59 protein-coding genes and 1 pseudogene (2 of these 60 cut by a window edge) are annotated in these 57,671 nt (G+C 37.8%); 44 read left to right on the top strand and 16 right to left on the bottom strand.

What is annotated here, in order from left to right:
* Window positions 1-709, bottom strand: partial view of a primosomal protein N' gene (locus tag LBE40_RS08065; RefSeq protein WP_004857821.1) — the 5' end (the start) only. It extends 1,523 nt beyond the left edge of the window; 709 of the gene's 2,232 nt are visible here — the first part of the coding sequence; its start codon is at window positions 707-709; its stop codon lies beyond the left edge, outside the window.
* 343 nt (window positions 710-1,052) lie between these two features.
* Here LBE40_RS08065 and fsa point away from each other — a divergent pair, with 343 nt between their 5' ends.
* Window positions 1,053-1,706 carry a fructose-6-phosphate aldolase gene (fsa, locus tag LBE40_RS08060; protein WP_004857823.1) on the top strand — a complete coding sequence of 218 codons (654 nt, stop codon included), beginning with the start codon at window positions 1,053-1,055 and terminating at the stop codon, window positions 1,704-1,706.
* On the opposite strand, the gene lptE is transcribed toward fsa, so the two are convergent.
* Window positions 1,703-2,296 (bottom strand): LPS assembly lipoprotein LptE, encoded by a 594-nt coding sequence (gene lptE, locus LBE40_RS08055; RefSeq protein ID WP_252615192.1) that lies wholly within the window; start codon window positions 2,294-2,296, stop codon window positions 1,703-1,705. The two genes, fsa and lptE, sit on opposite strands and share 4 nt — an antisense overlap.
* Window positions 2,283-4,925 carry a leucine--tRNA ligase gene (leuS, locus tag LBE40_RS08050; protein ID WP_004857828.1) on the bottom strand — a complete coding sequence of 881 codons (2,643 nt, stop codon included), beginning with the start codon at window positions 4,923-4,925 and terminating at the stop codon, window positions 2,283-2,285. Before leuS ends, lptE begins: the two co-directional genes overlap by 14 nt.
* A 162-nt stretch (window positions 4,926-5,087) precedes the next feature.
* Between leuS and LBE40_RS08045 the strand changes: the two genes are divergently transcribed.
* The 10 genes from LBE40_RS08045 to LBE40_RS08000 all read left to right on the top strand — a co-directional run bounded on the left by LBE40_RS08045 (window position 5,088) and on the right by LBE40_RS08000 (window position 16,426).
* Window positions 5,088-5,789, top strand: coding sequence for a YggS family pyridoxal phosphate-dependent enzyme (locus LBE40_RS08045; RefSeq protein WP_004857829.1), 702 nt, complete (start codon window positions 5,088-5,090; stop codon window positions 5,787-5,789).
* Window positions 5,790-6,669: 880 nt separating this feature from the next.
* Window positions 6,670-6,846 carry a hypothetical protein gene (locus tag LBE40_RS08040; RefSeq protein ID WP_245256392.1) on the top strand — a complete coding sequence of 59 codons (177 nt, stop codon included), beginning with the start codon at window positions 6,670-6,672 and terminating at the stop codon, window positions 6,844-6,846.
* Window positions 6,847-7,891: 1,045 nt separating this feature from the next.
* A complete protein-coding gene (locus LBE40_RS08035; RefSeq protein ID WP_004857835.1) occupies window positions 7,892-8,182 on the top strand; it encodes a hypothetical protein in 291 nt (96 codons plus the stop codon).
* An 803-nt stretch (window positions 8,183-8,985) separates the two neighbouring features.
* Window positions 8,986-9,204 (top strand): hypothetical protein, encoded by a 219-nt coding sequence (locus tag LBE40_RS08030; RefSeq protein ID WP_252615191.1) that lies wholly within the window; start codon window positions 8,986-8,988, stop codon window positions 9,202-9,204.
* A 783-nt stretch (window positions 9,205-9,987) separates the two neighbouring features.
* Entirely contained in the window at window positions 9,988-10,203 is a 216-nt protein-coding gene (locus LBE40_RS08025) for a hypothetical protein (RefSeq protein ID WP_252615190.1), read from the top strand.
* Window positions 10,204-10,757: 554 nt separating this feature from the next.
* Entirely contained in the window at window positions 10,758-10,973 is a 216-nt protein-coding gene (locus tag LBE40_RS08020) for a hypothetical protein (protein ID WP_252615189.1), read from the top strand.
* 789 nt (window positions 10,974-11,762) lie between these two features.
* Window positions 11,763-13,721: an acetate--CoA ligase gene (gene acs / locus LBE40_RS08015; protein ID WP_004857837.1), complete on the top strand. Its 1,959-nt coding sequence runs from the start codon at window positions 11,763-11,765 to the stop codon at window positions 13,719-13,721.
* A gap of 426 nt (window positions 13,722-14,147) precedes the next feature.
* A complete protein-coding gene (gene ftsE, locus LBE40_RS08010; protein ID WP_004857838.1) occupies window positions 14,148-14,807 on the top strand; it encodes a cell division ATP-binding protein FtsE in 660 nt (219 codons plus the stop codon).
* Window positions 14,800-15,753, top strand: coding sequence for a cell division protein FtsX (locus tag LBE40_RS08005; RefSeq protein WP_004857840.1), 954 nt, complete (start codon window positions 14,800-14,802; stop codon window positions 15,751-15,753). The genes ftsE and LBE40_RS08005 overlap by 8 nt, the downstream gene beginning before the upstream one ends.
* A gap of 34 nt (window positions 15,754-15,787) precedes the next feature.
* Complete coding sequence (locus LBE40_RS08000; RefSeq protein WP_004857842.1) at window positions 15,788-16,426, top strand: YdcF family protein; 639 nt, start codon at window positions 15,788-15,790, stop codon at window positions 16,424-16,426.
* Window positions 16,427-16,989: 563 nt separating this feature from the next.
* Here LBE40_RS08000 and LBE40_RS07995 read toward each other — a convergent pair.
* The 6 genes from LBE40_RS07995 to LBE40_RS07970 form a co-directional block, all read right to left on the bottom strand.
* Window positions 16,990-18,990, bottom strand: a complete 2,001-nt coding sequence (locus LBE40_RS07995) for a MacB family efflux pump subunit (RefSeq protein ID WP_004857844.1) — start codon at window positions 18,988-18,990, stop codon at window positions 16,990-16,992.
* Between the two features lie 3 nt (window positions 18,991-18,993).
* A complete protein-coding gene (locus tag LBE40_RS07990; RefSeq protein WP_004857846.1) occupies window positions 18,994-20,220 on the bottom strand; it encodes an efflux RND transporter periplasmic adaptor subunit in 1,227 nt (408 codons plus the stop codon).
* Window positions 20,217-21,695, bottom strand: coding sequence for an efflux transporter outer membrane subunit (locus LBE40_RS07985; protein ID WP_004857847.1), 1,479 nt, complete (start codon window positions 21,693-21,695; stop codon window positions 20,217-20,219). The genes LBE40_RS07990 and LBE40_RS07985 overlap by 4 nt, the downstream gene beginning before the upstream one ends.
* A 55-nt stretch (window positions 21,696-21,750) precedes the next feature.
* The gene (locus LBE40_RS07980) at window positions 21,751-22,566 is read right to left on the bottom strand and encodes an exodeoxyribonuclease III (protein ID WP_004857849.1); all 816 of its coding nucleotides are present in this window, start codon (window positions 22,564-22,566) and stop codon (window positions 21,751-21,753) included.
* Between the two features lie 30 nt (window positions 22,567-22,596).
* Window positions 22,597-23,205 carry a LolA family protein gene (locus LBE40_RS07975; protein WP_004857851.1) on the bottom strand — a complete coding sequence of 203 codons (609 nt, stop codon included), beginning with the start codon at window positions 23,203-23,205 and terminating at the stop codon, window positions 22,597-22,599.
* Between the two features lie 387 nt (window positions 23,206-23,592).
* Window positions 23,593-26,037: an FtsK/SpoIIIE family DNA translocase gene (locus tag LBE40_RS07970; RefSeq protein WP_004857853.1), complete on the bottom strand. Its 2,445-nt coding sequence runs from the start codon at window positions 26,035-26,037 to the stop codon at window positions 23,593-23,595.
* A gap of 186 nt (window positions 26,038-26,223) precedes the next feature.
* Between LBE40_RS07970 and LBE40_RS07965 the strand changes: the two genes are divergently transcribed.
* Window positions 26,224-27,504 (top strand): ubiquinone biosynthesis hydroxylase, encoded by a 1,281-nt coding sequence (locus tag LBE40_RS07965; protein ID WP_004857855.1) that lies wholly within the window; start codon window positions 26,224-26,226, stop codon window positions 27,502-27,504.
* 1,191 nt (window positions 27,505-28,695) lie between these two features.
* Here LBE40_RS07965 and LBE40_RS07960 read toward each other — a convergent pair.
* Window positions 28,696-28,983: an H-NS histone family protein gene (locus LBE40_RS07960; protein WP_004857858.1), complete on the bottom strand. Its 288-nt coding sequence runs from the start codon at window positions 28,981-28,983 to the stop codon at window positions 28,696-28,698.
* Window positions 28,984-29,737: 754 nt separating this feature from the next.
* On the opposite strand from LBE40_RS07960, the gene LBE40_RS07955 reads away from it, so the two are divergent.
* The 32 genes and pseudogenes from LBE40_RS07955 to virB11 all read left to right on the top strand — a co-directional run bounded on the left by LBE40_RS07955 (window position 29,738) and on the right by virB11 (window position 52,384).
* Window positions 29,738-30,394 (top strand): lytic transglycosylase domain-containing protein, encoded by a 657-nt coding sequence (locus LBE40_RS07955; protein ID WP_004857861.1) that lies wholly within the window; start codon window positions 29,738-29,740, stop codon window positions 30,392-30,394.
* A 126-nt stretch (window positions 30,395-30,520) separates the two neighbouring features.
* Entirely contained in the window at window positions 30,521-30,787 is a 267-nt protein-coding gene (gene korA, locus LBE40_RS07950; RefSeq protein ID WP_004857863.1) for a KorA family transcriptional regulator, read from the top strand.
* Window positions 30,784-31,098 (top strand): VirB2 family type IV secretion system major pilin TrwL, encoded by a 315-nt coding sequence (gene trwL / locus LBE40_RS07945; protein ID WP_004857864.1) that lies wholly within the window; start codon window positions 30,784-30,786, stop codon window positions 31,096-31,098. Before korA ends, trwL (LBE40_RS07945) begins: the two co-directional genes overlap by 4 nt.
* A gap of 126 nt (window positions 31,099-31,224) precedes the next feature.
* Window positions 31,225-31,539, top strand: coding sequence for a VirB2 family type IV secretion system major pilin TrwL (gene trwL, locus LBE40_RS07940; RefSeq protein WP_208432948.1), 315 nt, complete (start codon window positions 31,225-31,227; stop codon window positions 31,537-31,539).
* A 98-nt stretch (window positions 31,540-31,637) separates the two neighbouring features.
* The gene (gene trwL / locus LBE40_RS07935) at window positions 31,638-31,952 is read left to right on the top strand and encodes a VirB2 family type IV secretion system major pilin TrwL (RefSeq protein WP_252615188.1); all 315 of its coding nucleotides are present in this window, start codon (window positions 31,638-31,640) and stop codon (window positions 31,950-31,952) included.
* A gap of 126 nt (window positions 31,953-32,078) precedes the next feature.
* Window positions 32,079-32,396, top strand: coding sequence for a VirB2 family type IV secretion system major pilin TrwL (gene trwL / locus LBE40_RS07930; RefSeq protein WP_004857867.1), 318 nt, complete (start codon window positions 32,079-32,081; stop codon window positions 32,394-32,396).
* 127 nt (window positions 32,397-32,523) lie between these two features.
* Window positions 32,524-32,838 (top strand): VirB2 family type IV secretion system major pilin TrwL, encoded by a 315-nt coding sequence (gene trwL / locus LBE40_RS07925; RefSeq protein WP_252615187.1) that lies wholly within the window; start codon window positions 32,524-32,526, stop codon window positions 32,836-32,838.
* Between the two features lie 98 nt (window positions 32,839-32,936).
* The gene (gene trwL / locus LBE40_RS07920) at window positions 32,937-33,245 is read left to right on the top strand and encodes a VirB2 family type IV secretion system major pilin TrwL (protein ID WP_208432947.1); all 309 of its coding nucleotides are present in this window, start codon (window positions 32,937-32,939) and stop codon (window positions 33,243-33,245) included.
* 170 nt (window positions 33,246-33,415) lie between these two features.
* Window positions 33,416-33,693 (top strand): annotated as a pseudogene (trwL, locus tag LBE40_RS07915) (VirB2 family type IV secretion system major pilin TrwL).
* A gap of 85 nt (window positions 33,694-33,778) precedes the next feature.
* Window positions 33,779-34,093, top strand: coding sequence for a VirB2 family type IV secretion system major pilin TrwL (gene trwL, locus LBE40_RS07910; RefSeq protein WP_208432946.1), 315 nt, complete (start codon window positions 33,779-33,781; stop codon window positions 34,091-34,093).
* 147 nt (window positions 34,094-34,240) lie between these two features.
* A complete protein-coding gene (locus LBE40_RS07905; RefSeq protein WP_004857875.1) occupies window positions 34,241-34,561 on the top strand; it encodes a TrbC/VirB2 family protein in 321 nt (106 codons plus the stop codon).
* Window positions 34,562-34,573: 12 nt separating this feature from the next.
* On the top strand, window positions 34,574-34,882 hold the full coding sequence (locus LBE40_RS07900) for a VirB3 family type IV secretion system protein (protein ID WP_004857877.1): 309 nt from the start codon (window positions 34,574-34,576) through the stop codon (window positions 34,880-34,882).
* 2 nt (window positions 34,883-34,884) lie between these two features.
* Window positions 34,885-37,377, top strand: coding sequence for a VirB4 family type IV secretion/conjugal transfer ATPase (locus LBE40_RS07895; RefSeq protein ID WP_004857879.1), 2,493 nt, complete (start codon window positions 34,885-34,887; stop codon window positions 37,375-37,377).
* Window positions 37,353-38,120, top strand: a complete 768-nt coding sequence (locus tag LBE40_RS07890) for a TrbJ/VirB5 family protein (protein ID WP_004857880.1) — start codon at window positions 37,353-37,355, stop codon at window positions 38,118-38,120. The genes LBE40_RS07895 and LBE40_RS07890 overlap by 25 nt, the downstream gene beginning before the upstream one ends.
* A gap of 189 nt (window positions 38,121-38,309) precedes the next feature.
* Window positions 38,310-39,155 carry a TrbL/VirB6 family protein gene (locus tag LBE40_RS07885; protein ID WP_252615184.1) on the top strand — a complete coding sequence of 282 codons (846 nt, stop codon included), beginning with the start codon at window positions 38,310-38,312 and terminating at the stop codon, window positions 39,153-39,155.
* Between the two features lie 242 nt (window positions 39,156-39,397).
* Window positions 39,398-39,550 carry a hypothetical protein gene (locus LBE40_RS07880; RefSeq protein WP_004857887.1) on the top strand — a complete coding sequence of 51 codons (153 nt, stop codon included), beginning with the start codon at window positions 39,398-39,400 and terminating at the stop codon, window positions 39,548-39,550.
* A 66-nt stretch (window positions 39,551-39,616) separates the two neighbouring features.
* Window positions 39,617-40,492, top strand: coding sequence for a TrbJ/VirB5 family protein (locus LBE40_RS07875; RefSeq protein WP_252615186.1), 876 nt, complete (start codon window positions 39,617-39,619; stop codon window positions 40,490-40,492).
* A 183-nt stretch (window positions 40,493-40,675) separates the two neighbouring features.
* Window positions 40,676-41,521: a TrbL/VirB6 family protein gene (locus tag LBE40_RS07870; RefSeq protein ID WP_252615184.1), complete on the top strand. Its 846-nt coding sequence runs from the start codon at window positions 40,676-40,678 to the stop codon at window positions 41,519-41,521.
* Between the two features lie 242 nt (window positions 41,522-41,763).
* On the top strand, window positions 41,764-41,907 hold the full coding sequence (locus LBE40_RS07865; protein ID WP_208432331.1) for a TrwH protein: 144 nt from the start codon (window positions 41,764-41,766) through the stop codon (window positions 41,905-41,907).
* Window positions 41,904-42,773, top strand: coding sequence for a TrbJ/VirB5 family protein (locus LBE40_RS07860; RefSeq protein WP_252615185.1), 870 nt, complete (start codon window positions 41,904-41,906; stop codon window positions 42,771-42,773). The genes LBE40_RS07865 and LBE40_RS07860 overlap by 4 nt, the downstream gene beginning before the upstream one ends.
* Window positions 42,774-42,956: 183 nt before the next feature.
* On the top strand, window positions 42,957-43,802 hold the full coding sequence (locus tag LBE40_RS07855; protein WP_252615184.1) for a TrbL/VirB6 family protein: 846 nt from the start codon (window positions 42,957-42,959) through the stop codon (window positions 43,800-43,802).
* Window positions 43,803-44,044: 242 nt separating this feature from the next.
* Complete coding sequence (locus LBE40_RS07850) at window positions 44,045-44,188, top strand: TrwH protein (RefSeq protein WP_208432331.1); 144 nt, start codon at window positions 44,045-44,047, stop codon at window positions 44,186-44,188.
* On the top strand, window positions 44,185-45,093 hold the full coding sequence (locus LBE40_RS07845; RefSeq protein ID WP_252615183.1) for a TrbJ/VirB5 family protein: 909 nt from the start codon (window positions 44,185-44,187) through the stop codon (window positions 45,091-45,093). The genes LBE40_RS07850 and LBE40_RS07845 overlap by 4 nt, the downstream gene beginning before the upstream one ends.
* Before the next feature lie 183 nt (window positions 45,094-45,276).
* Window positions 45,277-46,122, top strand: coding sequence for a TrbL/VirB6 family protein (locus LBE40_RS07840; RefSeq protein ID WP_252615182.1), 846 nt, complete (start codon window positions 45,277-45,279; stop codon window positions 46,120-46,122).
* A gap of 242 nt (window positions 46,123-46,364) precedes the next feature.
* On the top strand, window positions 46,365-46,508 hold the full coding sequence (locus LBE40_RS07835; RefSeq protein ID WP_208432331.1) for a TrwH protein: 144 nt from the start codon (window positions 46,365-46,367) through the stop codon (window positions 46,506-46,508).
* Window positions 46,505-47,251 (top strand): TrbJ/VirB5 family protein, encoded by a 747-nt coding sequence (locus tag LBE40_RS07830; RefSeq protein WP_004857892.1) that lies wholly within the window; start codon window positions 46,505-46,507, stop codon window positions 47,249-47,251. The genes LBE40_RS07835 and LBE40_RS07830 overlap by 4 nt, the downstream gene beginning before the upstream one ends.
* A 178-nt stretch (window positions 47,252-47,429) precedes the next feature.
* Complete coding sequence (locus tag LBE40_RS07825) at window positions 47,430-48,275, top strand: TrbL/VirB6 family protein (RefSeq protein ID WP_252615182.1); 846 nt, start codon at window positions 47,430-47,432, stop codon at window positions 48,273-48,275.
* Window positions 48,276-48,517: 242 nt separating this feature from the next.
* Window positions 48,518-48,661: a TrwH protein gene (locus LBE40_RS07820; protein ID WP_208432331.1), complete on the top strand. Its 144-nt coding sequence runs from the start codon at window positions 48,518-48,520 to the stop codon at window positions 48,659-48,661.
* Complete coding sequence (locus LBE40_RS07815) at window positions 48,658-49,359, top strand: VirB8 family type IV secretion system protein (RefSeq protein WP_004857897.1); 702 nt, start codon at window positions 48,658-48,660, stop codon at window positions 49,357-49,359. The genes LBE40_RS07820 and LBE40_RS07815 overlap by 4 nt, the downstream gene beginning before the upstream one ends.
* Before the next feature lie 13 nt (window positions 49,360-49,372).
* A complete protein-coding gene (gene virB9 / locus LBE40_RS07810; RefSeq protein WP_004857899.1) occupies window positions 49,373-50,182 on the top strand; it encodes a P-type conjugative transfer protein VirB9 in 810 nt (269 codons plus the stop codon).
* Entirely contained in the window at window positions 50,182-51,348 is a 1,167-nt protein-coding gene (gene virB10 / locus LBE40_RS07805; RefSeq protein WP_004857900.1) for a type IV secretion system protein VirB10, read from the top strand. The genes virB9 and virB10 overlap by 1 nt, the downstream gene beginning before the upstream one ends.
* Window positions 51,320-52,384 (top strand): P-type DNA transfer ATPase VirB11, encoded by a 1,065-nt coding sequence (gene virB11 / locus LBE40_RS07800; RefSeq protein WP_196792883.1) that lies wholly within the window; start codon window positions 51,320-51,322, stop codon window positions 52,382-52,384. Before virB10 ends, virB11 begins: the two co-directional genes overlap by 29 nt.
* Before the next feature lie 677 nt (window positions 52,385-53,061).
* On the opposite strand, the gene LBE40_RS07795 is transcribed toward virB11, so the two are convergent.
* The 6 genes from LBE40_RS07795 to trmD all read right to left on the bottom strand — a co-directional run.
* Window positions 53,062-53,841 (bottom strand): succinate dehydrogenase iron-sulfur subunit, encoded by a 780-nt coding sequence (locus LBE40_RS07795; RefSeq protein ID WP_004857903.1) that lies wholly within the window; start codon window positions 53,839-53,841, stop codon window positions 53,062-53,064.
* Between the two features lie 14 nt (window positions 53,842-53,855).
* On the bottom strand, window positions 53,856-55,700 hold the full coding sequence (gene sdhA, locus LBE40_RS07790) for a succinate dehydrogenase flavoprotein subunit (protein WP_004857905.1): 1,845 nt from the start codon (window positions 55,698-55,700) through the stop codon (window positions 53,856-53,858).
* Window positions 55,701-55,705: 5 nt separating this feature from the next.
* Entirely contained in the window at window positions 55,706-56,092 is a 387-nt protein-coding gene (gene sdhD / locus LBE40_RS07785; protein WP_004857907.1) for a succinate dehydrogenase, hydrophobic membrane anchor protein, read from the bottom strand.
* A gap of 15 nt (window positions 56,093-56,107) precedes the next feature.
* Window positions 56,108-56,509: a succinate dehydrogenase, cytochrome b556 subunit gene (gene sdhC / locus LBE40_RS07780; RefSeq protein ID WP_004857910.1), complete on the bottom strand. Its 402-nt coding sequence runs from the start codon at window positions 56,507-56,509 to the stop codon at window positions 56,108-56,110.
* 473 nt (window positions 56,510-56,982) lie between these two features.
* The gene (gene rplS, locus LBE40_RS07775) at window positions 56,983-57,423 is read right to left on the bottom strand and encodes a 50S ribosomal protein L19 (RefSeq protein WP_004857912.1); all 441 of its coding nucleotides are present in this window, start codon (window positions 57,421-57,423) and stop codon (window positions 56,983-56,985) included.
* 212 nt (window positions 57,424-57,635) lie between these two features.
* Window positions 57,636-57,671: the 3' end of a tRNA (guanosine(37)-N1)-methyltransferase TrmD gene (gene trmD / locus LBE40_RS07770; protein WP_004857914.1), read on the bottom strand. Its footprint extends 663 nt past the window's final position; 36 of the gene's 699 nt are visible here — the last part of the coding sequence; the start codon falls outside the window, past its right edge; its stop codon occupies window positions 57,636-57,638.

Raw genomic sequence — 57,671 nt, 5'->3', positions numbered from 1 at the left:
CCGACCCAGTAACACCATCAAGCAGAAAAACTTGAAATTGAGAAGATAAAACACCTTCCCGCAAAAGGCGCGCTGCTTTGCTCTGTTCTCCCTCCAATTGAGGGCGACAAAAATCAGGATTAGGCATCGCCACAAGAGCAGGAGCAGGTACCATAACCTCTTCAAAAACCCCAAGTGTCTTTAGCCCCTCAACAACGGAAACAGAAGTTCCTGCCGCATGAGCAAGACCAGAACGTGTCCAAATTTCACCATCGCGGACCAATTCTAAAACACGTGATCGCGCTGGTGTTAGGCGTCCGATCTCTCCTCCACAATACCGCAAACCCAGCATCTGTTCTTCCGGTTCTAAAGCAGACGGAACAGACAAAACCAATCGTGCAACAAGACCCAAAGGAGTCATCGTATACCGACCAACAAAATGCAAGAATGTAATCATCTCCGCTTTTAACGGCGGGCAATTAAAAACATGGAGGAGAGAGCGTAGTTTTTTACGCGCCACAGGTGGAGCACTTTGCCCATCCTTTGCGGATTGTTCTCCAACATCCACCACAAAACCACAAACTTCCCGCCCCATTACCGGAACACGAACAAAAGAACCAACCTCTACCTCCATCGAAGATGGAACCTCATAACTATAAGCATGTGCAATAGGCAGAGGTACCAAAATAGAAACAATCTTTCTCTCGCACACACCCTCATTTGACTTCATCTTTTGTCCCAACTTTTATACAATCTTTTTTATACCACTACCGTCCTTGCACCTTATTTTTGATATATTATCCGTCATGAAGAATAATCACTTTGTATAATCTCCCCCTCATAAACAATATCTTATCAACGATAAAAACTCCAATACGCATCTGATATTGATACCAGCAGCGCTAACGCTATAAACAAACTATAAGTACGCATTTTTATCCTTCATATCTTAACTTACCATAGGCAACACGTATCCTCCCTCTTGCTTTTGCGATAAACAATAACGCATAACAAAAATAGGGTGAAGCATCAGAAGCTTTAAATAAAGAGCTAAAAACCAAGGAGATTTAGCAATGAAATTTTTTGTGGATAGCGCCAATATTGAAGAGATCCGAGAATTACAAAATTTAAACCTCGTTGATGGTGTTACCACCAATCCTTCTCTTATTCTTAAATCAGGACGTAATATTCTTGAGGTTACAAAAGAAATTTGTACCCTCGTCAAAGGACCCGTGTCTGCCGAAGTTGTAGCAACCGAATTTGAAAACATGATGAAAGAAGCGGCTGTTTTAGCAAAAATTGCCGACAATATTTGCATCAAACTTCCCTTAACGCTTGATGGCTTAAAAGCCTGTAAAGCTCTTACAATACAGGGATTAAAAACAAATCTCACACTTTGTTTTTCTGCTAACCAAGCTTTACTAGCCGCCAAAGCAGGCGCAACATTTATTTCACCTTTTATAGGCAGGCTCGATGATTGCGGCAGTGATGGTGTGGAACTGCTTCATGAAATTCGCACAATTTATGATAACTACAACTTTGAAACGCAAATTTTGGCCGCTTCAATTCGTACCGTTAATCATGTTAAAGAAGCAGCACTAAGCGGTGCAGATGTTGCAACCGTTCCACCAACAGTTTTAAAAGCACTGGTCAAACATCCTTTAACTGATAAAGGCTTGCAAATCTTCTCAAGTGATTGGAAAAAAACTGGACAAAATATCGCCTAGTGACTTGAAAGATCTTTTGAAAGCAGCAGTAAAATTTGTTCAGCCAATTCTTCAGCCACACGCTTTTGCGCATCTTGCTCTGCTTGCAAAGTTGCATATTCCTGACGAAGCCGTTCAAAAGACGCGCTCATGCTTACCGTGGTTTCAGCAATAAGAACATTTTTCATATCTTGCAAGATATAGGAAACTTTACCCATCACAGTTCCAACGGAAGGTCGCCCCTCTCTTTTCCTATCGCGATCCACCTCTATCTGTACAGAATTTCGTGTAAACGTAGATGTTTGCAATACCAATTGATAAGCTGGAGTAGAAGGTTTCCGCCCATTTCCATAAAAAAGCAGAAACAGCAAATGATTGCGTACCATTTGACCAAAACGATCTGACGGTTCTGCAACGACAATGGAAGCTAGTTTTTCGGAAAGATTCAAAGATTTTTGTTTTGAAGACGAATCATCAAAAACAGAATCTACAGAACCTATTGTTGTCGAAATCCCAGATGCGTGATGATAAAGCGGTTCAACTATACACCCACACAAAAGCGTGGACAAACCAAATAAGCCCACAAGAACAAAATTTTTAAACAACGACATTCACAATCCTTTTTGGAACAATAATTATTTTTTTAACGGCTTTTTCGGACAGATGTGCCTTTACAAAATCAAGAGCCAAAACAGCTTCTTCAATCATCGCTTCATTTGCCGTTGCCAAAACAGTCACTTCACCACGCTTTTTACCATTAATCTGTACCGGTAAAATATAGGAATCTTCAACAATTAATGCAGGATCATAAACAGGCCAAGGAAGCTCACAAATCAAATTTTTTCCTCCCAAAGCAGCATGACACTCTTCTGCCAAATGAGGCATTATAGGTGCAATCAATACAAGGAAAAAATCCATTGCTTGACGCAAAGCTTCCTTCATCTCACTCTCAACATTCTCTACCTTATTTAGTAAAGGCGCCATAATATTCAAGAATTCGTAAAGGCGCGCAATTGCTCGATTAAAGGCGAACTTTTCCAAATCATCTTCCACAGCATGGAGCGTGCGATGCGCCACTTTTGAGAGTGCCAAAGCCGCACCCTGACGACCAGCACAAGGCACCACTTCTCTTAAAACCGGAGCACTCAAAGCCACACAACGCCAAACGCGTTGCACAAAACGATGCGCTCCTTCAACACCAGATTCTGTCCAAATAACATCTCGCTCAGGAGGAGAATCCGACAAAACAAACCAGCGCACAGTATCGGCTCCATAGGAGGCAATAATATCATCAGGATCCACGACATTCTTTTTTGATTTTGACATTTTTTCAATCAAACCAATCATCACCTCACTTTGATCGGTCAATTTATAAGCCTGACGTTTTCCATCCTTTTCAACAATAGAAATTTCTTCTGGTGAAACCCACCCTTGGTCATCACGATAGGTTTCATGAACAACCATCCCTTGGGTAAAAAGCCCTTTAAAAGGCTCATCCACACTCATATGCCCAATCAATTTCATAGCACGCATAAAAAAGCGTGCATAAAGAAGATGGAGAATCGCATGTTCAATTCCACCAATATATTGTTGCACAGGCAACCATTCGGCTATCGCTTGCTTGTCGACAGGTTCTTGTGCAAAAGGCGCAGTAAAGCGGGCATAATACCAAGAAGAGTCAACAAATGTATCCATGGTATCAGTTTCGCGTTTGGCAGACTGACCACAGACAGGACAAGTTACTGTTTGCCACATTTCATGACGCGCAAGAGGATTTCCAGGCTGCTCAAAAGTGACATCATCGGGCAACACAACCGGTAAATCAGCACGCGGAACCGGAACCACTCCACAAGCCGCACAATGGATCATAGGGATAGGGCATCCCCAATAACGTTGACGCGAAATACCCCAATCACGCAAGCGAAATTGCACGGTCTTTTGCCCCTGGGGCTGCCCCCCAAGTATTTGCCCTTCAAGCCGTTTAGCTGCTGCTTCAAAAGCTTGTTGCGGTGTCAAGCCATCCAAAAAGTCTGAATTGATCATCACGCCATCACCAACATAAGCTGTTTCAGCAATCACAAAATCTTCCCTCTCAACCCCCTTTGGCAAAACCACCGGTCGCACGGGGAGATCATATTTACGTGCAAAATCCAAATCTCTCTGATCATGGGCAGGACAGCCAAAAACAGCTCCTGTTCCATAATCCATAAGCACAAAATTGGCGATATAAACGGGAATATGCACCGTTGGATCAAAGGGATGCACAGCCAAAAGTGATGTGCGAAAACCTTGTTTTTCAGCTGTTTCAAGCGCCGCGGTTGTTGTTCCACCACACCGACAATTTTCGATAAAAGCATCAAGCGCTTTATCCTTTTGCGCTAAGGCTTTTGCAATGGGATGATCAACAGACAGCGCCAAAAAAGCAGCACCAAAAAGCGTGTCAGGTCGTGTTGAATAACAGACAACTTCGTTAAACTCCGCACACCCATCATCAACATCATCTACCGACTTTAAAGCCCAACGAATCAGCAAACCTTGTGACTTCCCAATCCAATTTTTTTGCATAGTGCGAACTTTTTCCGGCCATTGCTCAAGCTCTTCAAGCCCTGCCAGTAAGTCTTCACTAAAATCACTAATTTTGAAAAACCACTGCGTCAATTCACGCTGTTCAACCAACGCACCAGACCGCCACCCCCGACCATCAACAACCTGCTCATTTGCCAAAACGGTGTGGTCAACAGGGTCCCAATTCACTTTAGCCACTTTACGTGCAACCAAGCCCTTTTGATAGAAATCAAGGAACAGCATTTGTTGGCGATGGTAATAATCCACATCACAAGTTGCAAATTCACGCGACCAATCTAATGAGAGCCCTAATTTCTTTAATTGCCCACGCATCACAGCAATATTTTGATAAGTCCACGTTTTTGGATGCACTTTATTCTGCATGGCAGCATTTTCAGCCGGCATACCAAAAGCATCCCACCCCATGGGATGGAGCACATTAAACCCCTTTGCACGTTTATAGCGCGCAACAACATCTCCCATGGCATAATTGCGTACATGCCCCATGTGAATGCGCCCAGAGGGATAAGGAAACATCTCTAAAACATAATATTTTTCACGACAATCTTCCTCCGCTGTCTGAAAAATCTTCTTTTCATCCCAAATCGTTTGCCATTTTTGTTCGTGGGCACGAGGATTATAGCGTTCACCTAAATTATAACGTTCAATCGTCATTCCTATTATACTCTTTATAAAATTGAACTAAAAAACTTGTTTTATGCTTCACCATGGATTACCCCCAAGGTCAACATTTTCAGTGAATATTTCACTAAGTATTTTTCAAAGTTCTCACGAACCATTATTTTATTGCTAAATAAAAACAGAAAGCACGAAAAAATGAGCACCCACACGACCCCTCATGCCCCCCCTCATGCCCCTTGTGTTGAAGCATGGAAAATCCTTCAAAAAGAGATTGCTGAAATATGTAAAGACTATAATCGCTCTTTAGAAGAGGTTCAACTTCTCGCTGTTTCTAAAACCGTCTCGGCAGATAACATTTTCCCCCTTTTGCAAGCAGGTCAAACGCGTTTTGCAGAAAACCGCGTGCAAGAAGCCGAGAAAAAATGGCCGCGCTTGCGTCAACAGTTTGAAAATATCGAACTTCACCTTATCGGCCCCTTACAATCGAACAAAACAGCAGAAGCCGTCAAAATTTTTGATGTCATTCAAACGGTTGATCGCGAAAAAATAGCCAAGAGCTTGGCCGAAGAAATGCAAAAACAAAAAAGAACCCTACCCTGCTATGTTCAAGTCAATATTGGCTTAGAAACCCAAAAAAGTGGTATCGCACCACAAGAAGTAGTTCCTTTCGTCACCCAGTGTAAAAATCACTATGGACTTGATATTATCGGTCTAATGGCAATCCCCCCAGTGCAAGAAAACCCTGGTCCCTATTTCGCCCTTTTAGCAAAACTCGCAAAAAAAGCTGGTCTTCCAAAGCTTTCGATGGGTATGTCCAATGACTTTAAAACAGCTCTTCAATTTGGCTCTAACATTCTTCGTATTGGTTCTGCTTTATTTGGAAAACGCCCTGTCTGACAGCCTCTCTACTGAAATGTAGCGCAAAAAAGAACCCACTTATAATAATGAGAACGATAAAGGTGCATGAAGTGCATTGCACATTTATAAAAAAACACCGCAAAATAAATGACCACAAAAAACATTCAGAACAGTTGTCGTAATAGCTCCCATAAAAACCACAGATTATATCAACCTCTCCAATCCGTGTGAACAATTCATCCACTTACCAAGTGTGCAAAGCAGACAAAGAGATGCTTATGAGTGTAAATACAACCTCCCAATTCTAGAGCAAACCTACCAACTCAATAAGCCTCCCCTAAAATGCCGATAAAGTAGAAAAAACTGTACTCAACAGCATGATAGAGACCTAAAGATAACAGAAAAACTTTCCGCACACTAAAAAGGTAAAATACTGTCGATAATTGCCTAACAATAAATGGATTTACCCCGCGGATGCACACAAGACAATAGCAACAAGACTGAGTCCGATGACAATGTAAATATATTTCTTCGCGCTTTTCACAAATTAGAAAAAAAATACCAATTTTTCAGCATTGCCTATTTTATTATTTTGTTAAAAGAAGATTGTAAAAAATCTTATACCTTTATATTTTTGTAAACAAAATATATTATTTATTAAAACAATATTTTTCATCTTATAATATACACACAATGTATTTATTATTTATAAAGTGTTTTTATTTCTATAAAGCAAAATTATGTTTGACATCCTAAAAAGGGAAATGATAAGCCTTTGCATGTATCATAGTGATACTATTTTTAATATCTCACAAGGAGGATTTATATAAGTAATTTTGGTTCAGGCTTAGTTTATACTATAAATGATTCAACGCCTGTTTATGGAAATGCATGTAGTACTAATGATTTTATGTCTCACATGAATACACAGGGTTTTCAAATAGGGGCGGCAGCAGGAATAAGCGGAGCAGTGCTAGGTGGTATAGCTGGAGGACCAGCAGGTGCATTTTCAGCTGGAGTCACAAATTTTACAGCGGGATATATAGGAGGTTTTGGTTTGGGTTTTATAGATAAAGCTCGTGAGTGTTGGTTCTAATTTAAAGAGAATAGCTACAAAGATATCTCTGAAGTTAGTAATTTTGTAAACATATTTGAAAAAATATATCAAAATTAAATATCTATATGTGAAATATTTTTCAGAGATATCTATTAGTATCATATAATATAATTAGGATTTTGCTATAATGGATATTCATTATGAAATCGTAAGACTGTTTTGCATGCTAATTATAATCACTCCTATAATTGCCACTTTTTCTAAAATATTCAATGGTTGGAGTTGGAAGTTATCTATAACGTTAGCATTATCATCAATTATTATATTCTTTATTTCTGATTTTTTGCGTAGATATTTTGGTTTATTTTAATATTTATTTAATAAATTTCGAGAAAAATTAATAAACTTAACTTTATATATATCTATTATGTATCATATATTACGATTAGGACTTTATTATAGTGAACATTCGTTATGAAATCATAAGAATTTTTTTATGCTTGTTGTATGTACTTCTCTATATACTACTATTGCTAAAATATTCTATACTCGTAGTTGGAAATTATCTATCATAACAGCATTATCAGCAGGAATTTTGTTTATTATTTTTGATAGTTTATGTAGATATTTTGGTTTATATTAACGTTTATTTAATAAATTGCAAAAAAAATTAATAAAATAGTTTTCATAAATAATATTAATATACCTTATAATTCCTTATGAACAATTTTCTCTATAAAATTAATGAATCATTTTTTATAACAATAATATTTTCTCTAATATATGTTTCTTAATAGAAATTTATTGGTTATATTCAGAAATATTCTATAAAAAAATCATTAGATATAAGCTTCATGTACTTTTTTGTTTTCTATCATTTAAATATGCTAATTTATATCAACTTTTAAAATAATATTTTGCATTTTTAATATATACATAACGCATTTATTGCTCATACAGTGTTTTTATTGCTATAATTCAAAATTATGTTTGACATCTTTAAAAGAGAAGTGATAAATCCTTGCAGGTGTATCATAATGATGCGTTTTATAAACAGCTAATAACAGCAAAAAGGAGAACAAAAATGGGTAGTTCAAGCTCACATAGAGATCCACACTCAACAAATTCATCTACATCTTGTGGTGTCAAAGACTATTACCATGCCGCGAAGAGAGAAAAAACAATAGGAGGAATTTCCGGTGCAATTGGAGGAACCGTCAGCGGTGCATGGGAGGGCCGAGTATTAGGGCCATGGGGTGCGTTAGGAGGTGCCGTATTGGGTGGATACACAGGCTATAAAAGTGGCAAAAATGCAGGATTCGTTGCAGGACTTGTAAGTAAGGCTATAGACTGTCACGGTAGCATTCACTGGTAAGAATGCTAATTTTAATTTGTAGAAAATTCTCAACAAGATATCTTTAAAATCAATATTCTGTAGATATATATTTACCAGATATATATCTACAAAGATGTACTTCAAAGGAACATTCAATGTTTTATGTTATAATTAAAATTTTTATAGATAGGTATTTATAATGAATATTATTGGTGTTACGGATATTTTTTATATTATTATATATCTATTAATCTCAATATTTATATATACTTTTGTATTTGTTTTGTTTTTCAAATATCACGGATATAATTTAAAGGATAGTATAAAAAGATCACTTAAAACAACAGTTTTGTTTATTATATTAACATTTATTATTTATTATTTTATTAAATATTTTGATTTATATTAACGTTTGTTTAATAAATTGCGAAAAAAATTAATAAAATAATATTAATTATCAGTTATAATTCCTTATGAGCGATTTTTTCTATAAAATTAATGAATCATTTTTTATAACAATTATATTTTTTCTATTATATATTTTTCAATGGAAATTTATTGGTTATAGTTGGAAAGATTCTATAAACAAATCATTAGATATAAGCCTCATGTACTTTTTTATTTGCTTATCATTTAAATATGCTAATTTATATCAACTTTTAAAATAATATTTTGCATTTTTAATATATACATAACGCATTTATTGCTCATACAGTGTTTTTATTGCTATAATTCAAAATTATGTTTGACATCTTTAAAAGAGAAGTGATAAGTCTTTGTATGTATCATCGTGATACGCTTTTTATAAACAGCTAATAATAGCAAAATAAAGGAAAACAAAAATGGGTAGTTCAACTACAACATATGACACACACGGTTCAACAGCTTACGCGGGAGGATCTAATGTTGGTGACTATACCCCAACAAATGAAACAGTGATCATAGGCGGTGGAGCATCAGGAACATCTATCACATATCTAAATGTTACATTTCCGAGCTTACCTGGAACAGAAGCACTTACAGGTCTCTTAAGTACAATTACTGTGTTAAATATAAACTAAAAGGGTGTTATTTTAATTCATAGAAAATAACTAAGCAAGATATCTCTGAAGTTAATAGCATGATAAGCATGTATTTATAAATATAGAAAAATAAATGTCTATATCTATGGATAAAAAATACATCAGAGGTATCTAATAGTATTATATAATTAAGATTTTGTTATAATAGATATTCATTATGAAATCTTAATGTATTTTGCATGCCAATTATAATCACTCCTATAATTGCCACTTTTTCTAAAATATTCAGTGGTTGGAGTTGGAAATTATCTATAACGTTAGCATTATCGTTAGTTATTATGTTCTTTATTTCTGATTTTCTCCGTAGATATTTTGATTTATATTAACATTTATTTAATAAATAGCGAAAAAATTAATAAAATAATTTTCATAAATAATATTAATATAGATTATAATTTCTTATGAATAATTTTCTCTATAAAATTAATGAATCATTTTTTATAACAATTATATTTTTTCTATTATATGTTTTTCAATGGAAATTTATTGGTTATAGTTGGAAAGATTCTATAAACAAATCATTAGATATAAGCTTTATGTACTTTTTTGTTTGCTTATCATTTAAATATGCTAATTTATATAACTTTTAAAATAATATTTTGCATTTTAATATATACATAGTGTATTTATTATTTGTACAGCATTTTTATTTATATAATTCTAAATTATGTTGACATCTTAAAAAAGGAAATGATAAACATTTACGTGTATCATGATGATACGTTTTATAAACAGCTAATAACAGCAAAAAGGAGAATAAAAATGGGTAGTTCAACTACAATATATGACACACACGGTTCAATAGCTTACGCGGGAGGATGCAATACTGGTGATTATACCCCAACAAATGAAACAGTGATCATAGGCGGTGGAGCATCAGGAACATCTATCACATATATGAATGTTACAGCTCAGAAAAGCGCTCAAACAGCAGCACTTACAAGTCTTTACAATGCAGGCAAGGCTTACAAAAAGTAAGCTAAAGAGGCGTTATTTTAATTCGTAAAAAATAACCAAACAAGATATCTCTGAAGTTAGTAACATGATAAGCATGTATTTGATAAATATATCAAAATAAATGTCTATATCTATGGATAAAAAATACATCAGAGATATCTATTTTTTGTAATGGATATTTATTATAAAATCTTGTAATCATTATTTCAAGTTTTAACTTATTATGACAGGTTTTATCTATAAAATTAATTAATCATTAATAATGACAATTATCTTTTTTATCATATATTTTTTTAATTAAAATTTATTAATTATATTCTATAAACAAATCATTAGATATAAGCTTTATGTACTTTTTTCTTATCAAGAAAATATACTAATTTACATCAATTTTTAAAATAATATTTCGTATTTTTAATATATACATAACGCATTTATTGCTCATACAGTGTTTTTATTGCTATAATTCAAAATTATGTTTGACATCTTTAAAAGAGAAGTGATAAGTCTTTGTATGTATCATCGTGATACGATTTTTAAAACAGCTAATAATAGCAAAATAAAGGAAAACAAAAATGGGTAGTTCAACTACAACATATGACGCACACGGTTCAACAGGTTACGGGGGAGGATCTAATGTTGGTGATTATACCCCAACAAATGAAACAGTGGTCATAGGCGGTGGAGCATCAGGAACATCTGTCACATATCTAAATGTTATAGTTCCGGGCTTACCTGGAATAGAAGCACTTACAGGTCTCTTAAATACATTTAACGGGTTAAAATTGTAAGCTAAAAGGGTGTTATTTTAATTCATAGAAAATAACTAAGCAAGATATCTCTGAAGTTAATAGCATGATAAGCATGTATTTATAAATATAGCAAAATAAATGTCTATATCTATGGATAAAAAATACATCAGAGGTATCTATTTTTTATAATATTTACACATTTTAGGTTTGATTTTTATAATAGATATTTATCATAAATTCCTAGAAACATTATTTAAAACAACTGAATTTGGATTGTTAATTATAGTTATTTTGGAATTTAAGTAATATAATATTAAAATTATTATCCATTTAATTATATATATTTCTATTTTTGTTATTTTTTATAAACATTGGTTACAAATAAAAAATATCTACAATAAATGAATTTATTCTTTTTGCAAAAAAAGCGCACAAAAAACATTTAAATCGCTAAACCTGTGTCATCACAATATTCGCACTTTTGGGATAGATTTACAAATGACACCCGTAACCTACAAACGCCCTCATCCCATCTATCTTTAATTTCTTTATTCGTTTATAAAAAGCTCTATATAACAATATGCTCTTTTTGTATTTTATACAATTTACATCTTTTTATGATGATATACTTTGTGGCATTTAAGCATCCTAAAACAGCATAAAAATCCCCTCTTAAATACGAACGCATCAGATTTGAAAAATTAACTATTTCAATATTTGTAATTTCGTCTAATCTCAAAATGAAAAGCTTATTGGGAATAACTCTGCCAAAAAACACAAAAATATAATGGCTGATTTTTCCAAATAATAAATAAGGAGAGGGAACATATGTCTGAAAAAATCTATCCAATACCAGATAATATCAAAAAAAATGCTCTGATCGATGAAGAAACTTACCACCAATGGTATCGAGAAAGCATCAATGATCCAGAAAGCTTTTGGGCAAAACACGGTCAACGCATTGAATGGTTTAAACCTTATACAAAAGTAAAAAATACTTCATTTAATGGAGATATATCAATTCAATGGTACGAGGATGGAATAACAAATGTTGCCTATAATTGCGTTGACCGCCATTTAAAAAACCATGGTGATAAAATTGCCCTTATTTGGGAAGCAGATAACCCTTATCATGATAAAAAAATAACCTATAAAGAGCTTTATCAACATGTTTGTCGTTTTGCCAATATCTTAAAGAACCACGGTATAAAAAAAGGTGACAAGGTTACCATTTACCTCCCCATGATCCCCGAAGCAGCCTATGCCATGCTCGCCTGTGCCCGCATTGGCGCCATTCATTCAGTCATTTTTGCAGGTTTTTCTTCTGAAGCAATAGCACAACGTCTTGTTGATTGTGAATCAACCTTCATCATTACTGCCGATCAAGGCTTACGTGGAGGAAAACAGATAAACTTAAAAGAGACCGTTGATCATGCTATTGAAATAGCAACCCACCAGAATGTGCATGTCAATCAAGTCATGGTCATACGGCGCACCAGTGGAACAATTCATTGGGTAGAGGGACGTGATTTTTGGTACCATGAAGAAATACCTCATACCAAAACAGATTGCCCTGTGGAAGAAATGAGCGCTGAAGATCCTCTATTTATTCTTTACACCTCAGGTTCAACAGGCAAACCCAAAGGTGTTGTACATACAACAGCAGGCTATCTCGTTTATGTATCGATGACACATCAATATGTTTTTGATTATCATCCTCATGAAATTTACTGGTGCACTGCCGATATTGGCTGGATTACTGGTCATTCGTATTTGGTTTATGGACCTCTATGCAACGGTGCTACCACTCTAATGTTTGAAGGAACACCAACCTTTCCCGACAAAGGCAGATTCTGGGAAATTGTCGACAAACACAAAGTAAATACGCTCTACACAGCACCAACTGCTATTCGTGCCTTAATGGGTGCAGGAAATTCATTTGTCGAACGCTCGACAAGAGCATCCTTGCGCCTTTTAGGCACCGTAGGTGAACCCATTAATCCAGAAGCATGGGAATGGTTTCACCATACGGTGGGAGACGACAGATGTCCCATTCTCGATACATGGTGGCAAACAGAAACAGGAGGACATATGATCACTCCCCTCCCCGGTGCCACAAACTTGAAAGCAGGCTCAGCCACACGTCCTTTCTTTGGAGTACAACTCCAAATCATAGACGCTGAAGGAAATATTTTAGAAGGAGAAGCAGAAGGCAATCTCTGCATTATTGACTCATGGCCCGGACAAATGCGCACACTCTATAATGACCATGCACGCTTTATTGAAACGTATTTTTCATCCTATAAAGGGAAATATTTTACAGGCGATGGGTGTAGGCGTGACAGCGATGGCTATTATTGGATTACAGGACGGGTTGACGACATTCTCAATGTCTCTGGACACAGGCTAGGAACAGCTGAAATTGAATCAGCGCTTGTTCTACATCCTGCTGTTTCAGAAGCAGCAATTGTCGGTTACCCTCATCCCATTAAAGGACAAGGAATTTACAGTTTTGTCACCTTAATGGAAGGCACAACCTCAAGTGAAGCATTGCAAGAAGAGCTGATTAAACATGTCAGAAAAGAAATCGGCTCCATTGCCATATTGGATAAAATTCAGTTTGCCCCTCAACTACCCAAAACACGATCAGGAAAAATTATGAGACGCATTTTGCGAAAAATCGCCGAAAATGATTTTGGTAATCTAGGAGATATTTCAACCCTTGCCGAACCACAAGTCGTTGATGATCTTATTGCCAATCGCCAAAATAGAAAAGCCATTGCTTAACGCAAAACACCAATGGTGGCTTTAGCCTTCCTACTAAAATTATCTCGGCATTCTTACTAAAGTCACCAAGAAAGGGTGAAAAAGAAAACATTCAGAATTTTGGAGTATGAATTCTACAAAAACTTGAAGAAAGAAAAACACCAGCAAACGAAAAAGATCACTGCTAAAGCGACAAAACTCGAACGAAAGCCTTCATGTTTCTGCTAGAAACACCTTGGAATTCCTGCTAAAATCATAAATAAAGGTAAAATAAGGAGATATAACGATCAACAATATTCTTACAAGCAATATTTCTCAATAAAAAATGAGAAATTGTGAAAGAAAAAATATTGAAAACTGTAAAGTATAAACCGAACAAAAACCTAGAGTAATGGGAGCAAAAATCCTTACAATGGTGCAATATAAAAGCAGAAGTGGTAACGAAAAGTGATTCATTTTGAGAATGTCGGTCTGCGCTACGGAATGGGCCCTGAAGTCCTTCGTGATATTAGCTTTCATATTCCTCCTGGATCATTTCAATTTCTCACAGGCGCCTCTGGAGCAGGTAAGACATCGTTGATGCGTCTTATGTTTTTGGCACTCAAACCAACCCGCGGTCATATTGATCTGTTTGGAAACGATACAGCATTGCTTAAACGACAAGAACTTCCCGCATTACGACAACGTATCGGTGTCGTTTTTCAAGATTTCCGTCTTCTCGATCACATGACAACTTACGAAAATGTCTCTTTACCTTTACGCATTAAAGGGCAAGAAGAAGCAACGTATCGCAGCGAAGTGGAAGATCTTCTCTGTTGGGTAGGCCTTGGAGACCATATTCATGTTTTACCACCGGTTCTTTCTGGCGGAGAAAAACAAAGAGTAGCCATTGCGCGTGCACTCATTGACCAACCTGAAATCCTGCTTGCCGATGAACCAACAGGAAATGTTGATCCACCTTTGGCAAAACGCCTGCTCCGCTTGTTTATAGAATTAAACCGTTTTGGAACGGCTGTCATCATTGCCACCCACGATATTGCACTGATGGAACAAGTCGCAGCACGGCGTATGCTTCTCCATAACGGACGGATGACAATTCATGAATAAGTCTTTCCCTATTTTTACAAGCAATCAAAAAAACGCAACAGCTATTATTCCCAGCAGCAACATTTCTGGTCAAGCACTTGTTGCAGTGATTGCTATTATGACATTTCTCTCAAGCCTCACATTAATCGGTGTTGATTTGGTACAGCGTGCTGCTAACAGTTGGAGCAATCAAATCAGCTATGAAGCAACCATTCAAATACGTCCCATTGACAATGTTGATATCGAAACAGCCCTTCGTGATGCGGTTAAATTGGTTAAAACATTTCATGGTGTACAAGATGCCACCATTGTTGATCAAACAGCTACGGAAAAATTGCTCGAACCATGGCTTGGAACGGGATTAAGCTTAAATGAACTGCCTCTTCCCCGCCTTATCATCGTAACACTGAAAGAGAATGAAGAAATCAATTTTCGTGCAATCAATGACGCCATTAAAACACAAATTCCAGGAGGCCAGTTTGATGATCACCGTGTTTGGGTGAATCGTTTTTCAACAATGGCACATACAACAGTTTTTATTGGCTTTTCAATTTTAACATTGGTTCTAGCCTCACTGATACTCACAATCATCTTTGCCACACGCAATGCGCTGGCAGAGAATGCCCATATTATCAATGTCTTATATTTTCTAGGCACGGAAACCCTTTTCATTGCACGACAATTCGATTGGCATTTTTTTAAAACTGCACTACGCGGAGCGTTATACGGTGGTATCACAAGCGCATTTCTATTTGCTGCTTTTACCTTGTGGACCAACTATAACCTAGGAAGAGTGGAAACCAGCCAAATAACCGCTTTGTTTGGATATATTTCTATAAGTTCTCTTCCCTATGGAAAAATCATTGCTCTTATTTTTTTCGTTTCTTTTCTTACCACGCTTACAAACCGAATAACTATTCTGGCACAGCTAAAAAAAATAGATCAATGTGAAAACGGCTTATTTTAATTTTTATAACTTACGACTCATATAATTCCAAATCATGACGCAAAGTAATTTAGAGCACCCTCAGCAGAAACGTAAAAATCTATGGTATCTTTGCTACTTGTTGCGCTATTTCCCACCAACAGCACTTGCCCTTTTAATGGTCATACTCCTCTTTTGTGTCGGTTTTGTAGTTTTTTCTGAAAAAACCGAACGACTTCAACCACCAAATCCCTTGCCAAAAGCAGATGCAATCATCGTTCTTACAGGAGGAGAAAAACGTATAGAAGCAGGACTAAAACTCTTACAAAAGGGGCTTGGTTCGCGACTATTAATCAGTGGAGTCAACATAACAACTAATCTCAAGAATTTCATGTACAGCGCGCATATCACTTCACAGCTCTTTACCTGTTGCGTTGACATCGGATATAAAGCGATTAACACAAAAGGCAATGCCAAAGAAAGCGCTGATTGGATCAAAAAAAACCGCTACCAAAAAGTTTATATCGTCACCCATGATTACCATATGTGGCGCTCTCTGCGTGAGCTTAAATATCTCATACCTGATGTCGATTTCATTGCTTATCCTGTTAAAAAGAGCGGCAATGAAAGCACAATACAACAGATCAATCAAATACGCATTCTGTTATTCCAATATATCAAAACAATCGATGTCTATATTAGAACTTTATTTTAATCTTTGCGCACTGATTTTCTAAAATTTTCCAAAAAGCTCTTCGCACCATAAGCTTTTTCTACACAACCGGTCACTACATCACTAATACTACTCTCTTCATACCAATTCCTTCTAAAACCAGTTTTTGTACAAAAATTTAAAATCATTGCCCAAAACAAAAAGTGCACCACCCCCCCACATAAATTTTACCTACAATAGCTTGTGCACAGGATAATATGGATCCTTCTTAGAAGGCATAAAATTTCTAAAGATAATAATTTCTGATAGAGCATAAATATGAGCTCCACGTAACCGTACTACCCACAACCAATAAAATGGCTGCAAGAGAATTAAAAAATCATGTATGGAAAACTCATGGAGATTACTTCATACACTTCTCATCACCACAATAACGAGCAACAGAAAAAACACTCACTCACCCGCCGTGCCTACTCGTTATTTCGTTAAAGCAGGTATTCCGTACAGCATCCTTACCTTCTTGATCAATGCCTCTTTTTACAAATGTTTTTACCTCGTATAACACATCAAACAACCATACCCCCCCTGCGCACACTTCATGACGCTTAATCGCGTGAGAGAGCAACAACAGGATCAAGCCGTGAAGCCTGCCGCGCAGGCGAAAAGCCAAAACACACTCCGATAAGAGTTGAAAAGAAAAGGGACATAACGATAGAATCAATCGTATAAATCAAGTGGATAGGTGCCTTAAACAGCAAAAACAAACCACCGATAGAAAGTCCAAATAGAACCCCAATACCACCACCAATCACACAAACTAAAATCGCTTCAATGAGAAACTGCTGTAAAATATCACTTTGACGTGCACCAACTGCCATACGCACGCCAATTTCATTGATACGTTCCGAAACAGTAACCAACATAATATTCATCACCCCAATACCACCGACAATCAGTGAAATAGCTGCAATTGAAGAGACTAAAAGCGTTAAGATATGTGTGCTTTCCATGATGCGTTCACGGAAGAATTCTGAATTTCTGATAAAGAAATCTTCACCACCATGCCGCATAGTAAGAAAACGCTGTACCATCTTCTCTGCCAAATGTGAATCAACATGATCGGCAACCTTAACCGTAATTGCACGAACCTGCGTTGTTCCAAGAAAACGTGTTTGCACTGTCGTATAAGGCAAATAAATCTGCAACGTACTTGCCACCCCTCCATTTGCATGATTTTGCGGATCCACAACACCAACAATGCGCGCTGGAACCTGCCCCACATGAACCACTTTCCCAAGAGGACTTTCACGGCTATGGGGGAAAAGAACAGAAAGCGCTTCTTTTTCAACCACAAGATCAACCGCCCGATCATGCACACTTTTCTGATCAAACAACTGCCCTTTGATAGCGTTAAGCCCCTGTGTCTGAAAGAATTGTTCCCCCACCCCCATAATGACAGCATTGACTTCTACTGCACCAAAACGCACTGTCGAGTTTGCTGAAATCTGAGGTGTCACGCCAGAAATATAAGGTAAATTTGAGAGAGCTTCTGCATCAGCCTCAACCAAACTGGTTATTTTTCCTGCTTGTGGATCAGAAAAACTTTTTCCAGGTAAAATTGTCAATGTATTAGAGCCCAAGCTCTTAAAATTTTCCATAATTTTTTCTCGTGTGCCATTTCCTAAAGCCACCATAGCAATAATTGCACCAATACCGATAATTACCCCAAGCATTGTTAAAAAAGTTCGCATCCTATGCGCATTCATTGCTAACAAAGCCATAATAAAGGCTTCACGAAACCGCTCAGCAAAAGAACGAAAAGCACCAAGCAATTGTTCACCTTTTAGATTTTGATTCTCCTGAAAAGGTTCACTATCAGTTTTTGTTTTTGCACCCACAGCTTTTGTTTTTGTGCCCTTTGACACCTTATCGGCAACAATTTCTCCATCGCTGATTTCAATAATACGATTTGCTCTTTCAGCCACCTGCATATCATGGGTTACAATGATAATAGTGCGCCCCTCTTTATGAAGCTCATCCAAAATACGCAATACTTCTTGGCCACTCTGTTTATCTAATGCACCGGTTGGCTCATCTGCGAGAATAACCTCTGCATTATTCATCAACGCCCGAGCAATAGACACACGTTGTTGCTGACCACCGGAAAGTTGGTTTGGACGATGATCCATCCGATTGCCCATTCCCAAGCGCGTTAACAAGTCTTGTGCACGTTGTCTTCTTGTCGCAACAGGAAACCCTGCATAAATAGCTGGAATTTCGACATTACCAAGAGCTGTCAATTCATTCAACAAATGATAACGCTGGAAAATAAATCCAAAATGATTGCGCCGCAAAGCCGACAATTCATCAGCAGCAAGGGAGGCTGTTTCTTTATCTGAAATCCAATAGCGCCCAGAGGTTGGTCGATCAAGGCAGCCTAAAATATTCATCAAGGTGGATTTTCCTGAACCAGAAGCTCCCACAATCGCTACCATTTCACCGCGCTTAATGGTTAGATTAATGTCTTTCAAAACAGTGACAAATGTGTCGCCGGCAGGAAACTTGCGCACAATATTTTCTAAAACAAGGACAGCATCTGCTTTCATGCTTTAGCTCTCATCTTCACTATGTTCATCAGGAATATCTGGCATTACCCCATCGCGCGAACCGGTAATGACGACATCACCCTCATTAAGGCCTGAAACAATCTCTGCTACAACTTTGTTATTAAGCCCAACAGTCACCTGTTTTGCAACCACCTTATTTTTCCCTACTAAAAGAGAAACCCATGCTTTATGCTCTTTTGTTTCATCACGTAAAGCATCACTTGGAACCAACAAAACATTTTGAGCACGCCCTAAGATAATATGAACTTGTGCAGTCATATAAGTACGCAAAAAATTATCCGCATTATCGACATGCACAATACCGTTATAATAGATAGCCGATGATGCCAGAGAACCAGAACCTCCGAGCACACCAGGATTGATACTCACATCAGCACGAATTGATTCAGGTGCCGGCTCTACTCTTTCTAGAGTTCCCTCATAACGACGCTGCGAATTGCCCAAAACGGTAAAATAGAGTGGTTGTCCAGCACGCACTTTAAGAATATCAGCTTCTGAGATTTGCGCTTTGACAGTCATCTTTGACAAATCGCCTAAAATAACAATCGTCGGAGCCGACTGAACGGCATTGACATTCTGCCCTTCTTCTACAACCGTTGCTAACACTGTGCCCGCTGAAGGAGCAGTCACCCTCGTATAACCTAAATTGACTTCTGCACTGTCCACATCAATTTGTGCTTGTACAATCTGCTGCCGAAGCTGAGCAATTTGCGCCGCGCGTATTTTCACTTGTGTTGCAGCATCATCGAAATTAGCCCGTGAAATTGCATGTGATTCGATCATTTTTTTCTGACGCTCTAAATTTTTCTGCGCAAGAGAGAGATAAGCTTCTTGTTCTACCAAACTCGCATAATAATGGGATAATGCTGCTTTTTTTCTTTTCAGATCATTTTCTTGATCTGTAGGATCAATTTCTGCCAAAAGATCCCCTTCTTTCACAACACTGCCTGGGAAAACGCGCATTGAAACTACTCGCCCTGTTGCACGTGCACCAACAGCTACCAACCGATAAGGACGCACAAGACCAGAAGCCAAAACACTTTCCTCGATATCACCACGCTTCACCACTGCTGTCATATAAACCGGTGATGATGTTCCCCAAAAAACAGAACGAAGCCATAAAAAAAAGAGGAGAAGAAGGATACCAGTTAAAAATAAAGAAAGTTTTTTGTGTTTTGTAATGAAATTTTTTATAAAACTTTTTTTCATTGCCCTACTCTCGTATGCGAACGCGGTGCACCATCAACAACTTCCGAACGTGAAACATCAACCACGCCATCCCAACCACCACCTAATGCCTTCATCAAGGTAATATATTGAGTAACCAAAGAAACACGGCTATCTTTAAGCGCCATTTGCGAAGAATAATAGGAACGATTAGCATTTAACAATTCAAGGAAGCTGATATTTCCATTTTCAAAGAGACTCCGTGAAAGCTTTAATGAATGGAGAGACGCTTTATTTGCAACAATAAGCTTTTCTAATCGCTGGTGCTCTTTTGTCAATCTTACAAGCGCATTTTCCACGTCTTCCAGAGCTCCTAATACAGCCGCCCGATAAGTAATAAAAGCTTGATCGCGCTGTGCACGTGCTACCGCCACAGACGCCACAACCTGCCCTCCATTAAAGAAAGGAAAACGAAGCCCCGGTCCAAAAGACCATCCGATCGTTGAATTTTTCCATAATTGATCTATTGCCGTTGCTACTGTCGAAATATTCCCAGTTAAAGAAAGAGAGGGATAGCGATCAGCTTCACGCTGACCAATGCGTGCTGTCGCTTGAGCATATTGGCGTTCTGCCCGTCGTAAATCCGGACGTGTCAACAAAATATCAGCTGGAATTCCCGCTGGTATTGGCCATTTTGGCTGCGGAATCTTTGCGTGCTTAGCATTCTTTTGCAAAAGATCCTTCAAAGCCATAGGCACATGACCAGTTAAAACGGAAAGGCGATGAATGCTCATCGCTAAATTCGCTTCCATTTGTGAAATATCTGCTTCTGTATTTGCCATTTGTGCTTGGGCATTTGAAACATCAAGCTCAGATATATCACCAGCCTTCAATTTGGCACGCATTAATTCATATGTTTTACGCTGGGATAAAGCAATCTGCCGCACAATCAACAATTTCTGTTGCCAACCACGCACTTGAACATAATTTGTTGCCACATCTCCCAACAGCGTCACCATTGTTGCGCGCATATCTTCCACAGCCGCGTCAAGACCATAACGTGCTGCTTCTACCGCCCGCTTACGCCCACCAAAAAAATCAAGTTCCCAACTTGCATCAAAACCACTACGATATTGACTGAAGAACGCATCAGATTGCTCAGAACTACTACGCGTTCCTGAGATTGAATTTGACACACTAGGCAAAAGAGATCCCACAGCTTGTCCTAAACCAGCCCGCGCTTCACGAACCCGTGCTTTGGCAACGGCAACACTATTATTTCCAGAAATCGCATAATTCATTAACGCATTCAAAACAGGGTCATTTAAACGCCGCCACCATCCTGCAAGCACATCCGCACGCCCAGACGTCTGTGCAGACTGCTCCCCCCAAACTGCTGGAACACGAAAAGTTGTCTTATGGTAATTAGGACCAACCATACATCCTGATAATATAAAAAAACACAACAAAACACTATAAAGCAATCTGTTAGAAACAACCCACTTGCTGATATGCATCTAGTCTCCCGTATTTCTCCAGAATCAATTATTAATACTTTATTTACCTCTTATTTCAAACTTGACGTGAAAAATCAAATATAGTTTGTACTGGAACATGATCTGAAGGCTGATTCCACCCCCGTGCAACACGAAAAACCGCAAGATCCGCCACAAAAGGAACGAGATCTGGAGAAGACCAAATATGGTCAAGCCGCCGCCCACGATTAGCAAGCGCCCAATCACGTGCACGATAACTCCACCATGTATAAAGCTTGGTAGGAATGGGAATATGCATACGCATCAAATCAACCCACCCACCTTGGCAACACAAAGCCTGTAAACGCTCAGTTTCAATGGGTGTATGGCTTACAACCTTCAACAATTGCTGATGAGACCAAACATCCTCTGCCAAAGGCGCAATATTCAAATCACCCACCAAAAGAGAAGAAAGACCATCTCCCTGATCAGCTCGAATGGAAGACATTTCTTCTAAAAAATCAAGTTTATGACGGAACTTTTCATTTACATCGGCGTCAGGAACATCACCCCCAGCGGGAACATAGAAATTATGAATCCTCACATTTCTTCCATAGGCTTCAACAATAACCGAAATGTAACGGCAATCTTCCTTTTGACAAAAGGAACGCTTTTCAACACTCTTGAAAGGCAAACGCGATACAATCGCTACACCGTTGTAAGATTTTTGTCCGCTCAATGCGATATGCTTATATCCAGCCGCTTCAAAAGCCTCAACTGGAAATAAAGCATCTGGACATTTTGTCTCCTGTAGACACAAAACATCTGCCGCAAAGATATCCAAATACTGAAAAACCTGCGTAAGACGCAAACGAATAGAATTAATATTCCAAGTCGCAATACGAAAGAACATTCGTTTCAATTCCGATATTATAACAGTGCACTATTTTTTTGAGGGAAGCGTGAACATCCCATCAGCAAACCTAACGCCCGTCCGTACATTCATGATTTGAACAGTGGTTTCCAGATTTTGTTGATCAACAATTGTCCACTGCCGTAAAGCAGTGCTTTTAGAATCAAACACCATCCTTATTTGCCCTGCTCCAATGCTTTTATCCCGCAGAACAATCGTCACCGCTCCTGGATCTTCACGAAATGCTAATAAACGCCCTGTTGAAACATTAATTTTATCATCCAACAAAAACTTCATTGGCGTTTGAAAAAGCTGTGAGAAATTCCAAGTATTCAGAGCACGATTGTTAATTCCAACAAACTGGCCATCTGCAATGATCTGTAAAGGTAATTTTTTATAAATAAAACGAATCTTTCCTGGACGCTCTAAATAAAATGTCCCTTGAGACATCTTTCCTTTTGGGCTAAATTGAATAAAATCACCTGTCATTGTTTTAATCGCTGCAAAGCGATTGACAACATTCTGCGCCCTTACCACTTGTTGGGATGATTGTGAAACAGCAGGAAAAGTTAAGCTCCCAAAAACAATAATTCCAAGAAATGCAAAGACTTTTCTCCGCAGTAAAAAAAACGTTTTCATAAAAAAATGCTCCCAAGCGATACGGTTTTACCTTGCAATAAAACAACGAATGATAAATAAATACCCTCCTTTAAAAGAGAAAGATATTTTTTGAAAAACTATCAAAAGATTTTTATTTCAAAAGACATCAAAGTCTCTCATGTACCTGCGTGATTTGCAACATTAAGAATACCTTCTTCTTCCATCCACCAAATCAACGAAGCAGCACGATTACAGTCAACATTTAAAAGGAAAAGTAAAATATCTCACAAAATAATAATTCCTGGAACGTAGTACTCTCTTTTAGAGGTAAAAAACGTTTCCAATATATTTACTTTTAATATAAACAACAGATGATAAATAAATATTCTTCTCTAAAATTGTGAAAAAAACGCCAAAGATTTCATTTTAAAAATGTTCTTCTTCCGCAGGTACCAAAATTTCCCGTTTACCCGCATGATTGGCTGGACTAATGATACCTTCTTCTTCCATCCGTTCAATCAAGGAAGCAGCACGATTATAGCCAATACCTAAACGGCGTTGAATGTAAGAGGTGGAAGCCTTACGATCACGCAGAACAACAGCAACAGCTTGACTATAGGGATCATCTGCTGAAGGAGAAATCAAAGAAGTATCTGTATCATTTTCTGAAATGTCCTGCGTAATGGTTTCCAAATAATCGGGCCGTGCTTGCGCTTTGAGATGCACCACAACCTGCTCAACTTCGTCATCAGCCACAAAAGGTCCATGAACTCGCTGAATACGCCCTCCTCCCATCATGAAGAGCATATCTCCTTGTCCCAACAACTGCTCAGCTCCCTGTTCACCAAGAATTGTCCGGCTATCAATTTTTGAACTTACAGAAAAAGAAATACGTGTAGGAAAATTAGCTTTTATCGTTCCAGTGATCACATCCACCGAAGGACGTTGTGTCGCCATAATCACATGAATACCAGCGGCACGCGCCATTTGCGCTAAGCGCTGCACAGCCCCTTCAATATCTTTACCGGCAACCATCATCAAATCAGCCATTTCATCAATAATGACAACAATATAGGGCATAGGACTCAAATCGAGAGTTTCTGTTTCGTAAAGCGGCTCTCCGGTCTCGTGATCAAACCCAACTTGAACTGTACGAGTTATTGTTTCCCCCTGATTTTCTGCTTCTTTGAGACGCGCATTAAATCCATCAATATTGCGGACACCAACTTTTGACATTTTGCTGTATCGCTCTTCCATTTCACGAACAGCCCACTTAAGCGCAATGACCGCTTTTTTAGGATCTGTTACCACAGGTGTTAACAAATGGGGAATGCCATCATAAACTGAAAGTTCAAGCATTTTGGGATCCACCATGATGAGACGACATTGATCAGGTGTCATACGATAAAGAAGCGATAAAATCATCGTATTAATGGCGACAGATTTTCCCGATCCCGTTGTACCTGCCACCAGAAGATGCGGCATTTTTGCTAAATCTGCGATAACCGTTTCACCCCCTATAGTCTTGCCCAAAGCAAGCCCTAGTTTTGCTTTACTCTCAACAAATTCCTGCGCTTGCAAAATTTCTCGTAAATAAACCATCTCACGCGTTGCATTGGGCAATTCTATTCCAATCACATTACGCCCTGGAACCACAGCAACACGCGCTGAAATCGCACGCATCGAACGCGCAATATCATCTGCCAAACCAATAATACGGGAAGACTTAATACCAGCTGCCGGTTCAAATTCATACAAAGTCACCACCGGACCAGGACGTGCATCAATAATTTTTCCCTTCACTCCAAAATCTAACAAAACACCTTCAAGTTCCTGTGAATTTGCTCTTAAGGCAGCAGGAGAAAGCTTTGCATCTCTTACTGCCGGTGGAGAAACCGAAAGATAATCCAAAAGTGGAAGAAGAAAACCATCTTTTGAAGAAGCCTTTAACGGCTTAAAAACACGGCCTTTCAAGGGAGAAACCGGCGCCTTATCTTGCTTTTCTTGATCTTTCATTTTTTCATCAAGAAAAACCGGTTCAATCCGATCAAATGACTTTCCTTGTCTCTTAAAGCGACTTTTGAAGAAGAAAAAACGAAAAAATCGTGCTTGTAAAAAATAAAAAAGGTGTAAAATGGCGCCAAAAGTCGTAGCAAAAAAACCGTGTTGTGCTCTATCTGTAAAATCTTCTTCATCTTCTAACTCATCGAAAACTGGATTCACATTTTCTATTTTTTCTATTTTCTGAATATTTTTTGTTTTCCTTTTATTTTTTTTGCGTCGCCACACCACATTACCCGCAAAAGCAGCCATTAAAAAACTTAAAAGAATAAGAGCCACACCCAAAAGCACATTTTGAAATGGAGAAAGAAAAGCAGGAAAGATTAAATAAGCAGCACTTAAAACTTTATCCCCTAGAACTCCCCCCAAGCCCATCGGCAATGGCCAATACGTAAAAGGAATAATAGGGGTCATAAGAGCAAAAGAAACTAAAAAACAAACTGTTGACCCCCCCCACAGAAAAAGACGAAAAAACAAATTATGTATATCTTTTTGTGCAAGCAAAAGAAACGACCAAAATAATGGCGGCAATAAAATACCAAGACTTGCCAAACCAAAAAACTGCATGACAAAATCTGAGAAAATTGCACCCGGCCACCCCATAAAGTTTGTAACCCTATTTGCACTTGCATGCGTTAATGACGGATCTGCAATATTCCAAGTTGCCAAAGCGAAAACGCAAAAAATAATGAAACCCAAAATCCCAAGCCCAATGAAAACACCAATCTGGCGTAAAAACATTTCAATAAGCCGTGAACTATAAGATTTCTGCACTTCTAATGAATCATAAGGGGAAGAACTTTGGTGCATTCATAAATTCCAAATACAAAACCTTTGCATTAAAGAGTTACAAGATTATAATCAAAAAATATTAACACAGTTTTAACCATCATAATTATAACAATCTTCTTATAATATGATATAAAAGGTGTTATTGAAGAAAGATACCTTTTTCGTTTAAGAATGAAAAAACTGCAAATAATGGAACGAAGCGTTGTGCATTCCGATCCCAATAAAAGTGTGAAATCTAAGAGAAATCTACAATCCAATAAAAATATAAGACAATGTGATCTCCTTATTGCAGGCGGTGCAGCTGTTGGCCTTACGCTGGCAATAGCGCTCAAACAAGCAGCCCCTGAACTGAAAATTAATATCGTCGATGCTGCTTCTCAAGAAGAACTTCCCACTTCCAATATACGAGCTCTCGCCCTCGCTGCTGCTTCTATTCGTATGTTAAAACAATTACAATGTTGGAAACATATAAAACCCTATACCCAACCCATTCATTCAATGATCATAACAGATGCATGCACAGATGATCCTGTCAAACCAACTCTTTTAACCTTTGAAGGAGATATCACTCCCAACGAACCCTTTGCTGCTATGGTAGAACAAAGAAAACTCATGAATGCTTTAAAAAAGCGTGTACAAGATCTGGATATTAATTTCATTGCAAATATGCGTGTCGTTGATTTTCATCAAGAAACACAACACACAACTGTCACATTAAGCAATGAAGAAATATGGCAAACAAAATTACTGATTGCGGCCGACGGAGCGCATTCTCAATTACGCGAAAAAGCAGGCCTTAAAAACTTTTCTCATCCCTATAAACAAACAGCAATCATTTGCACAATTGAACATGAAAAACCCCATCATGGCCAAGCAATTCAACATTTTTTACCTGCCGGACCTTTCGCTCTTCTTCCTCTCAAAGGCAATCGATCCGCCATCGTATGGAATGAACACCATAACACTGCGCAATATTACCTCAAAACTGACGCTCTTATTTTTGAAACAGAACTCGAAAAACGCATCGGTCATCAACTAGGAAAACTTTCTTGGAATGGGGAACGCCAAGCTTTTCCCTTGAGCCTTTCTTTAACACGTCAATGTATTAAACCCCGTTTTGCTCTCATTGGCGATGCTGCCCACACAATCCACCCCCTTGCAGGACAAGGACTCAATTTAGGACTACGCGACAGCGCCGCACTCGCTGAAGTCATTATCGAAACAGCACGGTTGGGTCTTGATATCGGATCACTCATTGCTTTGGAGCGCTATCAACGCTGGAGACGTTTTGAAATTGTACGTATGACCTTGAGTAATGACTGGTTGAACAAACTTTTTTCTAATGATAATCTCCTTTTGCGAATGCTCCGCGATGTCGGACTTGGAATTGTCAATCAAACACCAAAAATGAAAAAGTATTTCATTCAGGAAGCCTCCGGAATCACTCCAAATGCTCCACGTCTGTTACAGGGGCTCCCTCTCTAAGAAAAAATATACCCTTGCGTTTTTTGCAATCTATGAACGAGAATCCCTTTAATTAAGATAACCTTTTTGCTCACTTTCATGTACCAAGATTTTGGTAAATTCCAACTCTTAAACGCTATCAAAGGCGGAGGCGTTTTATGATATGATAAAAAGTTATCCCGTAACCTAGTTCATAATACAAAAAGGACCCATTATGTAGTCGAGCTTATAATAAGTAAGTAAAACAAAAACCACCAAACAAACTGTAACCTAATGTTTTTAAGTAACAGAGAATTTATCTAATCAATAACTTTTTAAAAATTTAAAAACCTAATATTCAGTGCATCGGAAATGCATATCAAATGAAAAAATCGTTTAAAATAATTGAAATATCCCAACAGACATCTACAAACAAGATGAGTTGTGCATTGCATCTACCACCTACGACACACTCAAAGAAAACAAACAGAAGCTTGAAAAGTGCTTAATCTTTTAACCTTCAACGCACTCTTTATTCCTTGACGTACACAATAAATTTTGGGTGACAAACAGCAAACGTATCACAACCCCCTCTAAAAACAAAAAGGCCAAAACCAACACCCATCACAGAGAGATTCTGTTTTCCACTCTCCAATCTACCCCATAAAAATGACAAGAAAATAAGGCTTATACCTAAAGCCTCATAAGAGAAATCTCAAGCAAAAATCCATAAAAGCCCTCAAATTGCTATTCTACAAATCAACATTATAAGCATATAAGATGCAGGCATGAAACAACCAATCAGTTTATAAAAAAAATCTGTCGTTTTACAATTTAAATGAAAACTCAAAATATCTTAAGATTTTCTCATTTCAAATTTTCTTATGATGCATCATCACAAAACTATTGGCTTGCACATAACAATGAGGAATAACATGCGGATAAAAATCTTTTAAGAAAAGGAGTAACAATGCCTTTTGTAAACCATCTTAATGCAAAAGCAGTCACAACATTTCAAGCTAGCAAGATGCCAACTTGTTACAACAATACACTCCTTACAGTTAAACAAACTCTTTGCACTGTCATATATAACTGTGTTCAAGCACCTTAGCACATTATTGACACATTAGACTGACGCATTAGTTTGGTGTTTTGATTCATCACATTACCAGACAACACACTGCTTGAGTTCATATTTCTTGATATCTTCGTATCTTGCGAATATTGCACATGTTATGTTACTTCTAGTTCTTCAAGCGCATAACCATTCTCCAACCATTCTTTAATCCACTTAGGTTTACGCCCACGCCCATTCCATAATTCCCACTGGTTATTGGGATTTCTATAATGGCGCTCTTTACTTATAAGATCAGCGATATCAATTCCATGCGCATTGGCAATTTCAAGAATTTTACGCCGTGCATTCTGCTTCTCTCTTGCTTGCCGTTTTCTCAATTCTGCATCGATTTGAATGCGCATTTCCTGTAGTTCATCAAGATTCATGTTTTTGAGATCATTCACCTTATTACTCCCCTTGCAAAAAAGAATTATGTTTCGCCATATTTTTAACACAATTATATACGAATTCCGTCTTCATTATTATCGAAACTAAAATTACGAAAAGTATATCACTTTCACGGAGTTGTGCTTTGAACAACGAAGGATCACTTGTTGGTGTCTCTTTTGTCACTACAGCACCCTATTTCAGTTTGGTTCCTGAAATTGGTAATCGGAGTGTAAAAGACCCATTGCACCCTTCCGACTCTCTGAGAACAGCAGTCGAAAGTGAGTATAAATCGCAACTGTATAAATTATGGCAATCATTAAAAAAGAACAAGCCCTCTATGCATAACAACAGTGCACTTTGTTCTAACAATAAGAAGCACTGTCATATACAACCGGTTTCTGCTTCATATCAGCTATACTCTGAAACAGTGAAATCTACAGAATATTACATTAAGTCACCAGTCGCAATGCACCAACAGAAAGAGCCATGGTTTAGATTCAATCTCTCTTTTTATAATAGCAGTGATCGTAGCATCGGTCGGTCTAATATATCCCGTTTCCTTTTGCCTGTTTACAAAGTTGAGCGGATGTTGGCATATATCAAAAATGTCTTCAGAAAGAACAAAATCTATAGTCATAAAAAACAAGATTTTGGGCTGTCCAATCTGACTCTGCAAATCTATGGTAGTTCAGTGTGGAGACAGTTGGAGAATCTGTACAGCACTCGCGTTTCTATCTGTAAATTTTTTTGTTATCGGGTGTACTGCTAATGACTATTCCAAACTTCATGATGCTCTTAGCCACATGCGCACCCACTATTCATCCCACGACATTTCCAGCCGTTGTTATGCAAAAATCACAGGATTATATCTATGTGATAGGATTCAACGATTGTCACAAACTCTCACATCAACCTTCTACGTTTCAAGAAGAAATCGCAACGGCTGAAAAACTTATGCATAACTGTCATAATTTTGACATAAGTTTAGGACAAATTAATGTCAATAATTTGGAATTGGTTTGTACATCTTATTCTGATTTATTTGATCCATGCAAAAACCTCAAAGCTGCACAAGTTATTCTGACTTACTGCTATAAACAAGCAGTGTCAAAGTACAGCTTTGAAAGAACTGCACTGCAAGCAGCGTTAAGCTATTACAAAACAAGAAATTTCAACGGCGGTTTTAGTACCGCCTCTGTGCAAAAAGTTTCTTCGCATACCGGAGTGAAAGTTCCTACACTTGTAGGTGAAGAGTTGCAAGAAACTCTACAACTTCATACGAAAGGACAAGAACATATAATCGAGACAGAACCTCTTCTACCCTCCTCAGAAGAACCGGCAGATGTATTTACACATAAGGCAAGTGGTGTTCGTGATGCCTTTACAGCAGAAGATCCCTCTTCATTAGAAAAGCAACAGGAGTAATTATACCTGCTTTTACAAATGAGAACTGCAATTTTGATAGGATACAATAATGAAAAGTAGATAAAGGAATATTAAAGCTCTAATTAGTAAGATTGAATGAAATCTTTCTAATTGAGGGCAGAGATAATGAAAATGATAGAACAAAACAGCGTTGATGCAGCATTCAATCAGAAAGCGGCACGTGAAGTTACGATTGTGATGCGTTCAGAGAGAGAATGGTATTTTACGTTTGTTGCAGATGATCCAATAACCAAAAAGCCAAACAAGTATACACTTCTTACACAGAGAGGAAAACTGAGAACTTGGGCCGATCCGAAGTATCTCTTTAAATTTCTTCATGAAAGAGGTGTTGTTTATGGCAGTTTTAAACTTAATAAGGATGAAAAAACATGAAAAAAACAAATACTCTTAAAACAACAGTTCGTAATAAAATCATCGCAACTACCGCGGCTGTAGTTGCATTTTTTATAGTACATCCTGTGTATGCACAACAAGCTTTGGCTAAAGCAAAAACTGCTTTAGAATCTTTAGATGCACAATTGAAGATAATTATCCCTATTGCCGCTGCCGTTATACTTTTATGTTTAGCAATTTGTTATGCAGGGCGCTACATTGGAAAAGATACATTTGTACGTTGGGCAATCGGTGTGGTCATCGCGGGCTCAGCAGGCGAACTTACCGCAATGTTGTTTAAAACAGTATAGGCTAAAGAGAATGTGTTTTCCTTTTTTAAAAAGCGAAATTCGCATCTATAAGTTGTAAATATACAATAATCATTTTCACTTATATTGCAAAAAAGAAAAATAGTTATTTATTTATGGATAATTTCAATGAAAATACAAAACATAAAACAATTATTAAAAAAAAATAATAAAAGCATAGCAACTGCTGCGGCTATAACTGTTCTTTTTATGAATAATCCTGCATATGCTCAGGTTCTGGATAAAGCTAAAAAAGCTTTAGAGGCTCTGCAGAAAGATCTTATTGGCAACATCATCCCTATTGCAGCTGCCGTTATACTTTTATGCTTAGCAATTGGTTATGCAGGGCGCTACATTGGTAGAGATACGTTTGTGCGATGGGCAATCGGCGTGGTTATCGCTGGCTCAGCAACTGAGCTTGTCGCAATGTTGTTTAAACCATAATGAAAGCTATAGAAACAGTTATAAATATACCGATTATAAGCTTTATTATATTGTAAAACAGATATTATTATAAATAACTTTAATTAAGAGTAAATAATATGAAGAAATTAAATAATATACAATTAAAATATAACAACACAATCATCGCATTTACCACGACTATAATTATGTTTTTTATGAATAGTCCTGTGTATGCTCAAGTTCTAAGTAAAGCTGACAGAGCTTTAAAGGCTTTGCAAACAGATCTTATTACCAACATCATCCCCATTGCCGCTGCTGTTATACTTTTATGCTTAGCAATTGGTTATGCAGGGCGCTACATTGGTAGAGATACGTTCGTGCGATGGGCAATCGGTGTGGTTCTCGCGGGCTCAGCAGGCGAACTTACTACAATGTTGTTTAAAACAGTATAGGCTAAAGAGAATGTGTTTTCCTTTTTTAAAAAGCGAAATTCGCATCTATAAGTTGTGAATATACAATGATCATTTTCACTTATATTGCAAAAAAGAAAAATAGTTATTTATTTATGGATAATTTCAATGAAAATACAAAACATAAAACAATTATTAAAAAAAAATAATAAAAGCATAGCAACTGCTGCGGCTATAACTGTTCTTTTTATGAATAATCCTGCGTATGCTCAGGTTCTGGATAAAGCTAACAAAGCTTTAACGGCCCTGCAAACAGATCTTATTAATCACATCATCCCTATTGCCGCTGCCGTTATACTTTTATGTTTAGCAATTGGTTATGCAGGGCGCTACATTGGAAAAGATACATTTGTACGTTGGGCAATCGGTGTGGTCATCGCGGGCTCAGCAACTGAACTTGTCACAATGTTGTTCAAAACACCATAGTGCTAAAGAGAATGTGTTTTCCTTTTTTAAAAAGCGAAATTCGCATCTATAAGTTGTGAATATACAATAATCATTTTCACTTATATTGCAAAAAAGAAAAATAGTTATTTATTTATGGATAATTTCAATGAAAATACAAAACATAAAACAATTATTAAAAAAAAATAATAAAAGCATAGCAACTGCTGCGGCTATAACTGTTCTTTTTATGAATAATCCTGCATATGCTCAGGTTCTGGGTAAAGCTAAAAAAGCTTTAGAGGCTCTGCAAACAGATCTTATTGGCAACATCATCCCTATTGCCGCTGCCGTTATACTTCTGTGCTTAGCAATTGGTTATGCAGGGCGCTACATTGGTAGAGATACGTTTGTGCGATGGGCAATCGGCGTGGTTATCGCTGGCTCAGCAACTGAGCTTGTCGCAATGTTGTTTAAACCATAATGAAAGCTATAGAAACAATTATAAATATACCGATTATAAGCTTTATTATATTGTAAAACAGACATTATTATAAATAACTTTAATTAGGAGTAAATAATATGAAGAAATTAAATAATATACAATTAAAATATAACAACACAATCATCGCATTTACCACGACTATAATTATGTTTTTTATGAATAGTCCTGTGTATGCTCAAGTTCTAACTAAAGCTGACAAAGCTTTAAAGGCTTTGCAGAAAGATCTTATTGAAAACATCATCCCTATTGCAGCTGCCGTTATACTTTTATGCTTAGCAATTGGTTATGCAGGGCGCTACATTGGTAGAGATACGTTCGTGCGATGGGCAATCGGCGTGGTTCTCGCGGGCTCAGCAGGCGAACTTACTACAATGTTGTTCCAATAATGACTAAACATAAAGCATCAATATGTGTAATATGAAGTACTCCACATATTCGAAGCGGATCTTCCCATTTCGATAATGTCATGCGTAAAATGAAAAAATTACTTGTACAACTGAAAAAGGAGTTCTTCAGTAAAAATTTTAATTTTAATTGGGATAAGTAATATGAAACAATTAGATATTTTCAATTAAAAAATAACAATAGAATCATCTCATTTACTACAACTATAGCCATATTTTTTATGAATAGTTCTTTGTATGCCTAAAAAGCTTTGAGTAATGCTAAAAAGGCTTTAGATGAGTTACAAACAGATCTTATTGACCACATCATCCCTATCGCCGCTACCGTTATACTTCTGTGCTTAGCAATTGGTTATGCAGGGCGCTACATTGGAAGAGATACGTTTGTGCGATGGGGATTGCCGTGGTCATTGCTGGCTTAGCAATCTAATTTTTCGATATATTGTTTAAAACTAATTGAATTTAATTATAAAATCAGTATAATACGAAATATTCTTTATTTAAAAGTGAAAAACATGAAACGATTAAATGATATTAAAACAAAAAATAACAAAAATGTTATCGTAATTGCTGCAGCTATGACCATTCTTTTTATGAATAGTTCTGCACATGCTCAGGTTCTGGGTAAAGCTAATAAAGCTTTAAAGGCTTTACAAACAGATCTTATTGGCAACATCATCCCTATTGCAGCTGCCGTTATACTTCTGTGCTTAGCAATTGGTTATGCAGGGCGCTACATTGGTAGAGATACGTTTGTGCGATGGGCAATCGGTGTGGTTATCGCTGGCTCAGCAACTGAACTTACCACAATGTTGTTTGCATCTAATTAAAGTACAATTTAAAGCCGCATGGAACGAAATGTTTTTTAACATGAAGGCCTTGTCTATCGGTTATAGATGCGCCAATGATAATCTTCACTTATGCAGCAAGGGAAGGATGTTATTTATTGTAACTTCAGTCATGATGGGAATAAAAACATGAAGCAATTAAACACTTTTCAGGTAAAAATTGAAAATGTAAGCAACAAGGTTCGTGTTGTTTTTATAACTCTAATTTTATTCTTAGCGACTCAGCCCACATATGCTCAAGAAAAAACAAATAGCGTAGATATTTTCATAGGCATGCAATACGGGTTAAGTATAATTATTCCCATTGCTGCTGCTATCATGCTTTTATTTCTATTGCTCCTTTGGGCGTTTCGTCTTATCGCAAGAGCTACGTTTGCACGGTGGGCGTTCAGTGTTGTTATTGCTGGTGCAGCATTCTATCTTAGCCATATATTATATCATATCAATTAAGTGGAGTCGTCCATGAAACCGCAAAAACAGGAAGAATTTCCTTTATTTAAGGGAGCGACTCGCGTTCCAACACTTTGGGGTGTGCCAATGATGCCGCTTATTATTATGGTTGTAGGTGTCGCTTCTGTTGCCATGACAATAAATATCTTTTTGTGGATAATCGCACCACCATTATGGTTCATTATGGCGCAAATTACCAAGAATGATGATAAGGCATTCCGGATCTGGTGGTTGTGGATCGATACTAAATTCCGTAACCGAAACAAGAGTTTTTGGGGAGCATCAAGTTACAGCCCCTCTCATTACCGCAAAAGGAGATAAGCATGACAGCTGTTGAAAGCAGCAAGCGCCTCACATCAGAGACACCAGTAAGTCTATTCATACCCTACTCACACCACATTACAGATACGATTATCTCTACCAAAGACGCTGAATATTTGTCGGTATGGAAAATTGATGGACGCTCGCATCAAAATGCTTCAGAAGAAGATATCTATCAGTGGACTAAAGAGTTAAACAATACTCTACGTGGTGTTGCATCAGCTAATTTATCGTTGTGGACGCATATTGTACGTCGGCGTGTTTATGAATATCCCGATTCAACATTTGATAAAACATTTTGCTATCAACTTGATGAAAAATACCGGCAAAGTTTTACTGGTTATAACCTTATGGTCAATGATCTGTATCTAACTGTCGTTTTCCAACCAATAGCTGATAAGGTTATGTCGTTTTTTTCTCAGCATGAGCGTGAAACACTTGATCAAAAAAAGCTGCGGCAAGAATCATGTATTAAAGCTCTCAATGATATCAACCGTACCTTAGGACAGTCATTTAAACGTTACGGTGCGGAACTTCTTGGTGCTTATGAAAAAAATGGTCATGCTTATTCTTCTGCCCTTGAATTTCTCGGAATGCTTGTCAATGGCGAATACCGTCCTATGCCGATCTGCTATGATCGTTTTGCCGATTATATATCTATAAATCGGCCTTTTTTCTCAAAATGGGGTGCTCTCGGTGAACTGCGCACAATTACTGGAATGCGCCGGTTTGGAATGATGGAAATCAAGGAATATGACATAACAACCAAACCAGGACAACTTAATGTTTTGTTAGAAAGTGATTTCGAGTTCGTGCTAACGCAGAGCTTTTCTGTACTCTCGCGACATGCTGCCAAAGATTATTTACAGCGACATCAACGTAATCTTATCGATGCACGTGATGTAGCGACAAGCCAAATTGAGCAAATTGACGAAGCACTTAATCAGCTTGTAAGTGGACATTTTGTCATGGGCGAGCATCATTGCACACTGACCATATACGGCGACACAATTCAACAAGTTCGCGACCATATGGCAAAAGCAAACGCAGCACTACTAGACGTTGCGGTATTACCAAAACCCGTAGATTTAGCTATTGAAGCTGGTTATTGGGCGCAACTTCCTGCAAATTGGAAATGGCGGCCACGTCCCGCGCCAATTACATCCCTCAACTTCTTGTCATTTTCATCTTTTCATAATTTTATGTCCGGAAAACCGACAGGAAATCCGTGGGGACCGGCAGTAACAATTCTTAAAACAGTGAGTAAAACACCGCTTTATTTCAATTTTCATGCCTCTAAACTTGAAGAAGATTCGACAAATAAACGGTTACTTGGTAATACTGCAATCATCGGACAGTCTGGCTCTGGTAAAACAGTGCTACTCGGATTTCTATTAGCGCAAGCACAAAAGTTCAAACCAACAACCGTTGTTTTTGATAAAGATCGTGGCATGGAAATCGCTATTCGGGCGATGGGAGGAAAATACTTATCATTTAAAGCTGGTAGGCAAAGTGGTTTTAACCCATTCCAACTCCCTCCTACACAAGAAAACCTAATTTTTCTAAAACAGTTTGTTAAAAAGTTAGCAGAAGCTGGTGGCGAAGTCACACACCACGACGAAGAAGAAATTAACCAAGCTGTCATGTCTGTCATGAGTAACAATATTGATCGCTCGCTCCGTCGCTTATCTTTTCTAGTGCAATTCTTACCAAATCCGCATTTAAGTGATTACAATGCGCACCCATCAGTTCACGCTCGTTTGGTAAAATGGTGTGAAGGTGGTGATTATGGATGGTTGTTTGATAATCCCAGTGATGCACTTAATCTCTCAACACATCAAATTTATGGCTTTGATATTACAGAATTCTTAGATAATCCGGAAACTCGTACTCCAGTGATGATGTATTTGCTTTACCGCACAGAAGGCATGATTAGCGGACAGCGATTTATGTATATCTTTGATGAGTTTTGGAAACCATTGCAAGATCCGTACTTTGAAGATTTAGCGAAAAATAAACAAAAGACTATCCGTAAGCAAAATGGTATTTTTGTTTATGCAACACAAGAGCCTAGCGATGCTTTGGAAAGTAATATTGCCAAAACACTCATTCAACAATGTGCGACTTACATTTTTCTAGCCAACCCCAAAGCAAATTATGAAGATTATACAAAAGGTTTTAAACTAACAGATACTGAATTTGAACTCGTTAAAGGACTCGGTGAGTTTAGTCGCCAATTTCTCATTAAGCAGGGCGATCAATCTGCGCTTGCAGAACTGAATCTCGGTAAATTCCATCTGACAAGCGATGGAAAAACCATCGAACACGACTTTAGTGACGAACTTTTGGTGTTATCAGGTACACCTGATAACGCGGAATTAGCCGAAAGCATTATCGCGGAAGTTGGTGATGATCCGGCAATATGGTTACCAATTTTCGTACAGCAGGCAAAAAATGACAGGAGGGAAACATGGAAAAAAAGGTCATTTCAATAGTAGTTGTAATAATTTTAGGGATTTCAAACCCAGCAATGGCTTGGGTTTGGGGTGCTGGATCAGCGGATTTGGAAGCTTTAGTTCCAACGACGTGGCCCAATTTTTTTGGAAGTTCATCTTCAAAACCAAAGCCTAAAAAACCTCCACAAAAAAAGGAAGAGCTACCTGTTAGAGAACTTCTCGATATACTAAAAAAACAACTTGAGGAAACAAAAAAGATACACGAGTCTATAACGGGAAGCCAAAAATTCGATACTAAAAAACTTAAAAATGCACAGACAGACCACAGCAGTTTTTTTCTCAAAAATCCAGAAACGCTCTACAATAGAAATAAATCTTCTGCTCTATCTGCATCACTTAAAAATATTTTAAAAGAAGAAGAAGAAATTCCCACCTCTATCCATGAATCTAGCAGTTTTATCAACAAGCGTATCCAATATGCAGCCATCACTGATAAAGCTGTCAGTTTAAAAACTTTTGAAGAAGCAAACTATCGTTTTCAGCAAATTGAAGAACTATTAAACGAAATCAAGACAACAAAAGATCTAAAAAATATTGCTGAGTTACAAGCACATATAATTGGAATGCTCGCTATGCTACAAAATGAAACAGCAAAACTACAAATGGTCACGCATCTACGCAACGCTGAATATACGCTTATCAAACAACAGAAGGACAAACATAACATAAAAATTTTGAATAGTAAAAACACGAAAATGCCTACCATAAGATTTATTAGATAAAGCTTTTTATAACAATATGTTGTATATTATTTTTCCTGTATACTCGTAAAAAGCAAAAGTTAATGCATAATATTAAATTCTCTCTCATAGACTGAAAAAGTCCGCAGAGTTTAATTCCATCCTAAAAAAATCAACGAAAAATGCTTAAAAAGCACATGAAAAATTGAAAATTCGTTAAAGAGGAATTCCATGGACTTTACAGTGTTCACGCAACTTTTCAATAAAATTGATCAGATAACAAAAACATATGTCACAGATATTTCCTCAAAAACAATAGCTACAATCACACCCTTTGTATCAATCGGTATCACAATCGCTTTCATCATCTATGGATGGCTCATCATTCGGGGCGCTATAGATATGCCTCTCTCCGGATTTGTAAATCGGTTCCTACGGATAAGTATTATTACCTCAATAGCTCTTACCGCAGGACTGTATCAAAGTGAAATTGCCAATTTGATAACACAAATGCCCTATGAGTTATCAAAAGCGCTCATAACAGATCCACTTAATGATACACAATTAATGAATCTACTGGACACAGCAGCAACCAAAGGATTTCAATATGCAGGACGTCTTTTCCAAGAAACCGTCTTCTTCGAAGCCAATGGACTGCTTTACAGTCTCTTAGGCATCATCATCTTGCTAGCAACAAGCCTCGTAGTAGCAATCGGTGGTGGTCTCGTGCTCCTGACAAAAATCGCTATTACACTTCTCGTAGGATGGGGACCTCTCTTCATCATTGCTTTGCTCTGGCAACCAACTCATCGCCTTTTCGAGCAATGGATAATCCAAATCATCAATTATACAATCCTCTTTCTACTCTTAGCGACTGTATTTAATCTGATGATGAATATCTTTGCAAACTATTTGAGCGATATGAGACTCGATTACGACCAGAATATAAGCGCCATGTTTGGGGGTGCTCTCATCTTGTCCATTATATCCATCACGCTTTTACTCAAACTATCAAGTGTTGCCAATTCTCTCGCAAAAGGAATTACATTTGGACATCTATGGAGACATAGAAACTAGATGATATAAAAAGCAATGCTTCCCCTAACAGACGCCCCTAATATCCATATGACAAAATAACGAGGATATCCAATCCTACAGTAAAAAATATTCGCACTGAAATTGGGCTATTTTCATAAATTTAAAAATGAAATTAAGAAAAGATCAATTATCGCAAACTATACACTTTACTTTAGTGTCAAAATTATAATAATGATAATAAATATCAGAATGGATACAACAGTAAAAAGAGTCATATTAAAATGAAATCTATCATTCTTATAATTCTGATTACAAACCTTTTATCAGCTTGTGTATTAGCACCAAAGCCAAAGCAACCAAGTAATTGGAACCGTGTGCCTATTAATAAAACAATCCCTGCCGAAATCAAGCGAGGAGACAAAGGAATTTCATAAACTGATTTATGAGGTTAATGTAATGGTCAGTCTTTCTAAATATGTGAAAATTAAAAGGAATAAAATATGAAAAAACTGATTATTATCATAACAATTAGTGCTTTTCTTGGAACAACAAACTTAACAAGAAGTGACACTGTTACTAAGCAAGGAGGAAGTAGCAAGCGTGTTATTGTAGCCTCTGGTACGGGGTTAGATGATCTCACTGCAGCAAGGAGACGTCAAAAACAACCAACACCACCAAGAGGCCGCAAGCCACCAAAAGGTTCCCAGCCACCCAAAAAACTTCCACCTACTTCTGGAAATAACGGAAATCTCGCACCGACACCACCTGCTCCATCAGCAGCATATTCGGAAATCCTTCAGCTTTTAAAAAAAGAAGAAATTATTGAGCTCTTAAAAAAACAGCTTGCGTTAAAAAAAGAACAACTTTCGCAAACAGAAAAAACCTATCAAGCTATAACAAATAGTCAGAAAACTGCACCTAAAACGATAGACTTTTCTAGTTTTTTTCTCAAAGAACCAGAATCGCTCTATAAAAGTGATAAGCTTTCAAGGGAATCATATCAAAAGGTATTGGAGGACGAAAACAAAATTTCTGAGCCTTTTGATAAAATGGGCAAAGCTATTTCAAGGCGTTTACAATTTGCATCGATACTAGATAAAGCTGTAAGTTTAGAAAATTTTGAAAACGTAGAAAATCGTTTTAAATACCTCAAACATCTATTAGATGAAATTCAAACAAAAGAAAACCTGAAAGATACTGCAGATCTTCAAGCACATATCGATGGTTCATTAGCAATGATCCAAAATGAATTTATAAAGATGGAAATGGTAGCGCATTTACGTAATGCCGAGCAATCACTTATCAAAAGGAAAAGACGCGAACTTGATATGAAAATTTTTAACCATGAAAAAAAAGGGATGCCTATCATACGATAAAAACAAAAGCCAATGTAGAAGGTTCAGTACTATCTGAACAATTCAGAGGGGCAGAAGGGTTTTCTCAAAGCCACGATAACGTAGTGAAAATACTTAGGTAATGTATAAATGAAAATGAAGCGTTTAGCATGTATCTATGTTTCAAGGTGATAAAAAATTGAAAATTCGTTAAAGAGGAATTCCATGGACTTTACAGTGTTCACGCAACTTTTCAATAAAATTGATCAGATAACAAAAACATATGTCACAGATATTTCCTCAAAAACAATAGCCACAATCACACCCTTTGTATCAATCGGTATCACAATCGCTTTCATCATCTATGGATGGCTCATCATTCGGGGCGCTATAGATATGCCTCTCTCCGGATTTGTAAATCGGTTCCTACGGATAAGTATTATTACCTCAATAGCTCTTACCGCAGGACTGTATCAAAGTGAAATTGCCAATTTGATAACACAAATGCCCTATGAGTTATCAAAAGCGCTCATAACAGATCCACTCAATGATACACAATTAATGAATCTACTGGACACAGCAGCAACCAAAGGATTTCAATATGCAGGACGTCTTTTCCAAGAAACCGTCTTCTTCGAAGCCAATGGACTGCTTTACAGTCTCTTAGGCATCATCATCTTGCTAGCAACAAGCCTCGTAGTAGCAATCGGTGGTGGTCTCGTGCTCCTGACAAAAATCGCTATTACACTTCTCGTAGGATGGGGACCTCTCTTCATCATTGCTTTGCTCTGGCAACCAACTCATCGCCTTTTCGAGCAATGGATAATCCAAATCATCAATTATACAATCCTCTTTCTACTCTTAGCGACTGTATTTAATCTGATGATGAATATCTTTGCAAACTATTTGAGCGATATGAGACTCGATTACGACCAGAATATAAGCGCCATGTTTGGGGGTGCTCTCATCTTGTCCATTATATCCATCACGCTTTTACTCAAACTATCAAGTGTTGCCAATTCTCTCGCAAAAGGAATTACATTTGGACATCTATGGAGACATAGAAACTAGATGATATAAAAAGCAATGCTTCCCCTAACAGACGCCCCTAATATCCATATGACAAAATAACGAGGATATCCAATCCTACAGTAAAAAATATTCGCACTGAAATTGGGCTATTTTCATAAATTTAAAAATGAAATTAAGAAAAGATCAATTATCGCAAACTATACACTTTACTTTAGTGTCAAAATTATAATAATGATAATAAATATCAGAATGGATACAACAGTAAAAAGAGTCATATTAAAATGAAATCTATCATTCTTATAATTCTGATTACAAACCTTTTATCAGCTTGTGTATTAGCACCAAAGCCAAAGCAACCAAGTAATTGGAACCGTGTGCCTATTAATAAAACAATCCCTGCCGAAATCAAGCGAGGAGATATATGAAAAAGAGATTTATTATAACAGGAATGATTACCATTTTGGGAATGATAAATTTGGCACATGCAAATAGCGAACATGGGTATAATAGAAATAAAGTAAAACTCCACATATCAGGAGGAGCTATATCATATCGGGAATATCCTGGCTTGTCAGCTTCAACAGACAATAAAAATGTTAAAATTAAACGTCCTAATAAACCTCAAGTTAAAAAAAAGCCAAAACCACCTAAAAAGTCACAACCTGCTCCACCGACACCACCTGCTCCATCAGCAGCATATTCGGAAATCCTTCAGCTTTTAAAAAAAGAAGAAATTATTGAGCTCTTAAAAAAACAGCTTGCGTTAAAAAAAGAACAACTTTCGCAAACAGAAAAAACCTATCAAGCTATAACAAATAGTCAGAAAACTGCACCTAAAACGATAGACTTTTCTAGTTTTTTTCTCAAAGAACCAGAATCGCTCTATAAAAGTGATAAGCTTTCAAGGGAATCATATCAAAAGGTATTGGAGGACGAAAACAAAATTTCTGAGCCTTTTGATAAAATGGGCAAAGCTATTTCAAGGCGTTTACAATTTGCATCGATACTAGATAAAGCTGTAAGTTTAGAAAATTTTGAAAACGTAGAAAATCGTTTTAAATACCTCAAACATCTATTAGATGAAATTCAAACAAAAGAAAACCTGAAAGATACTGCAGATCTTCAAGCACATATCGATGGTTCATTAGCAATGATCCAAAATGAATTTATAAAGATGGAAATGGTAGCGCATTTACGTAATGCCGAGCAATCACTTATCAAAAGGAAAAGACGCGAACTTGATATGAAAATTTTTAACCATGAAAAAAAAGGGATGCCTATCATACGATAAAAACAAAAGCCAATGTAGAAGGTTCAGTACTATCTGAACAATTCAGAGGGGCAGAAGGGTTTTCTCAAAGCCACGATAACGTAGTGAAAATACTTAGGTAATGTATAAATGAAAATGAAGCGTTTAGCATGTATCTATGTTTCAAGGTGATAAAAAATTGAAAATTCGTTAAAGAGGAATTCCATGGACTTTACAGTGTTCACGCAACTTTTCAATAAAATTGATCAGATAACAAAAACATATGTCACAGATATTTCCTCAAAAACAATAGCCACAATCACACCCTTTGTATCAATCGGTATCACAATCGCTTTCATCATCTATGGATGGCTCATCATTCGGGGCGCTATAGATATGCCTCTCTCCGGATTTGTAAATCGGTTCCTACGGATAAGTATTATTACCTCAATAGCTCTTACCGCAGGACTGTATCAAAGTGAAATTGCCAATTTGATAACACAAATGCCCTATGAGTTATCAAAAGCGCTCATAACAGATCCACTCAATGATACACAATTAATGAATCTACTGGACACAGCAGCAACCAAAGGATTTCAATATGCAGGACGTCTTTTCCAAGAAACCGTCTTCTTCGAAGCCAATGGACTGCTTTACAGTCTCTTAGGCATCATCATCTTGCTAGCAACAAGCCTCGTAGTAGCAATCGGTGGTGGTCTCGTGCTCCTGACAAAAATCGCTATTACACTTCTCGTAGGATGGGGACCTCTCTTCATCATTGCTTTGCTCTGGCAACCAACTCATCGCCTTTTCGAGCAATGGATAATCCAAATCATCAATTATACAATCCTCTTTCTACTCTTAGCGACTGTATTTAATCTGATGATGAATATCTTTGCAAACTATTTGAGCGATATGAGACTCGATTACGACCAGAATATAAGCGCCATGTTTGGGGGTGCTCTCATCTTGTCCATTATATCCATCACGCTTTTACTCAAACTATCAAGTGTTGCCAATTCTCTCGCAAAAGGAATTACATTTGGACATCTATGGAGACATAGAAACTAGATGATATAAAAAGCAATGCTTCCCCTAACAGACGCCCCTAATATCCATATGACAAAATAACGAGGATATCCAATCCTACAGTAAAAAATATTCGCACTGAAATTGGGCTATTTTCATAAATTTAAAAATGAAATTAAGAAAAGATCAATTATCGCAAACTATACACTTTACTTTAGTGTCAAAATTATAATAATGATAATAAATATCAGAATGGATACAACAGTAAAAAGAGTCATATTAAAATGAAATCTATCATTCTTATAATTCTGATTACAAACCTTTTATCAGCTTGTGTATTAGCACCAAAGCCAAAGCAACCAAGTAATTGGAACCGTGTGCCTATTAATAAAACAATCCCTGCCGAAATCAAGCGAGGAGATATATGAAAAAGCAATTTATTATAACAGGAATGATTACCCTTTTGGGAATGATAAATTTGGCACATGCATTGGATTTTTCTAAAGTAGATGTAAGCGCAGATCCATCAGTTGTATGCAATGTTCTAGCAGTGTCATCTGCAGAATTTGAAAAGAGAACAACTGGAAAAGACAGCACTGGAATCCTAGAAAAATGTTCAAAATTGCAATCATCTGCTCCACCGCCACAACCTGCTCCACCGCCACAACCTGCTTCACCGCCACAACCTGCTTCACCGCCACAACCTGCTTCACCCCCACCACCTGCTCCATCAGCAGAATATCTGGAGATTATTAACCTATTAAAAAAGGGGGAAATTATTGAGCTCTTAAAAAAACAGCTTGCGTTAAAAAAAGAACAACTTTCGCAAACAGAAAAAACCTATCAAGCTATAACAAATAGTCAGAAAACTGCACCTAAAAAAATAGACTTTTCTAGTTTTTTTTTCAAAGAGCCAGAATCGCTCTATAAAAGTGATAAGCTTTCAAGGGAATCATATCAAAAGGTATTGGAGGACGAAAACAAAATTTCTGAGCCTTTTGATAAAATGGGCAAGTTGCTTTTTGATCGTTTAGAATTTTTCTCGTTACTATATAAAGCTATGACTTTGAAAACTTTTGAAAAAATAGAAAATCGTTTTAAATACCTCAAAAATATATTTAATGAACTTCAAACAAAAGAAAACCTGAAAGATATTGCAGATCTTCAAGCACATATCGATGCTTCATTAGCCATGATCCAAAATGAATCTATAACGATACAAATGATAACGCATTTACGTAAGGCTGAGCAATCACTTATCAAAAGGAAAAGACGCGAACTTGATATGAAAATTTTTAACCATGAAAAAAAAGGGATGCCTATCATACGATAAAAACAAAAGCCAATGTAGAAGATTCAGTACTATCTGAACAATTCAGAGGGGCAGAAGGGTTTTCTCAAAGCCACGATAACGTAGTGAAAATACTTAGGTAATGTATAAATGAAAATGAAGCGTTTAGCATGTATCTATGTTTCAAGGTGATAAAAAATTGAAAATTCGTTAAAGAGGAATTCCATGGACTTTACAGTGTTCACGCAACTTTTCAATAAAATTGATCAGATAACAAAAACATATGTCACAGATATTTCCTCAAAAACAATAGCCACAATCACACCCTTTGTATCAATCGGTATCACAATCGCTTTCATCATCTATGGATGGCTCATCATTCGGGGCGCTATAGATATGCCTCTCTCCGGATTTGTAAATCGGTTCCTACGGATAAGTATTATTACCTCAATAGCTCTTACCGCAGGACTGTATCAAAGTGAAATTGCCAATTTGATAACACAAATGCCCTATGAGTTATCAAAAGCGCTCATAACAGATCCACTTAATGATACACAATTAATGAATCTACTGGACACAGCAGCAACCAAAGGATTTCAATATGCAGGACGTCTTTTCCAAGAAACCGTCTTCTTCGAAGCCAATGGACTGCTTTACAGTCTCTTAGGCATCATCATCTTGCTAGCAACAAGCCTCGTAGTAGCAATCGGTGGTGGTCTCGTGCTCCTAACAAAAATCGCTATTACACTTCTCGTAGGATGGGGACCTCTCTTCATCATTGCTTTGCTCTGGCAACCAACTCATCGCCTTTTCGAGCAATGGATAATCCAAATCATCAATTATACAATCCTCTTTCTACTCTTAGCGACTGTATTTAATCTGATGATGCATATCTTTGTAAACTATTTGAGAGATATGAGACTCGATTACGACCAGAATATAAGCGCCATGTTTGGGGGTGCTCTCATCTTGTCCATTATATCCATCACGCTTTTACTCAAACTATCAAGTGTTGCCAATTCTCTCGCAAAAGGAATTACATTTGGACATCTATGGAGACATAGAAACTAGATGATATAAAAAGCAATGCTTCCCCTAACAGACGCCCCTAATATCCATATGACAAAATAACGAGGATATCCAATCCTACAGTAAAAAATATTCGCACTGAAATTGGGCTATTTTCATAAATTTAAAAATGAAATTAAGAAAAGATCAATTATCGCAAACTATACACTTTACTTTAGTGTCAAAATTATAATAATGATAATAAATATCAGAATGGATACAACAGTAAAAAGAGTCATATTAAAATGAAATCTATCATTCTTATAATTCTGATTACAAACCTTTTATCAGCTTGTGTATTAGCACCAAAGCCAAAGCAACCAAGTAATTGGAACCGTGTACCTATTAATAAAACAATCCCTGCCGAAATCAAGCGAGGAGACATATGAAAAAGCGATTTATTATAACAGGAATGATTACCCTTTTGGGAATGATAAATTTAACTCTAACGTCTAACTTTAGTTGGGGTTCTGGGACTCAAGGCTCAGCTGTTCAAATTCCTTTTTCAAAAGCAGAATATCTGGAAATTATTAATTTGTTAAAACAACAAATTATAGCAACCGAAAACCAGATTGAAAATACGAAAAAAATCCATCAGTCTATAATAGGAAATGACACATCAACACCAATGGCAAGAGAGAGTTTTCATTATTTCTTAGAATTTTTGCCTTCTGTCTACCCAAAAGCACAGACAAACTACCAAGTCATGAGTGGTGTTGGGGAATTTAAAAAATTTTTTCGTGACATTATTCTCGAAGAAAAAAGGTACAGCTTCCAGAACTTGCCGTATCATAGGATGCGCGAAATAATTAATACGCGTCTTAAATATAGTGGAATTGTCGATAAAGCTGTAAGTTTTCAAACTTTCCAAGACGCAGAGAACCGCTTTAAACAAATAGACGATTTTTTAGATAAGATAAATAAAACAAAAGATCTCAAAGAAGTTTTCGAGTTGCAAACACGCATTAAGACCATGTCATCCATGATCCAAAATGAATATACAAAGCTACAAATGGTCAGAAATTTAAGCGAAGACGAAGAGAATCTTATCGAAATACAAAAACGTAAATTATATGGAAAAACTGTAGCCTCTCACCACAAAGGTATACCTAAAATAAGATCTAACCAATAAAGCCCTTTACAACATTTGCTTTTTTTCATGAAAACAAAAGCCAATGTAGAAGGTTCAGTACTATCTGAACAATTCAGAGGGGCAGAAGGGTTTTCTCAAAGCCAAGATAACGTAGTGAAAATACTTAGGTAATGTTTCAAGGTGATAAAAAATTGAAAATTCGTTAAAGAGGAATTCCATGGACTTTACAGTGTTCACGCAACTTTTCAATAAAATTGATCAGATAACAAAAACATATGTCACAGATATTTCCTCAAAAACAATAGCTACAATCACACCCTTTGTATCAATCGGTATCACAATCGCTTTCATCATCTATGGATGGCTCATCATTCGGGGCGCTATAGATATGCCTCTCTCCGGATTTGTAAATCGGTTCCTACGGATAAGTATTATTACCTCAATAGCTCTTACCGCAGGACTGTATCAAAGTGAAATTGCCAATTTGATAACACAAATGCCCTATGAGTTATCAAAAGCGCTCATAACAGATCCACTTAATGATACACAATTAATGAATCTACTGGACACAGCAGCAACCAAAGGATTTCAATATGCAGGACGTCTTTTCCAAGAAACCGTCTTCTTCGAAGCCAATGGACTGCTTTACAGTCTCTTAGGCATCATCATCTTGCTAGCAACAAGCCTCGTAGTAGCAATCGGTGGTGGTCTCGTGCTCCTAACAAAAATCGCTATTACACTTCTCGTAGGATGGGGACCTCTCTTCATCATTGCTTTGCTCTGGCAACCAACTCATCGCCTTTTCGAGCAATGGATAATCCAAATCATCAATTATACAATCCTCTTTCTACTCTTAGCGACTGTATTTAATCTGATGATGCATATCTTTGTAAACTATTTGAGAGATATGAGACTCGATTACGACCAGAATATAAGCGCCATGTTTGGGGGTGCTCTCATCTTGTCCATTATATCCATCACGCTTTTACTCAAACTATCAAGTGTTGCCAATTCTCTCGCAAAAGGAATTACATTTGGACATCTATGGAGACATAGAAACTAGATGATATAAAAAGCAATGCTTCCCCTAACAGACGCCCCTAATATCCATATGACAAAATAACGAGGATATCCAATCCTACAGTAAAAAATATTCGCACTGAAATTGGGCTATTTTCATAAATTTAAAAATGAAATTAAGAAAAGATCAATTATCGCAAACTATACACTTTACTTTAGTGTCAAAATTATAATAATGATAATAAATATCAGAATGGATACAACAGTAAAAAGAGTCATATTAAAATGAAATCTATCATTCTTATAATTCTGATTACAAACCTTTTATCAGCTTGTGTATTAGCACCAAAGCCAAAGCAACCAAGTAATTGGAACCGTGTACCTATTAATAAAACAATCCCTGCCGAAATCAAGCGAGGAGACATATGAAAACAAAACAAGCAAAACCAGTGAAAGCTGAACAACTCAGCAGTTATTACGAAGAAAGTCGAGGTTTAGAACGTGATCTCATAAATGAATTTATAAGATCGCGTAGAACGGCATGGCGTGTAGCGAGTACTCTTGGTCTTTTTGGCTTATTCGGTATGATATGTGGAGTCGTTGGATTTTCTCAACCAGCACCAACTCCCTTAGTATTGCGCGTTGATAATACTACGGGTGCTGTTGATGTTATTTCTGTAATGCGTGAGCATGAAACCAGCTACGGTGAAGTTGTGGACAGATATTGGCTCAATCAATATGTGCTTAACCGCGAAACTTACGACTATGATACCATTCAACTAAACTACGACACAACAGCACTTTTAAGTGCGGCATCTGTTCAACAAGAATATTATAAAATCTATGATGGAGAAAATGCACGGGATAAAGTGCTTTCCAACAAAGCACGTATCACAGTTAAAGTACGATCAATCCAGCCTAATGGACTCGGTCAAGCAACTGTACGTTTTACGACTCAGCAACTTGACAGCAACGGTGCTACTACTGGACCCAAGCAGCACCAGATAGCAACAATTAGCTACACCTATATTGGTGCACCCATGAAATCATCTGATCGATTGCTTAACCCCCTCGGTTTTCAAGTGACAAGTTACCGTTCTGACCCGGAAATATTGTTGAATGATTAAGGAATTGATTGTTATGAAAAAACTTACATTCTTCGTTCTACTGTCTTCGTTTTCTTCTTTTTATACAGTACCTGTGCAGGCACTCAAAAGCCCATCGAATTCACAATATGATCATCGCATTCGCTATATAACATATAACGAAGCCGATGTGGTTCAAATTGAAACAGTTCTTGGTGTGGCAACACATATCATTCTTGAAGAAGGTGAACATTATATCACTCATGCCTTTGGTGATTCAGAAGCCTATGCCTTTGCTCATAAAGGGCGGCATATTTTTATTAAACCAAAAGCAGAACTTGCCAATACAAATCTCATCGTTGTAACCGATAAACGTAGCTACAAATTCCGACTACAGTTTCGAAATGATCGTGCTGGATCTACTTATGAATTAGCTTTTCATTATCCCGATACAAATACCCAAAAATTACATGAGAACAGCCAACGTCTTGCCATTGAGCGTGGTTTTCATCAAAGCGTAAAAGGTTATAACCTTAGCTATACTATGAGCGGCAACCAAGACATTGCTCCGATCAACGCTTGGGATAATGGACGTATTACCTATTTTAAATTTCCCGCTAACATGGATATGCCATCAATTTACGTAGTAGATGCCGAAGGCAATGAAAGCTTAATACCGCGTACTGTTGTAGGAAATTCCAATGATATTATCGCTGTTCATAAGGTTAATCCCAAGTGGCTTATACGGCTTGGCAAACGTGCTTTGGCTGTTTTCAATGAAGCCTACGACCCCAATGGTATACCAAATACAACTGGAACAATATCCTCGGTAGTTCACCGAATTAATAAAGAAGGAGGAAAGTGATGTTCGACAATAAGAAAGGAGATGAAATCAGCAAAAGCGCGACACTGGATTACACCGAACCAAAGCATATTGAAGGTGCGTATGGTAGCTCCGAACTAGGTTCAGAACCCCGTCCAACAATTCCTGGTGCACGTGCATTATTGATGGTAGGAATCATTGTCATCGTAGCCGTACCGATTGCTCTGACTTGGAAAGCTCTAAAAATGCGTAATAGCATAGAAGTTGAGGAAGAAAAACCTCAACAGACGGTACAACAAATTATACCAAGCTATACCCCTAAAGTCATAGAAGAACCGAAAGTTGTAGAAGAAGTTGAGAAAGTAACAGAAACAGAAGACTCAATACAAGAGCTTCCACCTGCTTGGGCCAAGCTACTTCAAACGACGATTCCACCACATTTGATTAAAGATTCTGAAGAATTAGCGCGCAAGCGTATGTTCAGTTCTGGTCTTAACAATGGTGGTAGTAGCGAAAGCTCTACAGAGCGTTCAAAAGGGAATGCATCTGCAAACGACAGAAGTAATGGCATATTATTCGACCAGCTACAACCTGTACGATTAGGCCAATCACGCGCGGTTCAACTTCATAATCGTGATCTCTTGATTACCCAAGGAACGCAGATAGATTGCGTACTAGAAACTAAGATTATCACATCACAGCCGGGAATGACAACATGTCATTTAACACGTGATATTTATTCCACAAGCGGTCGCGTTGTTTTGTTAGATCGTGGTTCTAAAGTCGTCGGTTTCTATCAAAGTGGCCTACAACAGGGACAAACGCGCGTCTTTGTACAATGGTCGCGTATTGAAACACCTTCTGGTGTTATCGTTAACCTTGATTCACCCGGCACTGGCCCTCTTGGAGAAGCCGGCATTGGTGGTTGGATTGACAGACATTTTTGGGAACGATTCGGTGGAGCAATCATGGTGAGTATAATTGGTGACTTAGGAGACTGGGTAAAAGATAAAATTGGGCGAGGAAGTAAAGATAAGGAAAAAACACAATCTCAAGGTATACAGAATGCTGAATCGGTAGTTACCGACGTTATTCAAAACTCCATAAATATTACACCAACACTTTACAAGAACCAGGGCGAGCGGATAAGTATTTTTGTTGCTCGAGATTTGGATTTCAGTGATGTCTACAGCCTCGTTACACGCTAACCAAATACAGAAAGATCAAGCAGTTGCACAACTTCTGCAACCGCTTGATCATTTCTTAGAAGATCCGAAAATTACTGAATTATCGATTTGCCGCCCCTGTGAAGTGTGGATAAAGAGCTTTGAGGGTTGGCAAGTACATAGCGTGCCAGAGTTAACAGCTACTTTTTTGCAAACGCTTATCACAGCCATTATCGTTTATAATGGTATGGCTCCCAGAAGTGTTAATTATGTGCGCTTACCCGGAGGACAGCGCGGTACAATTGTACAAACACCAGCTGTTATCGATGGCACGCTCTCCTTTATGATTCGTAAGCATTCCCTTACAGTTAAAACGCTAGAGGAATTCAATGAAGAAGGTGCATTTAATGATTTTGCCGATGTAAGCTTCAATAAGCCTACTGAGAAAGAAGCAAATAATTTGTTATCACAGCAGGATTTCACACGATTAGAGCCATTTGAAGTTCAACTCCTGCGCCTCAAACGTGATAGAAAAGTTCTTGAATTTTTGAAAGAATGCGTACTTCATAAACGCAATATCATTATCGCAGGCAAAACAGGATCGGGTAAAACAACATTTGCTCGCTCCTTAATTGAAAAAGTACCCGTAGAAGAGCGTATTATCACGATTGAGGATGTTCATGAACTTTTTTTACCGAATCATCCAAACCATGTACATATGCTTTATGGTAACGGAGCAGGCCGTGTTTCCGCTGAAGAGTGCCTAGATGCATGTTTACGTCAATCGCCTGACCGCATTTTTCTTGCGGAACTGCGTGGCAATGAAGCTTGGGAATATCTCAATTCATTGAATACTGGGCATCCAGGATCCATTACAACTACACACGCCAACAATGCTTTGCAAACATTCGAACGATGTGCCACATTGATCAAAAGATCAGAGGTTGGCCGTCAACTCGAACTAGAAATGATAAAGGTAGTGCTTTACACTACAGTGGATGTAGTATTGTTCTTCAAAGATAGAAAGCTTTCTGAAGTCTTTTACGATCCAATTTTTTCTAAATCAAAGATAGTTTAAGTGAAATTTTATTCTCAATAATATTACACAGACAATGATAGCCGTAACAAATTGTTACGGCTATTTATTTTAATCTTTTGAAACAAGCTTTTCCCTCCCCCCTATCTCTCTGGTAAACTTTTTACGCTCTTACAACAGGGTGAAAAGTTGATGATAACTACACAGTCCAAAGAAAAAAACTAAATCACATACGAAGATTCCATAGCTTTCAATAAATTTTTTCATTTATTTTTTGGAAATATACCTTGTTATGCTAAAAACAAAAAATTACGAGAGGATAAACACTCCAGCACAGAAAATTTCTGTAAAAATTACTTCTACCCTTTGTAGCAATCAAACTTTAGAGCTGAAAATAACTTAAAACACATTTTACTACTTTTTAATGCAAACCAATCCTATTTTAGTACTTTTTCTCAGCACAATTCCGCAATGTTGCAAATCACTTTGCAACTATCAGAGCAACTTCCCACATAAAGACTTACACAACCTATACAGCAATGACTAAGTGATTTTGAGCAGATCAATACAATAAAATATCTATTGTTCTCAAAGCAAGAGACATCCCTTTTTAAAAGCTAATAAACTTTTATAGATAGAACCCCACACGTCATCTCAAAGAATGCAAAAAGCATGTATGCCTTCCGATCTCTCACGTTACCCCATTAACGAATAATTTTTTAAAGACGGCGTTCAACCATAAGTTTTTTAATCTCAGCAATTGCCTTAGCTGGATTTAACCCCTTTGGACAAGTTTGCGTACAATTCATAATCGTATGGCACCGATAAAGTCGAAAAGGATCTTCCAGATTATCAAGACGTTCTCCGCACATCTCATCACGCGAATCAGCAATCCAGCGATACGCTTGAAGCAAAATAGCTGGTCCCAAATAACGATCACCATTCCACCAATAGCTAGGACATGATGTCTGACAACAAGCGCACAAAATACACTCATAAAGACCATCAATTTTTTGGCGATCGGAGTGACTTTGTAACCATTCTTTTGCTGGCTCCGGTGAAACAGTTTGCAACCAAGGCTCAATCACACGGTGCTGCGCATAAAAACGCTTCAAATCAGGAACCAAATCTTTGACAACCGGCATGGAAGGCAGTGGGTACACTTTAATAGGATGCGCCACATCATCCATACCTTTAGTGCAAGCCAATGTATTGGTCCCATCAATATTCATTGCACAGGAACCACAAATACCTTCACGGCACGATCGACGAAGAGTCAAAGTTGGATCAATATGATTCTTAATAAACAAAAGCCCATCAAGAATCATAGGACCGCAAGCTGAACGATCTACATAATAGGTATCAAGATGAGGATTTTCCTCATCATCTGGTGACCAACGGTAAACATGAAATTCTGTCAGTTGTGTAGCACCTTCAGGCTTAGGCCAAACCTTTCCAACTTTCACTTGTGAGTTTTTGGGAAGCTTAATTTGTACCATAATTTATTCTCCCCTTAGTAAACGCGTTTTTTAGGCGCAATACGCTCTAAATCAATACCGCCATCTGCTTCAGATGTTAACGGCTCCACATGGACAGGACGATACGACAACGTTACCTTTCCTTCTTTTGATAAATGTGAAAGTGTATGTTTACGCCAATTTTTGTCGTCACGCTCTGGATAATCTTCACGTGCATGCGCTCCCCGACTTTCTAGACGTGCTTCTGCTGAATAAACAGTTGTTATTGCATTGGCCATGAGATTTTCAAGTTCTAATGTTTCAACCAAATCAGAATTCCATATCAATGAGCGATCTGTTACTTTGAGATCAGACAGTTCACCCCAAATTTGGCTTATACGCTGACATCCTTGTTGCAAAGAATCTGCTGTACGGAATACAGCAGCATCCTCCTGCATAGTGCGTTGCATTTTTTCACGCAACACGGCGGTTGGTATCCCCCCTTGAGCAAAGCGTAAACGATCAAACCGCGCCATAATTTCGTCAACGGCTGATTCATTGAGAGGTGGAATTTCTGCATCGCGGTCAATCACTTCACCAGCACGAATCGCAGCTGCACGCCCAAACACAACAAGATCAATCAATGAATTCGAACCCAAGCGATTGGCTCCATGGACAGAAGCACACCCAGCTTCTCCCACTGCCATCAAACCTGGTTGAACACGATCCGGTGAATCTGCCGTTGGATTGAGAACTTCCCCATAGTAATTGGTGGGAATACCACCCATATTATAATGAACTGTTGGAAGAATGGGGATAGGTTCCTTTGTTACATCAACACCTGCAAAAATCCGTGCTGATTCAGAAATCCCCGGCAACCGCTCATGTAATATAGCAGGATCAATATGGTTAAGAACTAAATGAATATGATCCTTCTTCGGACCAATACCACGTCCTTCACGGATTTCAAGCGTTATACAACGCGAAACAAGATCACGTGAAGCCAAATCTTTAAAGGAAGGCGCATAGCGCTCCATAAAGCGTTCACCTTCAGAATTGACCAAATAGCCACCTTCACCACGCGCCCCTTCTGTGATTAAGCAACCAGAACCATAAATACCTGTAGGATGGAATTGAACAAATTCCATATCTTGGAGTGGCAGCCCGGCACGCGCGATCATTCCACCGCCGTCACCCGTACAAGTATGTGCTGATGTTGCTGAAAAATAAGCACGCCCATAGCCACCCGTTGCGAGAACAACCATTTTAGCGGAAAAACGGTGTATTGTACCATCATCAAGATTCCACGCCACAACACCTGTACAAACACCATTTGTCATAATCAAATCAAGAGCAAAATATTCAATAAAAAACTGCGCATTATGCTTTAAACTCTGTCCATAAAGTGTATGCAAAATCGCATGCCCCGTACGATCAGCTGCTGCGCAAGTGCGCTGGACTGGCGGGCCTTCTCCAAACTCTGTCGTATGTCCCCCAAAGGGTCGTTGATAAATTTTACCTTCTTGCGTACGAGAAAAGGGCACCCCATAATGTTCTAATTCGTACACAGCAGCGGGTGCATTACGTACCAAATATTCCATTGCATCGGTATCACCCAGCCAATCAGACCCCTTCACCGTATCGTACAAATGCCATTGCCAATTGTCAGGCCCCATATTCGAAAGTGACGCTGCGATACCACCCTGTGCTGCAACCGTGTGCGACCGAGTTGGGAAAACCTTTGTGATACAAGCTGTTTTCAACCCTTGTTCCGCCATTCCAAGCGTTGCACGTAAACCCGCACCACCCGCACCAACGACAACAACATCAAATTTATGATCCACAGTGTGATAAGGGGCATTACCTGCTCTAGCCCCCAGAGACGATCCTTTGCTCACCATATCGTTTAACCTCCCAATGCAATCTTTAAGAGAGCAAAAATGATGACACCACCTAGAGCAAAACAAAATAAAACATTCAGTGCCAAAAATAACATCCGCACATTTTCACGCGGAATATAATCCTCAATAACAACCTGCATTCCAAGTTTCATATGGTAAAGAACCGAAAAAGTCAGCAATCCCATCAAAATAGCAACAACAGGATGTGCAAATCTCGCACGAACAATGCTATAGTCCTTTCCAACAAGTGAGAGAACAAGAACAATGAAAAATATTAAAAGCGGCAGATTTATAAAACCTGTTAGACGCTGTAGCCAAAAATGTTCTGTTCCTTCATGCGCACTTCCACGTCCACGTACTTTCCCAAGTTCTGTTCGAAAGTCTTTTTTCATATCTCTTTCCCCCAACTAGACAATGCTATATCCAATAATCCAAATCGCAATAGTAACAATAAGAGAAATAAATACTGTCGCCCACGCAGTGACCGTAGCCTTCTCTTTAGCCAAAAGGCAAGGTTTTAGGTCCCAAACAATGTGGCGAATACCTCCAACCATATGATGAACTCCAGCAAGAGTATAAAGAAACAAAACACAAAGCCCAGGCAAAGAACCATAAATCTCATTCAACGCTCTAAACGCCTCAGCTCCACAAGCAATTGAAATTAACCAAAGAGCGAGAAAGACCATTCCGAAATAAAGAGCCACACCAGTGATACGATGTGCAATTGACATCGCCATAGTGATGGTCCAACGATAAATAGTTACATGAGGGGAACGAGGGCGCTCTTTCATCCTAATTGTCTCTGTCATAAAATATCCTGACCTGGCTCTTACTGCAACCGCATCATGAGCGATAGAACTCGCACAAAACGACCAAGTGCATCATCATTTCCACTTATTTGACATCTTAAAATGCCAAGATTACAGGTCGGTTATCTCAAATAACGGATTAAAGGTCACGCATAAAAAAACCGATTGTTCTACAGACGCAAGCCATAAAGCTCGCCCCAATCTAATACAATTTTATCGTCACGTCAAAGGCCTAACATTGTTTCTCAAATACAAACATACATTTTTTCAACTACACGCATGCCTGTTTTTAAAATATCAACGATATACCCTTCAAGGACCTGAGTTTCAGTCGTGATTTAAGAGAATTTAAAACAAAAAGACTCGGGAGAAAATCAACGTTTTTATGCGCACGCAAAGCCATTCCTTTAACCACAAAACGAATCATGGAAGACATAAAAGCTACTTTTGCACAAATGCTATTTGCAGAGTATTTATTCGGCACCTTGCGTTGTAGCATCTGCACTAACAGCCGCTGTTACTGCTCTCTCAGCAACCTTTTCACCCTTTTTCCGGTAATCTCTCTTTTCAGAGATACGCGCAGCTTTACCTCTCAAACCACGAAGATAATAAAGCTTTGCACGACGCACTTTACCTCGGCGCACAAGCTCAACACCTTCGATCAAGGGAGAATAAATCGGAAACACACGCTCAACACCTTCACCATAAGAAATCTTGCGTACTGTAAAGGTCTCATTCAACCCACCACCTGAACGCGCAATACAAATTCCTTCATAAGCTTGAACACGCGTGCGTGTACCTTCGGTCACGCGTACCATGACACGGACCGTATCCCCTGGCTGAAAAGCTGGAAGTTGGCGTTTTGCTTCAATTTTTGCACATTGTTCAGCTTCAAGCTGTGCGATAATATTCATTTCTTTTATCCTTCATGTTCTTTATCGAACAGTCAGAGCGCTCAACTCTTGCCAAAAAGCTTTTTCATACAAAGATAAAGAAGTTCTTTAGGCTATGCCTTACGCAGGAGCGAGTACACCATTCCTTCATTTTAATTTGGAATTACAGAAAACCCTTTACAGAAAAACTCTCCAAAAAGAGAGCCATGCAATACACTACCTTACAACATGAATCAAGTTTCCTGACGATTTTTATCATAAAGAGCATA

Origin of the sequence: Bartonella taylorii (assembly GCF_023920105.1) — a bacterium.
Taxonomy (GTDB): Bacteria; Pseudomonadota; Alphaproteobacteria; order Rhizobiales; family Rhizobiaceae; genus Bartonella; species Bartonella taylorii.
The sequence above is the reverse complement of the archived record's forward strand: the minus strand, read 5'-3'. Positions and strand labels throughout refer to the sequence as shown.

Excerpts from the sequence above, each read along its gene's own strand:
- LBE40_RS08020 (WP_252615189.1), top strand. The coding sequence starts at position 10,758 with ATGGGTAGTTCAACTACAACATATGACGCACACGGTTCAACAGGTTAC.
- LBE40_RS07980 (WP_004857849.1), bottom strand. The coding sequence starts at position 22,566 with ATGTTCTTTCGTATTGCGACTTGGAATATTAATTCTATTCGTTTGCGT.
- LBE40_RS07860 (WP_252615185.1), top strand. The coding sequence starts at position 41,904 with ATGAAAAAGAGATTTATTATAACAGGAATGATTACCATTTTGGGAATG.
- sdhC (WP_004857910.1), bottom strand. The coding sequence starts at position 56,509 with ATGACAGAGACAATTAGGATGAAAGAGCGCCCTCGTTCCCCTCATGTA.
- LBE40_RS07880 (WP_004857887.1), top strand. The coding sequence starts at position 39,398 with ATGAAATCTATCATTCTTATAATTCTGATTACAAACCTTTTATCAGCT.
- acs (WP_004857837.1), top strand. The coding sequence starts at position 11,763 with ATGTCTGAAAAAATCTATCCAATACCAGATAATATCAAAAAAAATGCT.
- LBE40_RS07830 (WP_004857892.1), top strand. The coding sequence starts at position 46,505 with ATGAAAAAGCGATTTATTATAACAGGAATGATTACCCTTTTGGGAATG.
- LBE40_RS07905 (WP_004857875.1), top strand. The coding sequence starts at position 34,241 with ATGAAGCAATTAAACACTTTTCAGGTAAAAATTGAAAATGTAAGCAAC.
- LBE40_RS07835 (WP_208432331.1), top strand. The coding sequence starts at position 46,365 with ATGAAATCTATCATTCTTATAATTCTGATTACAAACCTTTTATCAGCT.
- LBE40_RS07975 (WP_004857851.1), bottom strand. The coding sequence starts at position 23,205 with ATGAAAACGTTTTTTTTACTGCGGAGAAAAGTCTTTGCATTTCTTGGA.
- LBE40_RS08045 (WP_004857829.1), top strand. The coding sequence starts at position 5,088 with ATGAGCACCCACACGACCCCTCATGCCCCCCCTCATGCCCCTTGTGTT.
- trwL (WP_208432946.1), top strand. The coding sequence starts at position 33,779 with ATGAAACGATTAAATGATATTAAAACAAAAAATAACAAAAATGTTATC.
- LBE40_RS07870 (WP_252615184.1), top strand. The coding sequence starts at position 40,676 with ATGGACTTTACAGTGTTCACGCAACTTTTCAATAAAATTGATCAGATA.
- LBE40_RS07900 (WP_004857877.1), top strand. The coding sequence starts at position 34,574 with ATGAAACCGCAAAAACAGGAAGAATTTCCTTTATTTAAGGGAGCGACT.
- sdhA (WP_004857905.1), bottom strand. The coding sequence starts at position 55,700 with ATGGTGAGCAAAGGATCGTCTCTGGGGGCTAGAGCAGGTAATGCCCCT.
- trwL (WP_004857864.1), top strand. The coding sequence starts at position 30,784 with ATGAAAAAAACAAATACTCTTAAAACAACAGTTCGTAATAAAATCATC.
- LBE40_RS07865 (WP_208432331.1), top strand. The coding sequence starts at position 41,764 with ATGAAATCTATCATTCTTATAATTCTGATTACAAACCTTTTATCAGCT.
- virB9 (WP_004857899.1), top strand. The coding sequence starts at position 49,373 with ATGAAAAAACTTACATTCTTCGTTCTACTGTCTTCGTTTTCTTCTTTT.
- rplS (WP_004857912.1), bottom strand. The coding sequence starts at position 57,423 with ATGAATATTATCGCACAGCTTGAAGCTGAACAATGTGCAAAAATTGAA.
- LBE40_RS07875 (WP_252615186.1), top strand. The coding sequence starts at position 39,617 with ATGAAAAAACTGATTATTATCATAACAATTAGTGCTTTTCTTGGAACA.
- lptE (WP_252615192.1), bottom strand. The coding sequence starts at position 2,296 with ATGTCGTTGTTTAAAAATTTTGTTCTTGTGGGCTTATTTGGTTTGTCC.
- LBE40_RS08000 (WP_004857842.1), top strand. The coding sequence starts at position 15,788 with ATGACGCAAAGTAATTTAGAGCACCCTCAGCAGAAACGTAAAAATCTA.
- LBE40_RS07970 (WP_004857853.1), bottom strand. The coding sequence starts at position 26,037 with ATGCACCAAAGTTCTTCCCCTTATGATTCATTAGAAGTGCAGAAATCT.
- LBE40_RS07815 (WP_004857897.1), top strand. The coding sequence starts at position 48,658 with ATGAAAACAAAACAAGCAAAACCAGTGAAAGCTGAACAACTCAGCAGT.
- LBE40_RS07795 (WP_004857903.1), bottom strand. The coding sequence starts at position 53,841 with ATGGTACAAATTAAGCTTCCCAAAAACTCACAAGTGAAAGTTGGAAAG.
- LBE40_RS07855 (WP_252615184.1), top strand. The coding sequence starts at position 42,957 with ATGGACTTTACAGTGTTCACGCAACTTTTCAATAAAATTGATCAGATA.
- LBE40_RS07990 (WP_004857846.1), bottom strand. The coding sequence starts at position 20,220 with ATGAAAAAAAGTTTTATAAAAAATTTCATTACAAAACACAAAAAACTT.
- LBE40_RS07995 (WP_004857844.1), bottom strand. The coding sequence starts at position 18,990 with ATGAAAGCAGATGCTGTCCTTGTTTTAGAAAATATTGTGCGCAAGTTT.
- LBE40_RS08040 (WP_245256392.1), top strand. The coding sequence starts at position 6,670 with ATGAATACACAGGGTTTTCAAATAGGGGCGGCAGCAGGAATAAGCGGA.
- virB10 (WP_004857900.1), top strand. The coding sequence starts at position 50,182 with ATGTTCGACAATAAGAAAGGAGATGAAATCAGCAAAAGCGCGACACTG.
- sdhD (WP_004857907.1), bottom strand. The coding sequence starts at position 56,092 with ATGAAAAAAGACTTTCGAACAGAACTTGGGAAAGTACGTGGACGTGGA.
- LBE40_RS07985 (WP_004857847.1), bottom strand. The coding sequence starts at position 21,695 with ATGCATATCAGCAAGTGGGTTGTTTCTAACAGATTGCTTTATAGTGTT.
- trwL (WP_252615188.1), top strand. The coding sequence starts at position 31,638 with ATGAAGAAATTAAATAATATACAATTAAAATATAACAACACAATCATC.
- trwL (WP_208432947.1), top strand. The coding sequence starts at position 32,937 with ATGAAGAAATTAAATAATATACAATTAAAATATAACAACACAATCATC.
- LBE40_RS07955 (WP_004857861.1), top strand. The coding sequence starts at position 29,738 with ATGACTATTCCAAACTTCATGATGCTCTTAGCCACATGCGCACCCACT.
- LBE40_RS07890 (WP_004857880.1), top strand. The coding sequence starts at position 37,353 with ATGGAAAAAAAGGTCATTTCAATAGTAGTTGTAATAATTTTAGGGATT.
- korA (WP_004857863.1), top strand. The coding sequence starts at position 30,521 with ATGAAAATGATAGAACAAAACAGCGTTGATGCAGCATTCAATCAGAAA.
- LBE40_RS08030 (WP_252615191.1), top strand. The coding sequence starts at position 8,986 with ATGGGTAGTTCAACTACAACATATGACACACACGGTTCAACAGCTTAC.
- fsa (WP_004857823.1), top strand. The coding sequence starts at position 1,053 with ATGAAATTTTTTGTGGATAGCGCCAATATTGAAGAGATCCGAGAATTA.
- LBE40_RS08005 (WP_004857840.1), top strand. The coding sequence starts at position 14,800 with ATGAATAAGTCTTTCCCTATTTTTACAAGCAATCAAAAAAACGCAACA.
- LBE40_RS07895 (WP_004857879.1), top strand. The coding sequence starts at position 34,885 with ATGACAGCTGTTGAAAGCAGCAAGCGCCTCACATCAGAGACACCAGTA.
- LBE40_RS07820 (WP_208432331.1), top strand. The coding sequence starts at position 48,518 with ATGAAATCTATCATTCTTATAATTCTGATTACAAACCTTTTATCAGCT.
- LBE40_RS07850 (WP_208432331.1), top strand. The coding sequence starts at position 44,045 with ATGAAATCTATCATTCTTATAATTCTGATTACAAACCTTTTATCAGCT.
- LBE40_RS08025 (WP_252615190.1), top strand. The coding sequence starts at position 9,988 with ATGGGTAGTTCAACTACAATATATGACACACACGGTTCAATAGCTTAC.
- LBE40_RS08035 (WP_004857835.1), top strand. The coding sequence starts at position 7,892 with ATGGGTAGTTCAAGCTCACATAGAGATCCACACTCAACAAATTCATCT.
- LBE40_RS07885 (WP_252615184.1), top strand. The coding sequence starts at position 38,310 with ATGGACTTTACAGTGTTCACGCAACTTTTCAATAAAATTGATCAGATA.
- trwL (WP_004857867.1), top strand. The coding sequence starts at position 32,079 with ATGAAAATACAAAACATAAAACAATTATTAAAAAAAAATAATAAAAGC.
- LBE40_RS07825 (WP_252615182.1), top strand. The coding sequence starts at position 47,430 with ATGGACTTTACAGTGTTCACGCAACTTTTCAATAAAATTGATCAGATA.
- LBE40_RS07840 (WP_252615182.1), top strand. The coding sequence starts at position 45,277 with ATGGACTTTACAGTGTTCACGCAACTTTTCAATAAAATTGATCAGATA.
- trwL (WP_252615187.1), top strand. The coding sequence starts at position 32,524 with ATGAAAATACAAAACATAAAACAATTATTAAAAAAAAATAATAAAAGC.
- leuS (WP_004857828.1), bottom strand. The coding sequence starts at position 4,925 with ATGACGATTGAACGTTATAATTTAGGTGAACGCTATAATCCTCGTGCC.
- LBE40_RS07845 (WP_252615183.1), top strand. The coding sequence starts at position 44,185 with ATGAAAAAGCAATTTATTATAACAGGAATGATTACCCTTTTGGGAATG.
- trwL (WP_208432948.1), top strand. The coding sequence starts at position 31,225 with ATGAAAATACAAAACATAAAACAATTATTAAAAAAAAATAATAAAAGC.